The 57671-nt window shown below is 31.9% G+C and carries 60 protein-coding genes, 1 pseudogene and 1 riboswitch; of the genes and pseudogenes, 54 read left to right on the top strand and 7 right to left on the bottom strand.

Annotated elements, in window-relative coordinates; genetic code table 11:
* From LQ668_RS12475 to LQ668_RS05830, 19 genes and pseudogenes are all read left to right on the top strand, one after another.
* Positions 1-114, top strand: a pseudogene (locus LQ668_RS12475) (transposase); the annotation flags it as partial.
* A gap of 635 nt (positions 115-749) precedes the next feature.
* A complete protein-coding gene (locus LQ668_RS05745) occupies positions 750-2285 on the top strand; it encodes an AbgT family transporter (protein ID WP_078356914.1) in 1536 nt (511 codons plus the stop codon).
* A gap of 178 nt (positions 2286-2463) precedes the next feature.
* A complete protein-coding gene (gene manA, locus LQ668_RS05750; RefSeq protein ID WP_078356913.1) occupies positions 2464-3405 on the top strand; it encodes a mannose-6-phosphate isomerase, class I in 942 nt (313 codons plus the stop codon).
* 15 nt (positions 3406-3420) lie between these two features.
* The gene (locus tag LQ668_RS05755; protein ID WP_078356912.1) at positions 3421-3651 is read left to right on the top strand and encodes a hypothetical protein; all 231 of its coding nucleotides are present in this window, start codon (positions 3421-3423) and stop codon (positions 3649-3651) included.
* A 253-nt stretch (positions 3652-3904) separates the two neighbouring features.
* Positions 3905-4903: a LysM peptidoglycan-binding domain-containing protein gene (locus LQ668_RS05760; RefSeq protein WP_078356911.1), complete on the top strand. Its 999-nt coding sequence runs from the start codon at positions 3905-3907 to the stop codon at positions 4901-4903.
* Between the two features lie 204 nt (positions 4904-5107).
* Positions 5108-6478, top strand: coding sequence for an EVE domain-containing protein (locus tag LQ668_RS05765; protein WP_078356910.1), 1371 nt, complete (start codon positions 5108-5110; stop codon positions 6476-6478).
* 787 nt (positions 6479-7265) lie between these two features.
* Positions 7266-8639: an alanine/glycine:cation symporter family protein gene (locus LQ668_RS05770; protein WP_078356909.1), complete on the top strand. Its 1374-nt coding sequence runs from the start codon at positions 7266-7268 to the stop codon at positions 8637-8639.
* Positions 8640-8882: 243 nt separating this feature from the next.
* Entirely contained in the window at positions 8883-9245 is a 363-nt protein-coding gene (locus tag LQ668_RS05775) for a transcriptional regulator, SarA/Rot family (RefSeq protein ID WP_078356908.1), read from the top strand.
* 124 nt (positions 9246-9369) lie between these two features.
* A complete protein-coding gene (gene nhaC / locus LQ668_RS05780; protein WP_078356907.1) occupies positions 9370-10791 on the top strand; it encodes a Na+/H+ antiporter NhaC in 1422 nt (473 codons plus the stop codon).
* A gap of 88 nt (positions 10792-10879) precedes the next feature.
* Positions 10880-11266: a thiol-disulfide oxidoreductase DCC family protein gene (locus LQ668_RS05785; protein ID WP_078356906.1), complete on the top strand. Its 387-nt coding sequence runs from the start codon at positions 10880-10882 to the stop codon at positions 11264-11266.
* A 66-nt stretch (positions 11267-11332) separates the two neighbouring features.
* Entirely contained in the window at positions 11333-12298 is a 966-nt protein-coding gene (locus LQ668_RS05790) for a LacI family DNA-binding transcriptional regulator (protein WP_078356905.1), read from the top strand.
* Position 12299: 1 nt separating this feature from the next.
* Positions 12300-13181, top strand: coding sequence for a ribokinase (rbsK, locus tag LQ668_RS05795; RefSeq protein ID WP_078356904.1), 882 nt, complete (start codon positions 12300-12302; stop codon positions 13179-13181).
* Complete coding sequence (gene rbsD, locus LQ668_RS05800) at positions 13174-13563, top strand: D-ribose pyranase (protein ID WP_078356903.1); 390 nt, start codon at positions 13174-13176, stop codon at positions 13561-13563. Before rbsK ends, rbsD begins: the two co-directional genes overlap by 8 nt.
* Positions 13564-13575: 12 nt before the next feature.
* Positions 13576-15072 carry a sugar ABC transporter ATP-binding protein gene (locus tag LQ668_RS05805; RefSeq protein WP_078356902.1) on the top strand — a complete coding sequence of 499 codons (1497 nt, stop codon included), beginning with the start codon at positions 13576-13578 and terminating at the stop codon, positions 15070-15072.
* The gene (locus LQ668_RS05810; protein WP_078356901.1) at positions 15053-15991 is read left to right on the top strand and encodes an ABC transporter permease; all 939 of its coding nucleotides are present in this window, start codon (positions 15053-15055) and stop codon (positions 15989-15991) included. Before LQ668_RS05805 ends, LQ668_RS05810 begins: the two co-directional genes overlap by 20 nt.
* Before the next feature lie 23 nt (positions 15992-16014).
* A complete protein-coding gene (locus tag LQ668_RS05815) occupies positions 16015-16929 on the top strand; it encodes a D-ribose ABC transporter substrate-binding protein (RefSeq protein ID WP_107509005.1) in 915 nt (304 codons plus the stop codon).
* A 179-nt stretch (positions 16930-17108) separates the two neighbouring features.
* The gene (locus tag LQ668_RS05820; RefSeq protein WP_107509006.1) at positions 17109-17552 is read left to right on the top strand and encodes a Dps family protein; all 444 of its coding nucleotides are present in this window, start codon (positions 17109-17111) and stop codon (positions 17550-17552) included.
* A 248-nt stretch (positions 17553-17800) separates the two neighbouring features.
* Complete coding sequence (locus LQ668_RS05825) at positions 17801-19210, top strand: FAD-binding oxidoreductase (protein ID WP_239738023.1); 1410 nt, start codon at positions 17801-17803, stop codon at positions 19208-19210.
* Complete coding sequence (locus tag LQ668_RS05830) at positions 19200-20456, top strand: (Fe-S)-binding protein (RefSeq protein WP_107509007.1); 1257 nt, start codon at positions 19200-19202, stop codon at positions 20454-20456. Before LQ668_RS05825 ends, LQ668_RS05830 begins: the two co-directional genes overlap by 11 nt.
* A gap of 41 nt (positions 20457-20497) precedes the next feature.
* Here the strand turns inward: LQ668_RS05830 and deoD are convergent, their stop codons facing one another.
* Positions 20498-21208 carry a purine-nucleoside phosphorylase gene (gene deoD / locus LQ668_RS05835; RefSeq protein WP_078356896.1) on the bottom strand — a complete coding sequence of 237 codons (711 nt, stop codon included), beginning with the start codon at positions 21206-21208 and terminating at the stop codon, positions 20498-20500.
* 109 nt (positions 21209-21317) lie between these two features.
* Here deoD and LQ668_RS05840 point away from each other — a divergent pair, with 109 nt between their 5' ends.
* The 5 genes from LQ668_RS05840 (at position 21318) to LQ668_RS05860 (ending at position 25928) form a co-directional block, all read left to right on the top strand.
* Positions 21318-22253 carry a sugar-binding transcriptional regulator gene (locus LQ668_RS05840; RefSeq protein ID WP_078356895.1) on the top strand — a complete coding sequence of 312 codons (936 nt, stop codon included), beginning with the start codon at positions 21318-21320 and terminating at the stop codon, positions 22251-22253.
* A gap of 84 nt (positions 22254-22337) precedes the next feature.
* Positions 22338-23000, top strand: coding sequence for a deoxyribose-phosphate aldolase (deoC, locus tag LQ668_RS05845; RefSeq protein WP_107509008.1), 663 nt, complete (start codon positions 22338-22340; stop codon positions 22998-23000).
* An 80-nt stretch (positions 23001-23080) separates the two neighbouring features.
* Complete coding sequence (locus tag LQ668_RS05850) at positions 23081-24382, top strand: pyrimidine-nucleoside phosphorylase (RefSeq protein ID WP_107509009.1); 1302 nt, start codon at positions 23081-23083, stop codon at positions 24380-24382.
* Between the two features lie 11 nt (positions 24383-24393).
* On the top strand, positions 24394-25578 hold the full coding sequence (gene deoB / locus LQ668_RS05855) for a phosphopentomutase (RefSeq protein ID WP_107509010.1): 1185 nt from the start codon (positions 24394-24396) through the stop codon (positions 25576-25578).
* Positions 25578-25928 (top strand): DoxX family protein, encoded by a 351-nt coding sequence (locus LQ668_RS05860; protein ID WP_078356891.1) that lies wholly within the window; start codon positions 25578-25580, stop codon positions 25926-25928. The genes deoB and LQ668_RS05860 overlap by 1 nt, the downstream gene beginning before the upstream one ends.
* Before the next feature lie 741 nt (positions 25929-26669).
* Here the strand turns inward: LQ668_RS05860 and LQ668_RS05865 are convergent.
* On the bottom strand, positions 26670-27137 hold the full coding sequence (locus tag LQ668_RS05865; protein ID WP_078358052.1) for an S-ribosylhomocysteine lyase: 468 nt from the start codon (positions 27135-27137) through the stop codon (positions 26670-26672).
* A 136-nt stretch (positions 27138-27273) separates the two neighbouring features.
* Between LQ668_RS05865 and LQ668_RS05870 the strand changes: the two genes are divergently transcribed.
* From LQ668_RS05870 to LQ668_RS05910, 9 genes are all read left to right on the top strand, one after another.
* Positions 27274-27816 carry a GrpB family protein gene (locus LQ668_RS05870; protein WP_107509011.1) on the top strand — a complete coding sequence of 181 codons (543 nt, stop codon included), beginning with the start codon at positions 27274-27276 and terminating at the stop codon, positions 27814-27816.
* A gap of 43 nt (positions 27817-27859) precedes the next feature.
* A riboswitch (SAM riboswitch) is annotated at positions 27860-27958 on the top strand.
* A gap of 59 nt (positions 27959-28017) precedes the next feature.
* Complete coding sequence (locus LQ668_RS05875) at positions 28018-29205, top strand: M20 family metallopeptidase (protein WP_078358050.1); 1188 nt, start codon at positions 28018-28020, stop codon at positions 29203-29205.
* Complete coding sequence (ldmS, locus tag LQ668_RS05880; RefSeq protein ID WP_107509012.1) at positions 29202-30395, top strand: L-aspartate--L-methionine ligase LdmS; 1194 nt, start codon at positions 29202-29204, stop codon at positions 30393-30395. Before LQ668_RS05875 ends, ldmS begins: the two co-directional genes overlap by 4 nt.
* Before the next feature lie 97 nt (positions 30396-30492).
* Positions 30493-31158, top strand: a complete 666-nt coding sequence (locus LQ668_RS05885; protein ID WP_107509013.1) for a DUF2750 domain-containing protein — start codon at positions 30493-30495, stop codon at positions 31156-31158.
* A 307-nt stretch (positions 31159-31465) separates the two neighbouring features.
* A complete protein-coding gene (locus LQ668_RS05890) occupies positions 31466-32236 on the top strand; it encodes a hypothetical protein (RefSeq protein WP_115337930.1) in 771 nt (256 codons plus the stop codon).
* Positions 32223-32672 (top strand): hypothetical protein, encoded by a 450-nt coding sequence (locus tag LQ668_RS05895; protein ID WP_239775932.1) that lies wholly within the window; start codon positions 32223-32225, stop codon positions 32670-32672. Before LQ668_RS05890 ends, LQ668_RS05895 begins: the two co-directional genes overlap by 14 nt.
* A gap of 202 nt (positions 32673-32874) precedes the next feature.
* On the top strand, positions 32875-33573 hold the full coding sequence (locus tag LQ668_RS05900) for a hypothetical protein (protein ID WP_115337220.1): 699 nt from the start codon (positions 32875-32877) through the stop codon (positions 33571-33573).
* Positions 33570-34190: an ATP-binding cassette domain-containing protein gene (locus LQ668_RS05905; protein ID WP_239775933.1), complete on the top strand. Its 621-nt coding sequence runs from the start codon at positions 33570-33572 to the stop codon at positions 34188-34190. The genes LQ668_RS05900 and LQ668_RS05905 overlap by 4 nt, the downstream gene beginning before the upstream one ends.
* Positions 34187-34720: a hypothetical protein gene (locus LQ668_RS05910; RefSeq protein WP_107509014.1), complete on the top strand. Its 534-nt coding sequence runs from the start codon at positions 34187-34189 to the stop codon at positions 34718-34720. Before LQ668_RS05905 ends, LQ668_RS05910 begins: the two co-directional genes overlap by 4 nt.
* A 73-nt stretch (positions 34721-34793) precedes the next feature.
* Here the strand turns inward: LQ668_RS05910 and LQ668_RS05915 are convergent, their stop codons facing one another.
* From LQ668_RS05915 to coaW, 3 genes are read right to left on the bottom strand one after another with little or no spacing between them, the layout of a single operon-like run.
* Positions 34794-35567, bottom strand: a complete 774-nt coding sequence (locus tag LQ668_RS05915) for a TrmB family transcriptional regulator (RefSeq protein WP_239747795.1) — start codon at positions 35565-35567, stop codon at positions 34794-34796.
* 9 nt (positions 35568-35576) lie between these two features.
* On the bottom strand, positions 35577-36206 hold the full coding sequence (locus tag LQ668_RS05920) for a pentapeptide repeat-containing protein (protein ID WP_107509016.1): 630 nt from the start codon (positions 36204-36206) through the stop codon (positions 35577-35579).
* Between the two features lie 19 nt (positions 36207-36225).
* Positions 36226-37023, bottom strand: a complete 798-nt coding sequence (coaW, locus tag LQ668_RS05925; RefSeq protein WP_107509017.1) for a type II pantothenate kinase — start codon at positions 37021-37023, stop codon at positions 36226-36228.
* A gap of 225 nt (positions 37024-37248) precedes the next feature.
* Between coaW and LQ668_RS05930 the strand changes: the two genes are divergently transcribed.
* The 4 genes from LQ668_RS05930 to LQ668_RS05945 are packed head-to-tail and all read left to right on the top strand — an operon-like array spanning position 37249 to position 39887.
* Positions 37249-37776: a CDP-alcohol phosphatidyltransferase family protein gene (locus tag LQ668_RS05930; protein WP_239775934.1), complete on the top strand. Its 528-nt coding sequence runs from the start codon at positions 37249-37251 to the stop codon at positions 37774-37776.
* Positions 37776-38714: a phosphatidate cytidylyltransferase gene (locus tag LQ668_RS05935; RefSeq protein ID WP_078358039.1), complete on the top strand. Its 939-nt coding sequence runs from the start codon at positions 37776-37778 to the stop codon at positions 38712-38714. Before LQ668_RS05930 ends, LQ668_RS05935 begins: the two co-directional genes overlap by 1 nt.
* A 13-nt stretch (positions 38715-38727) precedes the next feature.
* Complete coding sequence (locus tag LQ668_RS05940; protein WP_078358038.1) at positions 38728-39357, top strand: lysophospholipid acyltransferase family protein; 630 nt, start codon at positions 38728-38730, stop codon at positions 39355-39357.
* Positions 39351-39887, top strand: a complete 537-nt coding sequence (locus LQ668_RS05945) for a YqaA family protein (protein WP_107509018.1) — start codon at positions 39351-39353, stop codon at positions 39885-39887. The genes LQ668_RS05940 and LQ668_RS05945 overlap by 7 nt, the downstream gene beginning before the upstream one ends.
* Before the next feature lie 43 nt (positions 39888-39930).
* Here LQ668_RS05945 and LQ668_RS05950 read toward each other — a convergent pair whose 3' ends face one another.
* The gene (locus tag LQ668_RS05950) at positions 39931-41535 is read right to left on the bottom strand and encodes a BCCT family transporter (protein ID WP_107509019.1); all 1605 of its coding nucleotides are present in this window, start codon (positions 41533-41535) and stop codon (positions 39931-39933) included.
* Positions 41536-41687: 152 nt separating this feature from the next.
* Between LQ668_RS05950 and LQ668_RS05955 the strand changes: the two genes are divergently transcribed.
* The 3 genes from LQ668_RS05955 (at position 41688) to LQ668_RS05965 (ending at position 44916) form a co-directional block, all read left to right on the top strand.
* The gene (locus LQ668_RS05955; RefSeq protein ID WP_170167669.1) at positions 41688-42548 is read left to right on the top strand and encodes a GNAT family N-acetyltransferase; all 861 of its coding nucleotides are present in this window, start codon (positions 41688-41690) and stop codon (positions 42546-42548) included.
* 103 nt (positions 42549-42651) lie between these two features.
* Entirely contained in the window at positions 42652-43170 is a 519-nt protein-coding gene (gene rpoE / locus LQ668_RS05960) for a DNA-directed RNA polymerase subunit delta (protein WP_239775935.1), read from the top strand.
* Between the two features lie 144 nt (positions 43171-43314).
* Positions 43315-44916 (top strand): CTP synthase, encoded by a 1602-nt coding sequence (locus LQ668_RS05965; RefSeq protein ID WP_078358033.1) that lies wholly within the window; start codon positions 43315-43317, stop codon positions 44914-44916.
* A gap of 57 nt (positions 44917-44973) precedes the next feature.
* Here LQ668_RS05965 and LQ668_RS05970 read toward each other — a convergent pair whose 3' ends face one another.
* Positions 44974-45498: a DUF2529 family protein gene (locus tag LQ668_RS05970; protein ID WP_107509021.1), complete on the bottom strand. Its 525-nt coding sequence runs from the start codon at positions 45496-45498 to the stop codon at positions 44974-44976.
* A gap of 60 nt (positions 45499-45558) precedes the next feature.
* Between LQ668_RS05970 and LQ668_RS05975 the strand changes: the two genes are divergently transcribed.
* The 14 genes from LQ668_RS05975 (at position 45559) to LQ668_RS06040 (ending at position 57668) form a co-directional block, all read left to right on the top strand.
* The gene (locus LQ668_RS05975) at positions 45559-45912 is read left to right on the top strand and encodes a response regulator (protein ID WP_107509022.1); all 354 of its coding nucleotides are present in this window, start codon (positions 45559-45561) and stop codon (positions 45910-45912) included.
* Positions 45913-45997: 85 nt separating this feature from the next.
* Positions 45998-46855, top strand: coding sequence for a class IIb fructose-bisphosphate aldolase FdaB (gene fdaB, locus LQ668_RS05980; protein WP_078358030.1), 858 nt, complete (start codon positions 45998-46000; stop codon positions 46853-46855).
* Positions 46856-47239: 384 nt separating this feature from the next.
* Positions 47240-48496 carry a UDP-N-acetylglucosamine 1-carboxyvinyltransferase gene (locus LQ668_RS05985; protein ID WP_078358029.1) on the top strand — a complete coding sequence of 419 codons (1257 nt, stop codon included), beginning with the start codon at positions 47240-47242 and terminating at the stop codon, positions 48494-48496.
* A gap of 72 nt (positions 48497-48568) precedes the next feature.
* Positions 48569-48898, top strand: coding sequence for a winged helix-turn-helix transcriptional regulator (locus LQ668_RS05990; RefSeq protein WP_078358028.1), 330 nt, complete (start codon positions 48569-48571; stop codon positions 48896-48898).
* A 172-nt stretch (positions 48899-49070) separates the two neighbouring features.
* The gene (locus LQ668_RS05995; protein WP_078358027.1) at positions 49071-50498 is read left to right on the top strand and encodes an aldehyde dehydrogenase family protein; all 1428 of its coding nucleotides are present in this window, start codon (positions 49071-49073) and stop codon (positions 50496-50498) included.
* Positions 50499-50764: 266 nt separating this feature from the next.
* On the top strand, positions 50765-52081 hold the full coding sequence (gene rho / locus LQ668_RS06000; protein ID WP_078358026.1) for a transcription termination factor Rho: 1317 nt from the start codon (positions 50765-50767) through the stop codon (positions 52079-52081).
* A gap of 109 nt (positions 52082-52190) precedes the next feature.
* The gene (locus tag LQ668_RS06005; RefSeq protein WP_078358025.1) at positions 52191-52445 is read left to right on the top strand and encodes a type B 50S ribosomal protein L31; all 255 of its coding nucleotides are present in this window, start codon (positions 52191-52193) and stop codon (positions 52443-52445) included.
* Between the two features lie 117 nt (positions 52446-52562).
* The gene (locus LQ668_RS06010) at positions 52563-53162 is read left to right on the top strand and encodes a thymidine kinase (RefSeq protein ID WP_107509023.1); all 600 of its coding nucleotides are present in this window, start codon (positions 52563-52565) and stop codon (positions 53160-53162) included.
* Positions 53155-54231, top strand: a complete 1077-nt coding sequence (prfA, locus tag LQ668_RS06015; RefSeq protein WP_078358023.1) for a peptide chain release factor 1 — start codon at positions 53155-53157, stop codon at positions 54229-54231. Before LQ668_RS06010 ends, prfA begins: the two co-directional genes overlap by 8 nt.
* Complete coding sequence (gene prmC / locus LQ668_RS06020; RefSeq protein WP_107509024.1) at positions 54218-55072, top strand: peptide chain release factor N(5)-glutamine methyltransferase; 855 nt, start codon at positions 54218-54220, stop codon at positions 55070-55072. Before prfA ends, prmC begins: the two co-directional genes overlap by 14 nt.
* Positions 55073-55163: 91 nt before the next feature.
* The gene (locus tag LQ668_RS06025) at positions 55164-56210 is read left to right on the top strand and encodes an L-threonylcarbamoyladenylate synthase (RefSeq protein WP_107509025.1); all 1047 of its coding nucleotides are present in this window, start codon (positions 55164-55166) and stop codon (positions 56208-56210) included.
* Positions 56207-56623 carry a low molecular weight protein arginine phosphatase gene (locus LQ668_RS06030; RefSeq protein WP_078358020.1) on the top strand — a complete coding sequence of 139 codons (417 nt, stop codon included), beginning with the start codon at positions 56207-56209 and terminating at the stop codon, positions 56621-56623. Before LQ668_RS06025 ends, LQ668_RS06030 begins: the two co-directional genes overlap by 4 nt.
* An 86-nt stretch (positions 56624-56709) precedes the next feature.
* Positions 56710-57147: a ribose 5-phosphate isomerase B gene (gene rpiB / locus LQ668_RS06035; protein WP_078358019.1), complete on the top strand. Its 438-nt coding sequence runs from the start codon at positions 56710-56712 to the stop codon at positions 57145-57147.
* Entirely contained in the window at positions 57147-57668 is a 522-nt protein-coding gene (locus LQ668_RS06040) for a TIGR01440 family protein (RefSeq protein ID WP_078358054.1), read from the top strand. The genes rpiB and LQ668_RS06040 overlap by 1 nt, the downstream gene beginning before the upstream one ends.
* Positions 57669-57671: the final 3 nt, after the last annotated feature.

A 57671-nucleotide genomic window follows, 5' to 3' on the forward strand; every position in this document is an offset into this window, starting at 1 on the left:
TACGAATTTACTCACGCTCGTGGTGCATCCTCATATCATCCTAAATTAATGTTAAAGATTATACTCTATTCATATACACAATCTGTTTTCTTTGGAAGAAGAATTGAAAGACTTCGATTAACTTGTGACTTAATCTACAACTTGGCAAAACTCTTCGATTAACTAGTGACTTAATCTACAATTTAGATAAACTCTTAGATTAACTTCCTAATTAATCTACAACTTGTTCAAACTCTTCGATTAACTAGTGACTTAATCTACAACTCAGCCGAACTCTTCGATTAACTCCTAACTTAATCTACATCTTATTTCATTTTTTTAAAATTATTTATGTGCCATTCTCTTTTAGTCATAGGACATTTATGTCTAAGCCTTTAACTTTTTAATTGTAAAAATAATAAAAGCGATAAGCTTCAGGAGGCTTATCGCTTTAGGGTGTGTAACCCCATCCGTTCCATTTCATAATCATATATAAAGACTTCTTACAGTTAATAATAAATTGCATGATGTTTTTTCAAATATGAAGTACATTTATTACAACTTATCATCTGTTTATAGTATAAAGTCATCAGTATAGATTATCAACGTAAATTCAAAAAAAAGATACGTCAAATTTACACTTAATTTAGTTGTAAATAGAGTCTTGTAAGTAGCAGTAGTATAACATTTATAAAAAATATCAGAAATTTCAAAAATCAATGTTTTATTTATGATATACTATTTCTAATTTAGTTATGGGAGGATAATTTATGAGCCAAACAAAACAAAAAACGTCTATTGTTAATAAATTTCTGAATTTAATAGAAAAAGCAGGTAATAGATTACCTGATCCAAGTATTCTTTTCTTCTTTTTATGTGCTGGATTAATTTTTCTTTCATGGTTTATTTCATTATTTAATATCAAAGTAGAGAATCCAGGAACAGGGAAGACTGTAGAAGTAACAAGTCTCATTTCTAGAGAAGGGTTTGGGAAAATTATTAGCGAGTCTATAACAAATTTTTCTGAATTTCCAGCATTAGGCTTAGTATTAGCGGTAATGATAGGAATAGGTGTTGCTGAGAAGTCAGGGTATTTTGATAAGTTAATGGTTCAAGTCGTACTAAAAGCACCTAGAAAAATCATTGTTCCTATTATTATATTTGTAGGCATTATAGGTAATGCTGCAGGAGACGCTGCACCAGTGGTTTTACCACCTTTAACAGCACTAGTATTTATAAAGTTAGGTTACCATCCAATAGCTGGACTTGCCATGGCATACGCCTCAGCACTTGGGGCATTTGCAGCGAATTTAACTTTAGGAATGAGTGATGCATTAGTATATGCATTTACTAAACCTGCAGCTGAATTAATTGATAAAGATATTAATTTAAATGTGGCGATGAACTGGTACTTTATTGCAGCTTCAACAATTGTTTTACTTCCTGCAATTTATTATGTAAGTATGAAAATTGTTATTCCAAGACTCGGTACATATCATCCAAATGATGATTCAAATGAGGATGAATCAAATAATGAAATTACTACAAAAGAAAGAAAGGCTTTAAAATTTGCTAATATCAGTTTTCTAATTGTGATAGGAGTATTACTAGCTTTATCTATACCTGAGAATGGATGGTTAAGAAATTCTGATACTGGTAGTTTAATTGAAAAATCTCCTTTAATGGATGGCGTAGGAATTGTTATTCTTGTTGTATTTTTTGTTCCAGGATTTGTTTATGGCATTGTTTCAGGAAAAATTGGAAACACTAAAGATTTAGGTAAAATGTTATCTGACTCAATGTCGACTATGGGAAGCTTCATTGTAATTGTCTTCTTTGCTGCACAATTACTTGCTTACTTGGAGTGGAGTAACTTAGGTATTGTTATATCGGTAAAAGGAGCTGAATTACTACAAGGTCAGAATGGCGTTGTATTAATTATCGGATTTATTATATTGAGTAGTTTAATTAATTTATTAATTGGCAGTGCTTCCGCCAAATGGGCAATATTAGCACCCATTTTTATACCGATGTTTATGTTGTTGGGGTACCATCCAGCATTCACTCAGATGGTATATCGAATAGGGGATTCTATTACTAATCCAATAACACCTATGATGCCATACCTACCATTATTACTTTCATATGCTCAAAAATATGATAAAAACATGAAATTAGGAACGCTAATCTCTAGTTTGATGCCTTATTCAATTGTCTTGGCAATTGTTTGGCCGATATTTATGATTATTTGGTACTTATTAGGTATACCTTTTGGACCAGGTGGAGATATTTACTTTAATAAATAAGATTATTACAAAAGAATTAAATGCTAGATATAATAATTCTATTTAATGTATATTTGTATGATGAGTATTCCATAAAATACTGTCGGTATGGTACAATCTTCATTGGTACATCTGTATCATTTGAAATGAAAAATAAGCATTATATAATATATAACAACAAATAGAAAAGGATGATTGAATGTCTCCGTTAATGTTAAAGCCTGTCTTTAAAGAACGCATATGGGGCGGTAGAAATTTAGAAAAAATGGGATATAACCTTCCAGACGGACAAATTGGTGAATGTTGGGGAATATCTGCGCATCAGAATGGGCCAAATGTAATTGCGAATGGTTTGTATGAAGGTAAAACTTTGGACCAAGTTTGGTCAGAACACCCAGAGCTTTTCGGAAATCCTTCTGAAGAAAAGTTTCCATTACTTACTAAAATTTTAGATGCTAATGATAAATTGTCAGTTCAAGTACATCCTGATGATACATATGCCTCAGAACATGAAAATGGTGAGTTTGGAAAGACTGAATGCTGGTATATCATTGATGCAAAAGAAGATGCAGAAATCATATATGGTACATATGCTAATACAAAGCAACAATTAGAAGAATTTATAAAGAATGAGGATTGGAATCATCTATTTAAACGTGTCAAAGTTGAAACAGGGGATTTCTTTTATGTTCCAAGTGGCACTGTACATGCTATAGGAAGCGGAATCATGATTTTGGAAACACAACAAAATTCTGATACAACATATAGAATTTATGACTATGATCGCATTGGTCAAGATGGTGAAAAAAGAGAACTTCATTTAGATAAGAGTATTGACGTTATTACAGTAGGATCTCAAAGTCCGAATGTACCGCCTAAAAAAATCGATGATGAAGAACAAAAAGGCATATTACTAGTGGAAAGCGAATTCTTTACAGTTGCTAAATGGCAAATTAACGGGACATTCAATTTTAGAAAACCAAGAGATTATTGCTTAGTTAGTGTCATTGAAGGTAATGGAGAAATTATTACAGATGGAAATGTGTTTGAAGTTGTTAAAGGTGATCATTTAATTTTGACTGCTGATGACTTAGATAATCATATTAACGGACAATTAGAAGTTATCGTTAGCTATGTTTAGAATGGAGAAATTAAAATGAAGAAATTTTTATATTTATCATTAGCTTGTGCTGTTATAGCAGGACTTGGATTATTCTTTGGATTGCCAAAATATCCTACTCCAGTAATACCATTTATTATTGCTTTAATAGGCTTAATCTTAGCTATCTCTACAGTTAAAGATAAAGAGATTTCAGCTGGTCTAAAGTTAGGAGGCATCCTAGTAAATTTGATGCCAACTTTAGCAGGACTATCATTAATTCTTTAAATTAATAGGAAAAAAGCAGTTGGCAAAATGTAAATTTGTCAGCTGCTTTTGTATGAATGTGTTTAAATTGAGCTATTTATTATAAGTGTTATATCTTATTTAATTTTTAAATTATTAATCTTTAAAAGTAATATACTATTATAGGGTTAATGGAAATGAAATATAACTGTAATACAAACTGTTGATATTAAAGTGTATAATTAGAAAGAATTAATACAATATAAAAAATGAAACAAGACGGGGGTAAGTTATTTTGAAGAAAAAGACAATAGCGGCATTTGTTGGTGCTTCTGTAGCGGTAGCAGTATCTTCACAGCAGGCTGAGGCAGCAACTTATAAAGTTAAAAGTGGAGATTCTTTGTGGCTTATTGCTGACAAACATAATACTTCAATTTCGAAAATTAAAAGTTTAAATAAATTAAGCTCAAATATTATTTTCCCAAATCAAGTATTACAAGTACCTGGGTCATCAAGTACATCGAATTCTAACACTGGATCTACTTCAACTACATCAACGACATATTATACAGTCAAATCGGGAGATTCATTATCTGCTATTGCAGGCAAATATGGTACATCATACCAAAAGATTATGTCATTAAATGGAATGAGAAATACTATTATTTATCCAGGACAAAGAATTAAAGTTAATGGAACAGCAACTTCTGGAAGTGGTTCGAATAATAGTGGATCGTCAAATACTTCAGGTAGCACATCTACTTATACAGTTAAATCAGGAGATTCATTATCTGCTATTGCAGCTAGATATGGCACTTCATACCAAAAGATTATGTCTTTAAATGGATTATCAAACTTCATTATTTATCCAGGACAAAAATTAAAAGTAAGTGGTACAGCATCAAACTCAGGTGGTAACACAACTTCTAATAATAACAGTGGTTATGTGCCACCAACGTTTAGCCATCAAAATTTGTATGACTGGGGTCAATGTACTTGGCATGTCTTTAACCGTCGTAAAGCTATTGGTAAACCAATTAGTACTTACTGGTGGAATGCTAATAACTGGGCAAGTGCTGCAGCAAAAGATGGTTATAGAGTAAATCGTACACCTGCTGTAGGATCAATCTTACAATCATCTGCTGGATATTACGGTCATGTATCATTTGTTGAGCGTTTAAATTCAAATGGTAGCATTCAAGTTTCAGAAATGAACTTTGCATCATCACCAGGTATAACAACTTATAGAACAATACCTGCTTCACAAGTATCTAGCTATAATTTTATACATTAAATACTCAAAACTGGGACACTTTGATGTCTCAGTTTTTATTTGAGTAAACATAGACATGAGTGTGAATGTCTTATACAATGTTAATATTAATATGTTGTTAAAAAAGTAAATACAAAGTGCGTTTTTTCATAGAAAATAAAATCATGACATCATAACAATTTTGATTATGACAATCGATAATTATTGATATTAAGGAGTATACATATGTCTGAAGAAAGAAACTACTTTTGGTTAAATTGTGGATATAATAGATGGAATCATACAGAACCATTAGAAGGTCAAATAGCAGTATTTGAATCAGGAGCAAGCTTTAATCCTAATCAAGGATATCATGCTTTTAAAACTGCAAAACCTGGAGATAAAGTAATTTACTATCAAGTTCAAAATCAAGTAGGATTGTTAGGATTTGGAGAAATTGTTCATGTTCAATCAGGTGGCAATCAAAAGGTTAGCATCCACTTTAAATTTGAACAATCTTTAACGATGTTATCTATCGAGTATTTAAAGAGAAGTGAACAATTAGAACTAAGAATTAAACAAATTACAGATCAATTGTTTAATCGTATTTCTAAAGAAGAGTTCGAACTAATTATTGGGTTAGGACAAGGTGCTATTAAGATTCCTAGATATTTCCTATTATCTGAAGAAATCCAATTTGAAGAAAATGAAACTTATACAATATTTACGCATACTGTAAATGGAATTAAAAGAAATGGTTACATCTATTACACTCAGCTAGAAATAGGTGATCAGATTGTATTCTTAAATAGAAATGCTAATCACTCAATAATTGGAATAGGTGAAGTATCTGATAGTATACATAAATTACCACCACAGCCAGGTAGAACAGATTCTACATGTATTACAGTTAAGTATCATAAAGATATTAATCCTGTAAGTGTTGGAGATTTAAATAAACATCAAGCCTTAAAAAAATTATACTTCTTACAAGAAAATTCCAAACAATCAATTGCGAATTTAACTAAAGCACAATATGATGCAATGATAGATATGAGCAATGGGACGTATGAACAAAGTTCAAATCAACAGTACGAAATGTCAGTACCACGTGAGCAAGAAAATGAACATAAAAAAGATAAGCCTATTATTCTTATGCTTTGTGATAATAAAGAAGATGGTTTGAAAAAAGCTAAACATTATGTTGAGCGTGAACTTGCTAAAGGTATTTATACTGTAGGACACCCAGATTTTACAGAAGAAATGTTATATGGAAGATACTTGCCAAACGAAAGTGGTGCATTGTATTACAGAGAAGGATTCATCACAGGTCATATTACAAGTTCTGAAAGAGAATGGCTCGTTATTGACCAGTTTGAAAGAATAGATCCAGAAATATTCCAATTATTCTTAAATGTGTTAGATGGTAATGAAATGACAATACCTAGATATAATCACGAAGGAAAAATGGTGAAATGGAGTTTAGAAAAAGACTCATTCTATCATCATAATCCAAAGTGGCGAATGATAGGATTGTGCTACGGTTCAATAGAAGATATTAAAGAACAATATTCACATCAATTTTTAAAACATTGTAGAGTATTACATGTAGGTTAATAAGTATGAAGAGCTATGGATATAAATCCTAAATCAAAATAAATAAGCATATCACTAAACTGATTTTTTAAAGTTTACAGTGATATGCTTATTTTTTTATCTTACGATTTTGTACGTGCATGCTTGCCTAGGGGTATGGCTCGAGCCTGTAGTCTCTCACACATACTATTCCCTCAGGCGTCAGCACTTACAAAATCGTTGGAATATCTATTTTTATATAATCTTGCGATTTTGTACGTGCATGCTTGCCTAGGGGTATGGTTCGAGCCTGTAGTCTCTCACTCATACTTTTCCCTCAGGCGTCAGCACTTACAAAATCGTTGGAATATCTATTTTTATTCAAAAAATGAACACTCCTTATCAGCAATTTTTATAGAACTTGCTTATACTGTATCTCTTATTAGCAATTTTGGTAGATCCTGCTTATAACGCACCTCATATCAGCAATTTTGGTAGAACCTGCTTATAACGCATCTCTTATCAGCAATTTTGGTAGAACCTGCTGATACTGTATCTTTTATCAGCAATTTTGGTAGAACCTGCTTATACTGTATCTCATATCAGCAATTTTGGTAGAAGCTGCTGATACTGTATCTCATATCAGCAATTTTGGTAGAACTTGCTTATAACGCACCTCTTATCAGCAATTTTGCTGAAATTTGCTGATACTACACCACTCCATTTATTTAATATTTATCAATTTGGGTTTATTATTTACCGAATATTCTGTAAGATAAGAATATGATTACGTAAATTTTTATCAATAAAATAGCGAAGGGGTCATTTTATGGAGAAAATCGTAGCATTTTCTGATTGGTTATGGGGGTATCCAATCGTAACACTTTTATTATTATCTAGTTTATTTTTAACGTTATATTTAGGCTTTATTCAATTTAGACATTTCGGATATATGATGAAACAAACGTTTGGAAGTATTAACAAAGAGCCAAAGGGTGAGGGAACAATCACACCAAGACAAGCTTTAACATCTGCATTGTCTTCTACGGTTGGTGCAGCGAATATTGTCGGTGTTCCTACTGCTATTATGATGGGTGGTCCTGGTGCTGTATTTTGGATGATGGTTATTGCATTTTTAGGTATGGCTTTAAAATATAGTGAAAACGTATTAGGTATTCATTATCGTGAAAAGAATGATAAGGGAGAATATGTAGGTGGACCAACTCATTACATGAAAAAAGGTTTCAAAAATAAAAAAGTTGGACTCATATTCTCTTTCGTATTCGCATTTGCTTTAATGATCGAACTTATTCCAAGTATTATGGTACAAGGGAATTCAGCAGCAAGTGCGGTTGAAGATACATTCAATATTGATATGGGTATTACTGGTATATTTTTAGCTGTAGTAGCAGCAATGGTTGTATTCGGAGGTATTAAGCGTATTGCAACATTTACAGAAATGATAGTACCTATAATGGTTGGATTATACTGTATTATGGGCTTCATTATCATTATCATTAATATTCAACATGTACCGAGCGTTATCGCATTAGTAGTTGAAAAAGCATTTAATCCTGATGCTGCTTTAGGTGGTAGTTTTGGTGCAGCACTTGCAACTACTGTTCGTTGGGGCTTTGCTAGAGGTATTTACTCTAATGAAGCAGGTTTAGGTACTTCACCAATTGCACATGCAGCTGCAAAAACAGACCATCCTGTAAGACAAGCGTTCTGGAGTGTAAGTGAGATCGTTGTAGATACTTTAATTATTTGTAGTACAACTGCATTTGTTGTACTTGTTACAGACGTATGGAAAGATGACGATGCGAAAGGACAATCTGCTGCGTTAACTGCAAGAGCGTTTAATAGTGCTTTTGGTACTTTTGGAAGTTGGATAGTTTCTATTTCAATGGTATTCTTCGTCTTCTCAACAATAATAGTTGTTATATATTATGGATCTAGAATGGCAGAATACTTATTTGGACTAACAGCTGGATTCATAATGAAAATCATTTATGTATTATCAATTGCACTTGGGGCATTTGGTGCAGGTACACAATTATGGAACTTATTAGATATTGCTTTAGCATGTATACTAATTCCAAATATAATTGCAGTTGTCATATTAGCTCCTAAAGTAAAAGAGTTAACTAAAGAATTCTTTACAGGTAAGGAATTTTATTTGAAAGATAAAAAAGGTAAATAGTATGATTCATTTAATTTAATACAGTAAAAAGATTATAACCAAAAGTGTTATAATCTTTTTTTATTTTAACAATAAACGTTCATATATAGAATTTGTGAGTAACTCATAACGGTTGGCAAATTGACCACTAAAAAATACATAAAATGTCAAATATTTTATTAAATTCCATATTGATGTTATTTAATTTTGTGTTAAAATTATTTTAAGATAATTTAATTAACTATTAATTAGGAGGTCCAGACTATGAAGACTCAATCTTATTCAGAGGCAATCACAGCATGTTCCGAATTCTTTGACTACCAAAATAAAATTGATAATATCTTTTTAGTTATTGAACAGAAGTATGGTCTAAAGAAACACGAATTTTTCTTCTTAATGAAGTTGAATGAAGTGGAAGAGGTACATCTTAAAGATGCAATCGAAAAAGGTTATATAAAACAAAATAAATCGGCTCGTGCTATAAAGAGACTATTTGAGAAAAAATATATATTAAAAAATCGATTAAAATCTGATGAAAGAGCTGTTATAATACGTTTTAATGATGAATATAAAGAAGAGTTTAATATAATAATGAAAGAAGTATTGTTAATGCTTAAAGAAGATTAATAATGATGTACATACATGGACCTATAAATTTATTGTAGGTCCATGTAAATATAGTGTTGAATAAATAAAAATAAAATAATTCAATTGGGAATGTAAGCGCTTTAATTATCAAGGAGGTTTCTCGATGGAAAATGAGTCTTTATCTAAGAATAATATAAGTTTCATTTGGGCAGTTGTTCCTTTTTTGTTTATGATTATTAGTATGTTGTTTACAGTAGTTGTATTAGAACAAGCACCACATATTCCACTTATGATAGGTACTGCAATAGCAGCAATCGTAGCTTTTTATCATGGCTTTAGTTGGAAAGAAATAGAAGAAATGATGTATAAAGGTATAAGATTAGCTTTACCTGCTATTGTCATTATAATTTTAGTAGGATTAATTATCGGAGCATGGATAGGTGGGGGTATAGTAGCCACAATGATTTATTATGGCTTAAAATTAATAACACCTTCTTTATTTTTAGTAACGATAACTGTTATATGTGCAATTGTTTCATTAGCAATAGGTAGTAGTTGGTCAACAATGGCAACAGTAGGTGTAGCTGGAATGGGTATAGGTTTGAGTATGGATATACCTGCTGGCATGATAGCTGGTGCTATTATTTCAGGATCTTACTTTGGCGATAAAATGAGTCCTCTATCAGACACTACAAACTTAGCAGCTGGTTTAACGGGTACAGATTTATTTGAGCATATAAAACATATGTTTTATACAACCGTACCTGCAGTAATCATTTCATTAATTGTATTTTTTATTTTAGGACAACAATTTTCAGTTTCTAATATGGATCAAGGAAAAATTGATGGTATTAACTCTGAAATGTTAGATAACTTCACGATTTCACCTTGGCTATTAATAGTGCCAGTTATCGTTATAATTTTAGTTGCATTAAAAGTACCAGCAATTCCTGCACTTGTAGTAGGTATTATATTAGGTTTCTTATCACAAATCTTTATACAAGGTGGAAGTCTTCATGATAGTGTTCAAACACTACAGACAGGGTATGTACTCGATTCTAAAAATGATTTAGTAAAAGAATTATTTAATAGAGGTGGATTAGAATCCATGTTCTATACCATTTCGATGACGATTGTTGCAATGACATTCGGAGGTATTCTTGAATATTCAGGTATGTTGAAATCGATTATCACGCAAATATTGAAAGTAGCCAAAGGAACTGGCGGTCTTATTGCATCAGTTATTGTTTCGTGTATAGGAACAAATGCTTCATGTTCAGAACAATACATATCGATTGTAGTTCCATCAAGAATGTATATCAAAACATTCTTAGATAGAAGATTACATCCTAAAAACTTATCTAGAGCATTAGAAGATGGTGGTACTGTCACTTCGGTATTCTTCTTATGGAATACATGTGGTGTATTTATCGCACAAACATTGAATGTAAATGTATTAGAATATGGTTTGTATGCAGTGTTCAATTATACAGTTCCAGTTATATCGATAATATTTGGATACATAGGATTTAAGGTCATTTCTATTAACGAAGAAGAATATAAAGAATTTAGTAAAGCTACATAAATAGAAACCGAGACGATACAATTCGTCTCGGTTTTATTTGTAATAATGTAGTGTTACTTTTAAAGAAATAGATATAGGAGTGAATGATATGGCTATTGTTTATTATGATGGTGATTGTGGATATTGTAACAGAGCGGTTATGTGGTTAATTGGTCATAAGATTTCTTCTAGATTTCAGTTTGCTCAATTAGAAGGAGAATATGGAAAGAATTTAGCTAATGTAAGACCAGATTTGAAAAATATAGATTCTATTGTAGTTGTGGATGGTAAAGATGTATATATTAAATCAGATGCAGTTATACATTTATTAAAAAATATTAAAAATTATCAATTACTTGGATGGTCGTTAAAATTTGTTCCGAGATTTATTAGAAATGCAGGATATGACTTATTTGCTAAAATTCGACATAGTTTACAATTTAAAAATGAATGTAAGTTGCCAACAATTGAAGAAAGAAAATATTTTTTAGATTGATATTGCATAAATAATTAGAGCGTGGTATCCTTTTGTGTAAACGGTTACACAAAAGGAAGTTGAAGTATGGCAACAATTAAACAAGTTGCTCAATATGCAGGAGTATCGGTTGCAACTGTATCTAGAGCATTAAACAAAAGTGGTTATGTTAAAAAAGAAACTCAAGATAAAATTGATAAAGCAATTCAAGATTTAAATTATAGTCCAAATGAAACAGCAAGGACATTATACAAACGCAAGTCTAAAATGATTGGTTTGTTACTTCCTGATATTAGTAATCCATTTTTTACAGTAGTTGCAAGAGGTGTTGAAGACGAAGCAATGGCTAAGGGCTATCATATTATTTTAGGCAATGGTGATAGTAATGATGAGAAAGAGCTTGCGTACTTAAACACTTTTAATGTACATAATTGTAGTGGCATTATAGCATCACAACTTTCAAGCAAGGAAACATTTGATTCTTTTAAATCTTATAATATGCCATTTGTATTATTAGATCGTGTATATGAAGATCACGAATTTGTAGAAACGAACCATCTTAAAGGCGGACAGCTTCAAGCTGAAGTGATAATTAAAGGAAAAGCTAAATCAGTTCTCATTTTAGAACAAAATTTAAATTATAAATCATTTAGAGAAAGATTTAATGGAGCTAAATCAGTATTGGATCACGCTAAAGTAAATTACATATCTGCAAATGAGCTAGAACTATCTGACGATGAATTAATTAATATGATTAAAGAATATAGTATAGATAGTATAATTTGTAGTAATGATGTTGGTGCATTTAAAGTAATGAGCATACTGTATAACTATAATTACAATGTACCAAATGATATACAAGTTGTAGGTTATGACGATATACCTTTATCAATTACGTATTCGCCAAGTTTAACTACGATACATCAACCTGCATATTTAATTGGTAAAAAGGCATGTCAGCAATTGATAAAGCAATTAGAAGGTAAAAAAAGAGAACATCATCAAGTATTAGATGTAACTTTAGTAGAAAGACAATCAACAAGGAGAGATTAATATGAAGAAGATAACAGTAATTGGTAGTATGTCTATAGATTTAGTCGTTTCAGCTTCTAAAAGACCAGGTAAAGGTGAAACAATCTTAGGAGACGATTTCTTTACAACACCAGGAGGAAAAGGCGCTAATCAAGCAGTTGCAGCAGCAAGATTAGGTGAAAAAGTACAAATGGTAGGTAGAATTGGTGAAGATGATTTTGGTAAAGAAATATATGGAAATTTAAAAAATAATCATGTTATTGTGGATGGTGTGGAACCCGTTACACATGTTCCATCTGGTACTGCACATATTACTTTATCAGAGCAAGACAATAGTATTATAGTTGTTCCTTCAGCAAATAATGAAGTAACGCCTGATTTTGTAAAGAAACATTTAGAAGCTTTAACTGAAGGAGATATTGTATTGCTACAACAAGAGATACCGAGTGAAACGGTTGAATATGTCGTAGAATTTTGTTCAGAAAATGGTTTAGTTTCAATATTAAATCCAGCCCCTTATAGAGAAATCAATAAATCGATTATCGAAAAAGTTGATTATTTAACTCCAAATGAAACAGAAAGTGATGAAATGTTCAAAGGTGATTTAGATGATGCACTTTCAGCTTATCCTATGAAATTGATTGTAACTTTAGGTGATAAAGGTGCTGTTTATCATAATGGTAAAGAAAAAGTTCAAGTAGATGGATTTAAACGTGATGTAAAAGATACAACAGGTGCTGGCGATACATTTAACGGTGCGTTTGCTGTTGCATTACAGAAAGAATACAACTTAGAAAAAGCTTTAGCGTTTGCTAATTTAGCAGCAAGTTATTCAGTTACGGGCATGGGTGCTCAAGGTGGAATGCCAACGTTAGAAGATATTAAAGGAGAATGGAATGTATAAAACAGGGATATTAAACAGCGAAATATCAAAAGTATTAAGTGATCTTGGACATACTGATCGAATTGTAATAGCAGATTGTGGATTACCTATACCAAAAGGCGTACGTAAAATAGATTTAGCACTGTCTTTTGGTGTACCAAGTTTTGAAAGCGTTTACGAACTGGTATTAGAACATATGGCAGTACAAAAAATGATTTTTGCAGAAGAAATTAAATCTGATAATCCAGAGCTTTTAAAAAAAGTTAATCAAAGTGATGTAGAAAAAGAATATATATCACATGAGAAGTTTAAAGAAATGACACGAAATACAGTTGCTATTATTCGAACAGGAGAAGCAACACCATTTGCAAATGTCATTTTAGAAAGTGATGTTTTATTTTAAAGGAGGGGTTCTATGTTAGAAATGGCTGGAATACATAAAGCGTTTGGCCAAAATAAAGTATTAACTGGTGTAGACTTTAATCTTAAAGAAGCTTCTGTCCATGCACTTATGGGAGAAAATGGTGCTGGAAAATCTACATTGATGAAAATTCTTGTAGGTATTCATGCAAAAGATAAAGGTGAAATTAAATTTCAAAATAAGAACGTAGAATATAAAGATGCGCAAATGTCAGAAGATGCAGGTATTACATTTATTCACCAAGAGCTAAATATTTGGCCAGAATTAACTGTACTTGAAAACTTATTTATCGGTAAGGAAATGAAAAATAAGTTTGGCATTTTAAATGAGAAAAAGATGAAAAAAGAAGCTTTAAAAGTATTTGAAAAATTGAATTTCAACATTTCATTAAAGAAAGTTGCTGGCAAATGTTCTATTGGTGAACAACAAATGATTGAAATTGCTAAAGCTTTAATGACAAATGCAAAAATAATTATCATGGATGAACCAACAGCCGCCTTGACGGATAAAGAAATCACACAATTATTTAAACTCATTAAGACACTACAAAAGCAAGGTGTTTCATTTGTATATATTTCTCATAGAATGGCAGAAATATTTGAGATTTCAGATGAAATAACAGTGATGAGAGATGGTAAAACCGTATTGTATAAAGAGACTAAAGATACAAATTATGATGAAATTGTTAAGTCAATGGTGGGCAGAGATTTAACTGAACAATTTCCAAAAAGAACTGTGACACCAGGTGAAACTGTTATGGAAGTGAAGTCACTCAGTAATGATGTACAAGGTATTAAAGATATATCGTTTTCATTGAAACAAGGTGAAATACTTGGGTTTAGTGGTTTAATGGGTGCTGGAAGAACAGAAATTATGAGAAGTCTATTCGGAATAGATAAAGGCCATAAAGATATTGAAATTAAAGGCAAATCCGTTTCCATAAAAACACCGGAAGATGCAATGAAACACGGTTTAGGTTTAATTACAGAAAATAGAAAAGACGAAGGATTAATTCTAGATTTCTCAATTGAACATAATATGGTATTACCGTCATTGAAAAGTTTTTCAAATAAAGGCTTTATTAAAGAGCAATCAACACATGTATTTGCAGACCAAATTAGTAAAAGACTAAATATTAAGACTGATCGCAAAGCACTTGTTTCATCACTTTCAGGTGGTAATCAACAAAAAGTCGTGTTAGCAAAATGGATTGGCACAGGAGCTCAAATATTGATTTTAGATGAACCGACTAGAGGTATTGATGTTGGTGCGAAAAGAGAAATTTATCAACTGATGAATGAATTAACTGAACGTGGTGTTTCAATTATTATGATATCTTCAGAACTTCCTGAAGTAATCGGTATGAGTGATCGCGTGATTGTTGTTCAAGAGGGTAGCATTAAAGGTGAAGTTGAACACGAATATATTACAGAAGAAAATATTATGACGTTAGCTACAGGAGGGGAATTACATGCAACAAATCACAGCTAAGACATCTTTTGTCGAAAAAATCATTCCATTTATAGGACTTATCTTATTAATAGTAGTAATTAGTATTATGAACTCAGCATTTTTAGATTTATCTAACCTATTGAACTTATTACGACAAGTTTCTATTAACGGGTTAATAGCATTTGGTATGACATTTGTTATTCTAACTGGTGGAATTGACTTATCTGTCGGTTCTATACTTGCTTTATCAAGTGCTTTCACAGCCATTTTAATTACAAGCGGTTTAGATCCAATAGTTGCACTCATAGTTGGGGTGCTAGGTGGATTCTTATTAGGTGTATTTAATGGAATATTAGTAACATTCGGTAGCATGGCACCATTTATTGCAACACTTGCTACTATGACTATATTTAGAGGCTTAACGCTCGTTGTAACAGATGGTAATCCAATAACAAGTTTAGGCGACAGTTATATGTTCCAACTGTTTGGTAAAGGTTACTTTTTCGGAATTCCAGTACCAGCAGTCACAATGATCATTGTATTTATCGTATTAGCAATTATTTTACAAAAGACAACATTCGGTAGACATACATATGCTATCGGGGGGAATGAAGTAGCTTCAAAAATTTCTGGTATTAAAGTAAATAGAGTGAAAATTTTAATCTATGGTATTTCAGGTTTAATGTCAGCATTAGCTGGTGCAATTTTAACTTCACGTTTAAATTCAGCTCAACCAACTGCAGGTACATCATACGAATTAGATGCTATTGCTGCAGTGGTATTAGGCGGAACTTCTTTAACTGGAGGTAAAGGTCGTATCGTAGGAACACTAATTGGTGTGCTTATTATTGGTGTACTTAATAATGGATTAAATTTACTAGGTGTATCATCGTTCTATCAACAAGTTGTAAAAGGTATTGTTATTTTAATAGCAGTCTTAATCGATAGAAAAAAATAATCAATTAAAGTGAGGAGAAACAAATGAAGAAAATTTTAATCCTGTTAATGACTACCATATTATTTTTATCAGCATGTTCACTTGAATCACCATTGAAAAAAGGTAATCAAGGAAAGACAAATAAAAAGAAATCAGAAGTTACAATTGGGGTAAGTGTTTCAACATTGAATAATCCATTCTTTGTTTCTATTAAAGATGGTATTGAAAAAGAAGCGAAGAAACAAGGTATGAAAGTTAAAGTAGTAGATGCTAGAGATGATTCAGCTAAGCAAACTAATGATATAGAAGATTTAGTTCAGCAACAAGTTGACTATTTAGTTGTCAATCCAACTGATTCAAGTGCTATTTCAAGTTCAGTGCAATCAGCTAACAATGAAGGTATTCCAGTAATTACTTTAGACAGATCTGTTGATAAAGGAGATGTCGCTACATTTATCGCTTCTGATAATGTAGAAGGTGGTAAAATGGGTGGTCAATTTATTCTAGATGAACTTGGTAAAAAGGCTAAAGTAGCTGAATTAGAAGGTGTACCAGGAGCTAGTGCAACAAGAGAAAGAGGTAAAGGTTTCCATGATGTAGCAGACAAATCACTTGATGTTATTGCTAAGCAAAGTGCTAAATTTGATCGTGCAGAAGGATTGAATGTAACTCAAAATATTTTACAAGCACATCCAGATGTAGAAGCAATTTTCTCACATAATGATGAAATGGCGCTTGGTGCAATAGAAGCTATTGGAGATAAAGATATCATTGTCGTTGGATTTGATGGTAATGAAGATGCAATGAAATCAATTAAAAGTGGTAAACTTGATGCTACAGTCGCACAACAACCAGATAAAATGGGTAAAGCTTCTGTAGACTCTATCATCAAACTGATGGATGGTAAGAAAGTCGACAAAGAAATTAAAGTACCACTAACACTTGAAAAAGCTAAATAAATGTTTATCCATTTGGAAAGAAGGTATTAGCCTAATAAAGGTTATACCTTCTTTTTTTCTCTCTTTTCCTTATTTATAATAATTATAAATAACTAGGTATAAAACGTTGACAGATTAGAATGATTATAATATAATAATTATTGTAATCAAGGATTTTAATTTTAGAGGAGTGGAAATTAATGACAAACAATAAAGAAGTAATCGAAGTATTAAACAAACAAGTAGCAGAGTGGACAGTATTATATACTAAACTCCACAATTATCATTGGTATGTTAAAGGACCAAACTTCTTCTCACTACATGCAAAATTTGAAGAATTATATAATGAAGCAAGCGTATATATAGACGACTTAGCTGAGCGTATATTAGCAATAGAAGGTAATCCAATAGCAACATTGAAAGAAGCATTAGAATGGTCAGTAATTGAAGAAGCTGAGAAAAACTTAACAGCTAATCAAATGGTTGAACAATTATCTAAAGACTTTACAACAGTAATTGCACAACTAGAAGAAGGCATCCAATTAGCAGAAAAATTAGACGATGACATGACAGGTGATATGTTATTAGCTATGGTAACAAGTCTTGAAAAACATAACTGGATGTTAAAATCATTCTTAGGCTAATCATTAATAAAATTGTATATTAGTTAAAAGAGTGTATTCAAAAAGCTGAGACAAATTAATTGTCTCAGCTTTTTTTATAGGTCATATATATTCACACAAGTCGAAAGAAGTGTGAATGTCTTATATAAGACATTCTTGGTCCACTCTTTTTCATTACATATTTTGTAACCGCATTCACTTGAAATGAAAATTATAAAAAACAGTGATATCATTAATAGAATAATAATTTTTTATACAGGGGGGATAACATGGAGGAGCTCTATGAAGCTTTAAAGAAACATATGGATGATGGTCGTGTTTCTAAAGAAGTTGCTGATCTTTCAAGTTATAGTTTTGATGCTTCTTTCGGAGAGTTTATGCCTGATATTATTTGTCAGCCTATGTCTACGGAGGAAGTTGTTCATATTGTTAAATTGTGTAATCGATATGATGTCCCAATTTATCCAAGAGGAAGTGGTACGAGCTTGAGTGGGGGTCCGCTTGCTGTATATGGTGGTATTGTGCTCGATTTCTCAAGGTGGGACAATGAAATAACAGTTTATGAGAATGACTTAATGATGGAAGTTTCACCAGGTGTTATAACTGAAAAGATTCATAAAGTAGCTGAATCGTATGGGCTAATGTATCCACCTGATCCTTCAAGTTCTAGAGTATCTACAATCGGTGGAAATTTAGCTGAAAATGCTGGTGGACCGAGATGTTTAAAATACGGTGTAACGAAAGATTACGTTGTAGGATTAGAAGTCGTAACGGCAAATGGAGATGTGATTCATTGTGGGGGTCGTACTGTAAAAAATGTAACAGGCTATGATATGACTAAATTAATTGTAGGTTCGGAAGGAACACTAGGTATTATTACTAAAGCTACTTTACAACTAATTCCTAAACCGATAGGTACTAAGACAGCTATGCTGCAGTTTGATGATTTTATTACATCTGGAAAAGCTGTTTCTAAAATTTTAAGATCTGGTATATTACCTTCTAAAATTGAGATAATGGACAAATATTGTGTTGATGCAGTTTTATCAACACATCCAATTGAGAATGTAACTGCTGATTCTGAATCAGTATTATTAGTAGAATTGGATGGACATCCTTTAGCTTTAGAAGCAGAGATGAGAATAATTGAAGAAACGTGTGCAGAATTACCTGGATGTAAGGTGCTCATTGCGCAAAATGAGAAACAAGCATCAGAATTATGGGAAGTGAGAAAGCTTGTATCACCTGCGATTGTAAAATTTGGTCCTACTAAAATTAGCGAAGATACGAGCGTACCAGTTAGCCAAATACCTGCATTTTTTGAAGAAATAGAAAGAATAAGACAAACTTATGATTTAAATTTAGTTGTATTTGGTCATGCCGGTGATGGTAACTTACACCCAAATATTATTACTGATAAACGCAAACCTGAAGAAATGAAACGTGCTGAAGAAGCAGTTGCTGAAATATTTAAAGCTGCATTAAAATTAGGTGGCACATTAAGTGGAGAACATGGCATTGGATTATTTAAAAAACCGTTTATGTACAATGAATTTGATGAAGCGGGTATGAAATTTATGAAAGATGTAAAAGAAGCATTAGATCCAAATAATCGTTTGAATCCAGGCAAAATATTCCCAGACGAGAATGAAAGGTTTGTGTTAGTCCATGACGATTAATTTAATTGATAAATTGGAATATGATGCGACTTTTGATTGTGTTCAGTGTGGATTTTGTTTACCATCTTGTCCTACATATTTAACGATGAAAGAAGAAAAACATTCGCCACGCGGCAGAATTAATTTAGTTAAGTATGCTGTAGAAGGAAAAGCAGAGTTAAAAGATTTAGAAGAAGCTATAGATTTATGCTTAGGATGTAGACAATGTGAAACGGTTTGTCCAACTAATGTACAGTATGGTGATATTTATGAATCTGCGGTTGAAGTATTAAGAGAAAACAGAAATAAAAAATTAGACACTCAATTAATGTCTATATTTTTAGAACGTAATTATATGTTAGACGCCATGTATAAAGGTTTGAAATTGTATCATTCACCATTAATATCTACAATTATAAGTAAGACAAAAGCATTGGATGTATTGCCTGAAAGACTAGGAAAAATGGCATCGATATTACCACCCGTTAAAAAAGAAAAGACTAATATACAAAATCCATTTAGAACTAAGAAAACGACAGTTGGATTCTTTAGAGGTTGTATGATGGATGCATTTTTCTCAAATATTAATGATTTAGCAATAAAAATATTAGAAGCACATGATATTCAAGTTGTAGAAATTAAACAGCAAACATGCTGTGGCGCACTTCAACATCATGCAGGTGAAATGGAAAAATCAAAAAAATTAGCTAAACTAAATATAGAAGCACTTGAAAAATATGATGTAGATTATTATGTAAATGCTATTGGAGGTTGTGGGGCATCTTTAATAGAATATGATCATTTATTGAGAAATGATGAAGAGTGGAAAGATAGAGCAGAAGTATTTGTTAATAAAGTAAGAGATATATCTGTCATTTTAGATGATATTGAGTTGAATTTAGATGTACCAATCCATACTAGAGCAACTTATCAACCATCATGTCACTTACAAAACGTTCAACATGTATTTAATGAACCAGAGAAAATTATTCAGCAAATTAAAGGACTAGAATATAAAATTTTACCAGAAAAAGATATTTGTTGTGGTTCTGCAGGTATATATAATATTGTAAATTATGAAGAATCAATGGAAATATTAAATAGAAAAATGACGCATGTTGCAAAAGTAGAACCGCAATTAATTATTACATCTAATCCAGGATGTCACTTACAAATGTTGTTAGGTGTAAAAAATGAAGGATTAGAAGAAAAAATTAAAGTAAAACATATCGTAGAAGTCGTAGCAGAAGCATGCGGCATAAAATAAAAGTGGCTGAGACAATTAATTTGTCCAGCCACTTTTATTTATTATTCAGCTATTTCTAAAGCAACTTCCATCATTTGTGTGAAAGAGTTTTGTCTTTCTTCTGCAGTTGTAGCTTCGTCTCTTAGTAAATGATCACTTACTGTAAAGATACCTAAAGCTTTTTTACCTGCTGCTGCTGCGTTTACATATAATCCAGCAGATTCCATTTCTACACCTAGGATACCTAATCTAGACCATTTGCTCGTTACTTCTGTATCAGCATTGTAGAAAATGTCACTTGATAAAATATTTCCAACATGAGTTGTTGCACCGATTTCGTCTGCTTTGTTTTTAGCATTTGCAACTAATCCGAAATCTGCAATTGGAGCGAAATAACCAGGAATGTTGAATTGATCAACATAGTGTGAATTAGTAGAAGCGCCTTGAGCAATAATAATATCATATAAGTTGATATCTTCTTGCATCGCACCACATGAACCAATTCTAATAATTGTATCTACATCAAAGAAATTATATAGTTCGTATGAATAAATACCAATTGAAGCAATTCCCATACCTGAACCCATTACAGATACTTCTTTTCCTTTATAAGTTCCTGTGTAACCTAACATGTTTCTTACATCATTAAATTGTTCAACATTTTCTAAGAAATTTTCAGCGATAAATTTAGCACGTAATGGATCCCCTGGCATTAGTACTGTTTTTGCAATTTTCACACCATTTGGTTGAATATGTGGTGTCCCTTGAGTCATAACTATCTTCTCCTTCAAATATAAAAGTTTTTTCATTTTAAAGATAACATTTGTTTCAATTTTTTGCGAATTTTTGTACGATAAGAGTGAAAGAAAGTGGTGAATAGGGATGGATTTACAAAAGAATAAAGATAGTATCAAAATTGCAAAGCTCTATTATCAAGAAGGAATGAGTCAAGAAGCAATAGCTAAAAAGATGGATATTTCAAGACCTACAGTATCAAGATTATTAAATCATGCGAAAGATCATGGATTTGTAACGGTTAAGATAGATGACCCATATGAAGATGCTGAAAGTTTAGCCTCACTCATAAAGTCGAAATATAATTTAAAGGATTGTATCGTTCAACATGCATCATACAATGATTATTTAAATATACAAAGTGCAATTGGTAAAAGAACTGCAGAATATTTAACTCAAATTGTGAAAAGTGGAGATAAAATTGGCATTAGTTGGGGTAAAACGATGTATCAAGTGTCTCAATATTTAGAGCAAAGTCATTTGAAAGATATAGGCATCATACAGTTGAAAGGGGGAATCAGCTTTTCACACGTAGATACGCGAAGTCATCAAATACTTGAAAGATTTGCACAAGCTTATAATGCGACTCCACGTGATTTACCATTACCTGTAATATTTGATGTCAAAGAAGTGAAAGATATGGTTGAAAAAGATAGACACATCAAATCAATTTTAGAACAAGGTAGACAAGTTGACATAGCTATTTTCACAGTTGGAACTGTGAGAGATTCATCCCTATTATTTAAACTTGGATTTTTAAATGAAGAAGAGAAAACAAGACTCAAGAAGTCAGCAGTAGGAGATATATGTTCAAGGTTTTATAACAATACAGGTGAAGTTGCTGATGAAGCAATTAACAATAGAACAATTGGTATAGGTCTTGATGCATTGAAAGAAATTGAAAATACTGTATTGGTTGCTGGGGGTGAGCATAAAATAGAATCAATTAGAGGTGCACTTGAAGGTCAATTAAGCAATATTTTGATTACTGATCAATACACTGCACAAGCATTAATAGATTGATGAACAAATTTTCTCTTATCGTTTTACAAATGTTCACATGTCATTTATAATGAAATTAATATAAAAATATTAGGAGGACTTAATATGTCATTAGCTAAATATATCGATCACACAGCTTTAAAACCAGATACAACTATGGAACAAATTGATGCTTTATTAGAAGAAGCAAAGGAACATGGTTTCAAATCAGTATGTGTTAATCCAACTCATGTTGCACATGCCAAAGAAGTGCTAGAAGGTTCAGATGTACTCGTTTGTACAGTAATTGGATTCCCACTTGGTGCTACTACTAGTGAAGTGAAAGCTTTCGAAACAGAAGATGCAATTAAAAAAGGTGCTAACGAAGTAGATATGGTTATTAACATTGGTGCATTGAAAGATGGCAGAGATGAAGATGTTAAAAAAGATATTGAAAGTGTAGTTTCAGCAGCTAATGGTGTAACAACTAAAGTTATTATTGAAGCGTCTTTATTAACAGACGCAGAAAAAGTTAGAGCTTGTGAATTAGCAGTAGCAGCAGGTGCTGACTTTGTAAAAACATCAACTGGTTTCTCTACTGGCGGTGCAACTGCAGAAGATATTAAATTGATGAGAGAAACAGTAGGTCCAGATTTAGGTGTTAAAGCTTCAGGTGGTATCCGTTCATACGAAGATGTGAAAACTATGATTGATAATGGTGCAACACGTATAGGTGCTTCAGCTGGTGTGAAAATTTTAAAAGGTGAAACATCAGATTCAGACTATTAATATAAAGGGTACTATATAGTACCTTTTATATTTTGAAACATACGTAAGCGTATTCATTTATAAACAGGAGGGTAATAACTATGAGAATGGTAGACATAATTGCAAAGAAACGTGACGGGAAAGAATTATCTAAAGAAGAAATCAAGTTTTTTATTAAAGGGTATACTTCGGGAGAAATACCTGATTATCAAGCATCAAGTTTATCAATGGCAATTTATTTTCAAGATATGACAGATGATGAACGTGCTAATTTAACGATGGAAATGGTTGAATCAGGCGATCAAATTGATTTATCAGAAATTGAAGGCATCAAAGTTGATAAGCATTCTACAGGCGGTGTAGGTGATACGACTACACTTGTGTTAGCACCATTAGTAGCAGCACTTGATGTACCAGTAGCTAAAATGAGTGGACGCGGTTTAGGACACACTGGTGGTACAATCGATAAGTTAGAAGCTGTTGAAGGTTTCCATGTAGAAATAACAGAACAAGAGTTTATCAATTTAGTAAATAAAGATAAAGTTGCAGTTATCGGGCAAACAGGTAATTTAACACCAGCAGATAAAAAACTTTACGGATTAAGAGATGTAACTGGAACAGTTAACTCTATTCCACTAATCGCTTCATCAATAATGAGTAAAAAAATTGCTGCTGGAGCAGATGCTATTGTACTAGATGTTAAAACTGGTGCTGGTGCTTTTATGAAGACAATTGAAGATTCAGAATTACTTGCGCATGCAATGGTCAAAATCGGAAATAACGTAGGCAGAAATACAATGGCAATTATTTCAGATATGAGTCAACCGTTAGGAAGAGCAATTGGTAATGGATTAGAAGTGAAAGAAGCAATTGAAACATTAAAAGGCGAAGGTCCAGAAGACTTAACTGAACTTGTATTAACTTTAGGTTCACAAATGGTTGTATTAGGTAATAAAGCAGAAACTTTAGAAGAAGCGAGAGAAAAGCTGTTAGAAGTAATTAAAAATGGTAAAGCTTTAGAGAAGTTTAAAGTATTCCTTGAAAACCAAGGTGGAGACGGTTCAGTTGTTGATGACTTATCTAAATTACCACAAGCTCAATACAAATTTGAAGTTGAAGCTAAAGAAGCGGGTTATGTATCTCATATTGTAGCTGATGAAATTGGAGTTGCTTCAATGCTTTTAGGTGCAGGAAGAGCAACAAAGGATGATATAATTGACTTGGCAGTCGGTTTAGTATTAAATAAAAAAGTTGGAGATAAAGTTGAAAAAGGTGAATCATTAGTAACTATTTATGCAAATAATAAAGATGTTAAAGCTGTAGAGTCTAAAATTTTAGAAAACATCACAATTTCTGATGAACAAGTTCAACCAACTTTAATCCATAAAGTGATTACAGACTAGGAGTGAGTCAAATGACAAACCGTTTTAAACGTATTCATTTAATTGTAATGGATTCAGTAGGAATAGGTGAAGCACCAGATGCTAAAGCCTTTGGTGATGAAGGTTCACATACATTAAAACATACACTAGAAGGTTTTAATGAAACTTTACCAAACTTAGAAAAATTAGGACTAGGTAATATCGCTAAATTACCAGTTGTTAATAAAGTAGATCATCCAGAAGCTTTTTATACTAAATTAAGTGAAGCTTCTGTTGGTAAAGACACAATGACAGGACATTGGGAAATCATGGGGCTAAATATCGATAAACCATTTAAAGTTTATCCAGAAGGTTTTCCGGAAGAATTAGTAAAAGAAATTGAATCAATGACAGGTAGAAAAGTTGTTGCTAATAAACCTGCATCAGGTACAGAAATTATTGATGAATATGGTAAACATCAAATGGAAACAGGAGACTTAATTGTTTATACTTCAGCAGACCCAGTATTACAAATTGCAGCTCATGAAGATATTATTCCATTAGAAGAGTTATACGATATTTGTGAAAAAGTTAGAGAATTAACAAAAGATCCTAAATATTTAATAGGTAGAATTATAGCTCGACCATATGTAGGAGAGCCAGGTAATTTCACAAGAACATCTAATAGACATGACTATGCATTGAAACCATTTGGAGAAACAGTTATGAACACTTTAAAAGATGCTAATTATGATGTTATAGCTATTGGTAAAATCAATGATATATATGATGGTGAAGGTGTTACGAAAGCTATTAGAACAAAAGATAACATGGATGGCATGGATAAATTAATTGAAGTAGTTAAAAGTGATTTCACTGGAATCAGTTTCTTAAACTTAGTTGATTTTGATGCATTATATGGTCATAGAAGAAATAAAGAAGGTTATGCTCAAGCAATTAAAGATTTTGATAACCGACTTGAAGAATTACAATCTGTATTAAATGAAGATGATTTAGTAGTCATCACTGCAGACCATGGTAATGATCCAACTGCACCTGGTACAGATCATACACGTGAATATGTTCCATTATTAATGTTTAGCCCAAGTATAAATGATTATCGTGAATTATCAGGAGACACAACATTCAGTTCAATCGGAGCAACAATTGCTGATAACTTTAAAGTAACTTTACCTAAATTTGGCAAAAGTTATTTAAAAGAGATGGGTATTGAATAATGTCCTTGTTTAGACGATTATTTGGGATAGTATTTACTTTTGCTGGTGTTATGCACTTTGTAAGATCAAAAGGTTTTGAAGCAATTGTACCTCATTTCCTGCCATTAAAAAGATTGGTTGTTTGGGTGTCAGGCGTAATAGAAATAGTATTTGGGTTACAATTAATATTGAAAAAGCCAAGTGAACTTACTAAAAAACTAATCGAATGGTTTTTAGTAGCAGTATTCCCAGCAAATGTTTATATGGCACAAAAAAATATTCCTTTAAACGGTAAGACATTACCAAAATGGGCATTGTGGGGCAGATTACCTTTACAATATGTATTAATTAAATTAGTAAGAAAAATGTAATATTAGAAGTAGATTTTATTATAAAATGGAGCTTGGGCATATATCCTAACTCAAAATAAATAAGCATATCACTTAACTGAATTCTTCAGTTTTATAGTGATATGCTTATTTTTTTATATTACGATTTTGTAAAGTTCATGCTTGCTTAGGGGTATGGCTCGAGCCTGTAGTCTCTCACGCATACTATTCCCTCAGGCGTCAGCACTTACCAAATCGGTTGTAATTTTCATTTTCATACGCATTCTTACTGAGATTATACTAATAAGATGAACAGTAAAAGCAGTTCTAAGCAAAATTGCTGATAAGAGGTACGTTAAAAGCAATTCTAAGTAAAATTGCTGATAAGGGGTACGTTAAAAGCAGATCTAGGCAAAATTGCTGATAAGAGGTGCGTTAAAAGCAATTCTAAGCAAAATTGCTGATAAGAGGTACGTTAAAAGCAATTCTAAGCAAAATTGCTGATAAGAGGTACGTTAAAAGCAGTTCTAGACAAAATTGCTGATAAGGGGTACGTTAAAAGCAGTTCTAGGCAAAATTGCTGATAAGGGGTACGTTAAAAGCAGTTCTAGGCAAAATTGCTGATAAGAGGTGTGTTAAAAGCAATTCTAAGCAAAATTGCTGATAAGGGGTACGTTAAAAGCAGTTCTAGGCAAAATTGCTGATAAGAAGTACAGTAAAACTAGACTTGATTACAAAATGGAGGCTGAGAATTAATTTGTCTCAGCCTCTATAATTTATATATTAATCTTCTTTAAAGATATTTTTCCAGCTTTCTCTTTCAGCTAAAAATTCAGTTGCTAATTGTTGAGCGCCTTCTAATGAATGACTTGCTGCCCAACCACATTGTACTTCATTACATGCTGGTACTTCTGTTGCCTTTTCAACATCTTTTAAAGTCGCTTCTAGGATAGATAATACATCATCATAATCATCATGGTTAATAAATGAAGCATAAAAACCTGTTTGGCAACCCATTGGACTTACATCAACGACTTTATCAGTATGGTTTCTAATATTTTCAGCCATTAAATGTTCTAATGAGTGCAATGCAGGCATTTCCATATGTTCTTTGTTTGGTTGTTTGAAACGAATATCATATTTATGAATAACGTCACCTTTTTGTCCTTCTTTAATTCCAGCAAGTCTAACAAAAGGTGCATCTACTTTTGTATGATCTAAATTAAAACTTTCGACATTCATTTTTGTCATGAAGATTCCTCCTTTGATTTCGGCATAATTATATCAAGTAAATTTTGAAAAAACAATCAATTCAGATTTCTTTTACTTTCTTTATATGTTACTTTATAAGATAATATAATAAATTATTCTGAAATTAGGTGATGAAATGAAGAGGTTAGAAGTAGTCCCTTACGACAGTATATGGCAACATCTTTTTCTTGAAGAGAAAAAGTACTTACAGTCGTTATTGAAAGAACATAGTATAAGCATAGAACATATTGGATCAACTGCTATTCCTGGATTATCTGCAAAGCCGATTATAGATATATTAATCGTAGTGAAAGATAGCAACACAATCGATTCTTTTACACATGAATTATCAGCTTTAGGATATGAGTCTAAAGGTGAACGTGGAGTCATAGGCAATAGATACTTTAAAAAATATGATGATTTTGGAGCAGTTTCGCACCATTTACATATATATGATGAAGGAAGTCCGCATATTTTAAGACTATTATCCTTTAGAGATTACTTAAGAACTTTTAATGGAGAAAGAGAAAGGTATAGCCGATTAAAACATGATTTAGTTATCGATTATCCTGCAGATAGTGAACAATACTATAAAGGTAAAGATAGTATGATTAAAGAGTTCGAGAAAAAAGCGGAGAAGTGGTATGTAGAAGCAAATGATATTGCTAAAAATCATTGACATATCCGAGTGATAAAGTTAGAATTAAAGTCAAATTTCATACGAATTATCAAGAGTGACTGAGGGATGGGCCCGATGAAGTCCAGCAACCTCCCATTATGGAAAGGTGCCAATTCCTACAGTTTTTACTGGAAGATAAATGATCGATTGGCGCACTCCTTATAAAGTAGTGCGCCTTTATATTGGAAAGGTGAATGGTTAATGAGTAATTTATCACAAAATATTATAAACTATATAGAACAGAATAAGCACTTATATTTATCAATGAGTCATCAAATTCATGAGCGTCCTGAATTAGGTAATGAAGAAATATTTGCATCTAGATTATTAAGTGATCAATTGAAAAGTCATCACTTTACAATAGAGAAGAATATTGCGAATCATCCAACTGGTTTCATTGCTACATACGATTCTAAAAAGGAAGGACCGACGATTGCTTATTTAGCTGAGTATGACGCATTACCTGGGCTTGGACATGCATGTGGACATAACATTATTGGGACTTCTAGTGTGTTAGCAGGTATCAGCTTGTCAAAAGTGGTAGATCAAGTTGGCGGAAAAGTCGTAGTATTAGGTTGTCCTGCAGAAGAAGGTGGCATTAATGGAAGTGCTAAAGCAAGTTATGTAAAAGCGGGAATTATAGACAATATAGATGTTGCTTTAATGGTACATCCAGGACATGAAACCTACGTGACGGTTCCTTCTTTAGCTGTTGATGTATTTGATGTTAAGTTCTACGGTAAAAGCGCGCACGCATCAGAAAATGCTTATGAAGCTGTAAATGCGCTTGATGCTATGCTGTCATTTTTTAATGGAGTAAGTATGTTAAGACAGCAAATTAAGAAAACTGACAAAGTACATGGTGTCATTTTAAATGGTGGAGAAGCGGCGAATATTATTCCAGACTTTACACATGCACGTTTCTATACACGCGCAACATCTCGTAAGCATTTAGATGAACTCACAGATAAAGTGCGTAAAATAGCTGAAGGTGCAGCTATACAAACAGGTGGAACATACGAACTACGACCAATACAAAATGGTGTGAATGAATTTGTTATAAACAATCCGCTAGATGAATTGTTTAGAAGACATGCCGAAGAAATTGGTGAAGAAGTTATTGATGACGATTTTGGTTTTGGTTCAACAGATACGGGGAATGTAAGTCATATCGTACCGACTATACATCCACATATAAAGATTGGACCATCTAATTTAGTCGGTCATACAAAAGAATTTTGCCAAGCAGCTGCAAGTACTAAAGGTGATAAAGCATTGATAAGTGGTGCGAAAATATTAGCCTCAATGGGTTTAGAACTTATAGAGAACGTGTCCCTTAGAAATGAAATTATCGAGCATCATCAAACATTAAGGGAGAACTTATTATGAAAAATGAGTACAGGAAACCACTAACATTAACACTTCAAGATTTATACGAAGACTATATAGTATACAATTCAAGACCATCATATGAGGATAATCCTTGGTTAAAAGCTGAAGAAGATCAATCTAATTTTTTAACAGCAAGAGAAATGATTATTAGTAAGATGCCTATGATTGTACATGAAGCTTGTTTAACCAACAATGTTCAAGATTTACTAAAATTAGTTAATGTTGAAATTTCGAAAAATTTATATACATTCAATGATAGAAAAAGTTACGAACATTTAATTAACCAAATAACTCATGATAATAAGAAAATCTTCTTCCAATACATACATGGTGAACAGTTATGTAAAGGTGAAGATTATGCAGTGTATAAACCAAGATTTATCGATTTAAATAACAAAGCTAAAATAGCGCAATGGACAAGTGGAAAATATTTACCAAAGCGTGAAATAGTAGAGCGTAATGAATTTGACGAAAAAATAAAACATTGGAAACTGCCACTTGTGATTAAGCCAGGAGATGAGTTGCCTACTGCTGGTGGATACGGTGTGATGATATGTTACAATGAAGATGATTTAAATAAGGCAATAGCACGTATTAAAGAAGCTAGTGATACGAAAAGCATTATCATTGAGCAATTTATTGAAGAAGTTGATAATTATTGTGTACAATATGTATATAGTGAAAAAACGGGTATACAATATATTGGCGCTGTGAAACAACTTACAGATGAATATGGATTTTACAATGGTAATACTAATTCTACAGAAGTACCTCAAAAGGTAATTGATGCAGGGTATGAAATAATGAAAAAAGGTGTAGAATATGGGTATAAAGGTGTATCAGGTTTTGATTTATTAATCGATAAAGATGGGCAAGTATTTGCGATTGATTTAAACTTTAGACAAAATGGATCGACAAGTATGCTATTACTTAAAGACCGAATGAATGACGCTTATCAAAAGTTTTTGAGTTATCACTCAAAAGGCGATAACACGCATTTCATACAAACTATCAAAAAATACATTGTAGCTGGATACTTATATCCACTTTCTTACTATGATGGAGACTATTTTGGTAAAGATGCAGTGAAATCGAGATTTGCAGGAATATGGCATGCAGAAACTGAATCTAAAGCTTTAGAACAAGAACAATCATTTCTTGAAGAATTGAGTAGCACCAACAAATAAAAAATTTTCTTCATTTAATGTAATTTTTATTGACTTATACCTTTTAACTATACTATATTTTATTGGGATTAAATATAATGAAAAGGGTGGTATGACAATGGCTATCCAGGATATGTCTATGTTCAAACAAATATTAGCTAAGGAAAAATTTTACGTTGTTTTAATCGATCGCAAAATTCTAAGAGATGAAGCATCAGATATTCGTTTAATCTGGTCGAAAAAAGAATTTGCTGAATCATATTTAGAAGAGAATAATATTACTCTATATGATAAAATAATGGACTTAGATTTAGATAGATTTGTAACATATGAAATGGATGACATTCTTGATGAAGGGGACAAGTTCATCATAGATAAGTACGAAAGTAACAAGGGAATAGAGTTAGAAGCAATATCATTTATTGAAGAAATTATGAGTGAACTAGATGATATCCGAATTGAAGAATTTGCAGAAGATATTTGTAATGAGACTTATGTATACGGGTTAACAGTTAAAGGACAAAAACAATTTATCATCGTTTCAGAAGAAGAAGATGCTAGTTTACCAAATATGATGACAGTTTGGAGCACACGTAAACTTGCTGAAAAAGTACGTCGTGATGATTTTGAAGAATACGATGTTATAGAAGTAGAAACAGGTGTCTTTGAAGAATGGTTAGAAGACTTAAAACAAGAAAACATTGCTTTAGGTATTAACTTAAAATCAGGTATGATCGGTACAATTACAGATCCAAAAGCAGTATTAAAAGCAATGCCTTGTTAGAAAAATAAACAAGTAAATAGTAATTTAAAAAGACTTTTGCTAAATAGCAAAAGTCTTTTTTTATGTCTTGAATAAGTTGTAAAAATTTAAAATAAATATATTTAAACGTCGTTGTAAAAGCGTTTACATTAATATAAAATATATCTAACATTTCGAAATGTAAAATAATGGAACAGGAAGTGGTGGAGTTGAAAAAGGGGATTTTTATAGTAGTATGCTTGCTATTATTATCTATTCAACAATTTGCTCCATATTATAGCTTTAAAAGTAGGTGGTAACAATTTTAAATTATATGAAACTACGTATAATGAGGTTGCAATTATATATAGTTTTTACCATTTTAATAATTATTGCAGTATTACATTTATTTGACGCTTATCAAACTTATGGTATTAATAAATTGTTAGAAAATACACCATATACTCAATCTTTATTATTTGATGGGTATAGTGGCTTTCAAACCGTATTTCTATTAATGATGCCTTTAGCTGTATCTATTGGTGTGAGTGATATTTTTATACAAGATCGTAAACAACATTTATTACATCATGCCTATATGTATCATGAGAATAAGTCCGTAGACATACAAGTGATTTTATACTCAAGTATTGTTGCTTTACTACTAGTAATAATTCCACTATTAATAAATTTTGTTGGTGAATTTTTAATACTACCTGATATTTTGCCAGAAAGAATGACTATTAACCCAATTGGTATATTTAGCTGGAACACTTTAAGTGTTCATTTATATTATACAATGCCGTTACTATATATATTGTTGTATATTTCATTGACGGGTATTTGGGGTGCTATTATGAATGTGTTTGCGATAACACTTTCTCTATATACGAATAAAAGAATTTTAGCTATGATTGGTCCATTTATCTTTCAAATTTTATTAATTATATTATCAAATTTGACTTATGAACCTTTTATCGTACCACCAATATATTTCTTAATGGGAAGAACAGAATTTATGTATTTTGAAGTTTTGCCGATTCTGTTAACTTTGGGACTATTCATCGGCTTTTCAATATATTTCTATGTAAGAGGTATGTACAAAAATGAACTTAATTAAATACAGATTAACTTCCTTAATAAATACAAAATTTCTAATGTGGAATATTGCGTTCTTTGTTTTAATGATTTTATATCAGGAGGGAAGTGTTGGTTACTTTTCTTCTGATGACTTTCAATTCACAAATTTATTATTAAGCAAATTTACGCTTACTTATGTTGTATTACCTATTTTAACAACTATGACGATTGTATTTTATCGTGATGAGTTTGTTCATAAAGTATTTATTGAATTTAGAAAGTGTTTAAAGATAGAGGTCCTATTATATGCAGTTGTCATCTCATTACTTGTTAGTATTGAAATGTTGTTTGCTAGTATGATAGCGCTGAATTTTCAAGTTCGATTCAATATGATATTTCTTGTAACAGCTTGTATGTTGATAGCAGGTAATTTTACGATATCATTAATAGCTCTTACTCTGTATATAAGTTTTTGAATCGTGCTATTTCATTAGTGTTTGTAAATTTAATGGTATTTATAGATTTTGTATTAATGCAAGGTGGAAAGTGGAACTATTTGATTATTGATTCAAAGAGATTATTTTCACTTTCTTGGTCATGGACTATGTACCAATTGCTCCTCATAATATTTCTATATTTAGTTGTAGAGTGGATTATTAGTAAAAAGGAAATAAGGACATGAATATTTTAAAATTTACAGGTGGCATCATTCAAAGTTTATGGAAAATATTCATAATTATAAATGGAATTTTTCTTTTGGTATTAATGTTATTTAGACCATATATAAGAGTTAGTTTATGGGAGTTTATCTTTCGAGGTAATAATGACAATGAATTGAGTATGCATTTATATAGAATACCTGGTTTATATATATTGATTATGTTACTTGGCATGATGTTCATTTATCGATTTATACATGTTATTTATCAATATTACATTGTAGAGTGGCAAATGCTATTAAATGTTACTGGAAAATGGATGATTCTTCTAATAATACCGTTTATTTTAAGTGTAATTTATATTACAAGTATATGGTTGATCATTTCTCTTATTGATGGCGAATTTAGGATTAACGCTATACATTTATCGTATTTAATAGTGAGTATTTATTTCTTAATGATTGTATTTATTTGGACTTACATAGCTTATAAATTTTATATAAGCTTTATGATATCGTTATTGTGGGTAATTGCCACAACAAGGTTTGATTTGGATATTAATATATTAAATGAATCATTGTTTTCAAGAATACAAGGTGTATCTTACACGAATTTATTGTATTGTGTGCTATCTATTGTTGTGGTGAATATGTTGTTGTTTATTGAATTAGGACGTGATCATCACATGAAATTTCAAAGAGGTGATGATGAAGAATGATTAAATTAGTAAACGTTTCAAAAGAACACCAAGGCAATCAATTGTTGAATAATATAAATTTAGAAATTGAATGTGGAAAAGTCTATGGATTTAAAGGACGTAATGGGTCTGGAAAGACGATGCTTTTAAGAGCAATTTTAGGATTAATTAAAGTTGATGGACAAGTCATTATTAATAATGAACCACTTAAATTTGGAGCAAAATATCCACTTGAAGTTGGCGTGTTTATTGAGAAACCTAGCATCATACCTGAATTTACAGCTTTAAAAAATCTTAAATTAGTAGCTGCATTAAAAGGCATAACAGATATCAATGTAATGACTAAATATTTAGTAGAACTTGGACTTGATTATAAAGATAAAAGGAAAGTAAGGAAATATTCATTAGGTATGAAACAGAAAGTGGGTATCGCTCAAACGTTAATGGGAGACCCAGAGTTAATTGTTTTAGATGAACCTACCAATGCATTGGATAAAAAGAGTATTGAGAAACTTGTTGAAATCCTTGAAATATTAAAACAGCAAGGATGTACAATATTGATAGCTTCACATCAATTTGAAGAAATAGAAAGAGTTGTTGATGAGGCGGTTCATATAGAAGCTGGTGCATTAGAATGAAGAATAAAGTAATCCTATTATCTGTTATTATCGTATTTGTAGTTCTCGTTACACTAGGATGCATTCAGTATCATAAAGTAAACGTAGAATTTCAAGATTATGAACTTAAGGAAGAGAAAATTAAACTCAATCAATCGCATGATATATCTGTCGGAACGATGCAATTTAGTAATTTAAGTTATAAGATTAAAGAAAAAGAAATATTGGTAAGTGCAGATATCAAAATAGTTAAAAAGAAAGACTATCCAGATCAATATTATAATAATATTGATGCAAACTTATTTTTACGTGTTAATAATGAAATATTGCAACAATCCGATGAATTTAAATTGAAAAATGGCAAAAGACTTATGCCGGATCGATCTTATTTTGATAAGCATAATGTTTATGAAGGACGCGTAACATTTAGGTATATGGCATTAGATCCTGATGGAGACAATGATTTAGAACTTTCTTACCTTGATCGCAATGGCCATAAATTAAAAAAATTATATTTACCTATAAAAGTTGACGGTGGTAAAATAGTTTGATACATTATTAGTGACTACTAAAGTAGTTACTACATCCCAACGTAGTAAAATTATTTATCCCATAAAATAACCCTTAAGAGAAAAAGGCTTTTCTCTTAAGGGTTATTTCGTCTTCTATATCTTCTTCAAATTTACTTATATATTTATTTACTAATACGTCATGCCAAATATAGTCTTTCATCATTTTTATCTGGGTGCGGTCCCGACTTATATATGCACGCATATCTGTTTCATCGGTTTGGCCATATATCATATATTCATTATCTACAATTACGACGAATGGTTTTAGTGTTAATGAACTTTTTACGTAATTTGTATATCGATGATTGATTAAATCGTACTTTGGTTGATCGACTTGGAAGGTAATGCCTTGTACATGTATATTTTCATTGATATTTTTAGTTATGATTTCATATATGTCTGGCCATATTGAAACGGTCATTTGTTTTTCAGCTTTTTGGATAGCATATTCAACATTGTCAAATATCGTTGATTTATTCGTAAGTACTTCTATTTGGATTTGTGCATTTTCTGTTACTGTATTTAATTTATTGATTTCTGTTTCAAGCTGAATGAGCTCTTCGTTTTGTTTTCTTTCAAAAAATTGAATTGTTTGTTCGGGCGATAATGCATAGTAATATTTTTTTTGATCTTTTAAGTTAAAGTATGCTAATCCTTGTTCTTCGAGTTTATTAAGCGCTTCATAAATTTTTGATCTTGGAACATTGGATATTTCGCTTAATTTATAAGCTGTTATTCCAGGGTTTTGTACTAATGAAATGTAAGATTTAGAACCATATTCACTTAATCCAAAACGCTTTAATATCGTTATCATTTGATTCATCATAATCACCTTCTAGTTTGATGTTACACTAACTCCGAATAACGGAAGTAGATCATATGCCTGAAATTCAGAAACCGTTGCGCCTTTTAAATCAGTTGGCTGTATAATAAGCTGTTCTATTTCATTCGTAGATAAATCAACGTTGTTTAATGATGTTTCTACAACTTCTAGCGAATCAAGGGAACATCGCACGATTTCTATTGATTTTTGCTTACAAAACGAAATATACGTTTCTGCCATTTGATTATCATTGAATAATACATGGTTCAAGTTACAGTTTAAAAATTGACTCATTTTCAATTGGCAGTTTGAAAATTGTACATGCTTCAGTTTAAGGTCTGAAAAGGTGGCACCAATCATACGACAGTCTAAAAATTGAACTCTATTTATAGACGCATCATTAAAGACACAATTTGATAAATCGCATCCTTTAAATACAATATCTAGTGCATGAATTTTTGTGAAATCAACTGATTCAAATGTACATTGATTGAAATAAATCGTATCTATTTGACTTGTTTCGTCATCAAAATGAATTGTTGTTTTATTAAAGTATAAATCGTAAGAAGATTGTAATAATGTATATTCTTGATCTTCTGTAAACTCAAATTCTTTCTTTAACTTTGGTTCGATCATTTTCATGAGGGATCCTCCTTATTATTTAGCAATATATAGAACCTAATGCTCCAGAGAATTCTCCGTTTTCAATGAAGTAAGGATTTAAACCACGTAAAATTGTATAATCTACGACTATATTTCGAAGTAAGTCATTGTTTACAAATGATGACCCGATATAGACAACATTTTCAGTTTTAAATTGTTTTGCAGCATGAATCGAGACTGTTGTAACAGTTTCACCCACAATTCCCATAAGGGCAGCTAATCGATCTGCATTTGGGAAATCATCATGGATGTTTTGTAATACATGGCCGAAGTTGGCTGCTGTTAAATCTCCAGAAATAGGTGTTTTGTCGCCTTTATAGATATGTTTAACTTTCAAATCTATTTTATCTCTATCGCCGTTTATTGCAGTTTGGACTAATTCTTCATAATCACTGATTTGGGTAAGTAAATAGCCTAAACCTTGTATCATGCCTCCACCAGCTCCTGTACCGCCAGCACGCTCTTGATTTTGTGCTGTTGCGTAATGGATAGAAGTTCCTGTTCCTACGTTTGAAAATATATATGTATCTAAATGAATATCATGTTCTTTTAATAAAATTTGGATACCTGTATAAGTAGCTTCAAATTCAATGCTACGCTTTACATTATGCTTAATTATCGAATCTAAATATTGAGCCTTTCCTCCAGTGATAGAAATATCAGCCTTATCAATATGATTTAACCATTCGGCTACTTGGTCTATTTGAGTTGTTAACCATTTTTTAAATGTTCTTTTATTGTTCGTTTCAGTGACAACTTTAATAAGTGTACCTCCCGCATCAATTCCAATCTTCACAAAAACACCTCTTCAAATTAAGAAATAAATTATTGCTATTATACTATAAATTAATGTAATTGATAAATTAACGAAACAAAAAATAAATAGTAGAAAATGTATCGTTACATGATAAGATGGAAACAAAAGATAATGGGGTGTTCTTTATTGATTAGCATATACGAAATAAAACCAAAATTTCAAAAATTACTAATGCCAATAGTAAAATGGATGAGGAACATCGGTATGACACCAAATCAAGTTACAATCTTGGCGTTGTTATTATCAATTGTTACTGGAGCTGTATTAAGTGTGTTCCATGATAATAAATGGATGTATATCTTAATGCCAATCGTTATGTTTGTAAGGATGTCATTAAATGCAATTGATGGTGTTATGGCAAAAAAATATAATATGAAATCTAAGTTAGGGTTATTATTGAATGAACTAGGGGATGTAATAAGTGATGTTTGTTTATTTATTCCATTCTTATTTATAGCTCATGATTTTGGTGTAGGGATTATTTTATTTATTGCTTTATCTATTATAAGTGAAATGGCTGGTGTAACCGTTCAAGTAATAGGTAGTTCAAGAAGGTATGATGGACCGATGGGGAAAAGTGATAGAGCATTTATAGTCGGTTTAATTAGCTTCTTAATATTTGTTCAATTGAATGTTATACCGTATTTACATTTTGTATTTTATATTTGTTCAATACTTATGATTGTAAATATTTACAATAGAATAAATAAGGGGTTAGAGGAGGCAAAATAATGAATTTAGGGAAGATATCAAACGAAATGATTGTCGTTATGATTGGCGTATTTATTGTATTAGTCTTATCTAGTTTGATTTGTGCTTATTTAACGAAACGTTATCCCGATAAAGATTTTACTGAAATTAAATTGCGTATTAAATCATGGTGGGGCATGTGCATCATCTTTACGATAGCACTTGTCATTCATTCTACAGTTTCTTTGATATTTCTAGCTTTATTGTGTTTCCTAGCTTTGAAAGAATATTTTTCACTTATTCCAACTAATCGTAGTCATAGAGCTGTCTTGTTCTGGGCATATTTATCCATACCAATTCAGTTTACATTTATTTATTTCGGTTTTTACGGCATGTTCATTATTTTTATACCAGTATATATGTTCTTATTTATCCCTATACAAGCCATATTTATCGGTGAGACAAAAGGTTTTCTACAATCGATGGGATCCGTTCAGTGGGGATTAATGCTTATGGTATTTAGCCTAAGTCATCTAGCTTATTTAATTGTCTTACCAGGTGAAAAAAGTACTGTTCCTGGCGCGAGTCTTGTACTATTTCTAGTGATATTAACACAAGCTAATGATGTGTTCCAATTTTTATTTGGTAAAGCATTTGGTAAACACAAAATTGTACCTAAAGTGAGTCCGAATAAAACTTGGGAAGGTTTTGTTGGCGGCATTTTAGCAACTACCATTTTATCATTATGTATTGCACCATTTTTAACACCATTTACGCTTTTAGGAATGATTATAGCGGGAATTTACATTAGTATTATGGGATTTATTGGAGACGTGAATATATCAGCATTGAAAAGAGATTTAAATATTAAAGATACTTCACAAGCTATTCCAGGTCATGGTGGTATTTTAGATAGAGTTGATTCCCTGACTTACACAGCGCCATTATTCTTCCACTTTGTAAGGTTCTTCTACTTTTAAGGAGTGAACTAATATGTTAAGACTCATTATATTTACAATGATAATTAAACCAATCATCCTAATCGTTTTAGGTTTAAATATACGCAGAAGAGAATGGTTACCTAAAGAAGGACCAATAGTGATTATCGCTAATCATAATTCACATTTAGATACACTTGTATTGCTGTCGTTATTCCAAGGAAAAGGATTTAAAAAAGCTCGACCTGTTGCAGCGGGTGATTATTTTTTTAAGAATAAACTTTTAAAATGGTTTTCAATTAATATTATGCAGATTATTCCAATAGAAAGAAAAATGACTCGGGATATAAAAGGGCTATTTGAACCAATTGTTACAGCACTGGATGAAGGAAGTATTATTATTTTATATCCTGAAGGTAGTAGAGGAGAACCAGAAAAACTTTCAAAGTATAAGTCTGGTATTTATTACTTAATGAGAGAAAGACCTGATATACCCATTCAGCCATTATTTTTACATGGTTTAGGAAAATCATTACCTAAAGGATCAAAATTATTTGTACCATTCTTCGTAGATATTTTTGTAGGTCAGTCATTTCTTTTTAATAAAAATAGAAAAGAATTTATGGATGAACTGAATAGTCGTATGAATGATTTGAGAAATGAAGGTGATTTTAAAGAATGGTAATCATCTTTGCATGGGCGTTTTTAGAAGCGATCATATTTTTTATCATACCAGATGTTGCATTAACATATTATGCAATGAAACAAAAAAGTAAATTCAAAATATTACTAGCAAACATAATTGCGATTACTGGAGCAGTAGTAGGTGGTGTAATCGTCTATATCATTTCTATTCAACATTTAACATTTTTGGAATCAGTAATGCTTAAAATACCAGGAATTCATGAGTATATGTTCGAACATGTTATGACTTCTTTAGAAGACAAAGGCGTTCTAGGATTGATAGAAGCACCCTTATTTGGTGTTCCTTATAAACTTTATGCAATGTTAAGTTATCAACAAGGGATTTCGTTTTTTACTTTCGTGGTCATTAGTTTCTTTGCGAGATTATTGAGATTTATTTTAACGAGTTACATTGCTTATTTTTTAAGTCATATTATTTTTAAAAATTTAAATCAATATTTGAAAGTTTCAATGTGGTTAATCGTGTGGATCATTGTATATATTATTTATTTTTCAATTCATTCAATTTAAAAAATAAAAAGCACTTCCCACGGTGGGAAGTGCTTTTTGTGTTCTATTTCTTATTTTCTTCTTCTTCACGTTCTTCTAAGGATTTAGAGAAATCTGTGTCATCTTTGATATAAGTCATTTTAAAGTGTTCGGATGGTTCTCTTCTTAATGCTTTCATAATTGAGAACATCATGAGAAATAGTATAAATGCAAATGGTAACCCAGCAACTATGGAGGCGGTTTGTAAACTTTCTAATCCACCGGCTAATGTCATTGATACTGAGATTGCTCCAATCAGTGTACCCCAAACGATTTTATATTTAAAAGGTGGTGTGACTGATCCTCTATCAGACATACTTGATAGAATGAATGTAGTTGAGTCTGCACTTGTAACTAAGAATAAGAAGATTAATATTATTGCTAATACACTAGTCGCTTCGTAAAACGGGAAGTGTGATAATAAGGAGAATAAGGCTACTGTATAATCTCCTTTAACGTCTTCGGCAATACTTGCACCTTTATTGATTACTAAGTATATTGCTGTTCCACCAAATGTAGCAATCCAAGCAAATGAAATAAGTGGTGGAATAATTAGTACACCAATAACAAATTCACGAATTGTTCTACCACGTGAAACACGTGCTACGAAACCACCAATAAATGGTGACCAAGCAATAACCCAAGCCCAATAGAATACTGTCCATTGTTGAAGCCATGAGTTGTCACCTTCATAAGGGTTTAATCGTAAACTATATTGTACGAAATTAGAAATGTAATCACCAATCGCGAGAGTGAATGTTTCAAATATAAATTGTGTCGGACCTAATACTAAAATGAATAATAGTAATGCAAAACAAATAAAGATATTTGCGTTACTTAGCCATTTAACCCCTTTATTTAATCCTGATGCAGCTGATCCAAGGAATAATACAGTCATAATTACTGTAATGATGATTTTAGTCCAATTATTATTAGGAATATTAAAGACATGATGAAGGCCGCCGCCGATTTGTAAAATACCGAGACCAATTGATGTCGCTATACCCATTACTGTAGCTACAATAGCAAGTACATCGATGATATTTCTGTAAGGTTTCTTGTAAGCTTCACCAAATACGGGTTCCATAGCTGTGGAAATTAATCCATCTCTACGTTTTCTGAATTGGAAATAAGCTACGATTAATCCAGCCATCGCAAAGATAGACCATTGTGAAATTCCCCAATGGAAGAAAGTATATCCCATAGCTAATCGTGCAGATTCTAAAGTGCTACCATCTACTTCATTTGGCAAAGGTGATTTTAGATAGTGTGTCATTGGTTCTGCCACACCCCAGAAAACGATACCGACACCTAAGCCAGCTGAAAATAGCATACCAATCCAAGAAATAAATGAAAATTCTGGTTCTTCGTCATCTCTTCCGAGTTTAAAACGTCCAAACCTTGTAATTGCTAAGCCAATTAAGAAAATGTCTAATACAAAAACAATTATTAAGAATAACCATCCCGTACTATTTGATATAAATGTGTATAAAACATTGGCATATTTGCCAAACCCTTTAGGAAATATGCCTGCAGTTAGCGTAACCAATATTATAATAGACATAGATACCCAGAAAACTAATGTTGTTTTATTATTCTTATTGTCGTGATGCTCTTCAGACTGATTCATAATTTTCCCCCTTCATAAATAATGCAGTCTTTATTTTAGTACCCTTATAAAATTGATATTAACATAGAATTTATAAATAGATAATAAGGTTCTTAATTGCGCATTGAACATAAAGTTCGGTATGATATGTATAAATACACGGGGGGATTTAAATAATGAAAGCAAAACAATTCGGTGATATTGAAATTAAACCTTTTGAAGAAAGTATGAGAACGGCACTATATGATTTTCGTTTAAATGAGCGTCAACAAATCTATTCTTCTTTGCCAAAAGAAGTGTTAGATGGTGCTATTAATGATCCTGATAGAAGGCCAAATATCGTTGTGAATGAGAAAAATGAAATTATTGGTTTCTTTGTCCTTCATAAATATTATCAACATGAAGGTTATGATACACCAGATAATGTAGTATATATTCGTTCTTTATCAATTAATGAAAAGTATCAAGGCAATGGATATGGAACAACGATTATGATGAATTTACCGGAATATGTACAATTTGTGTTCCCTGATTTTGATCATTTATATTTAGTAGTAGATGCTGAAAATGAGGCTGCATGGAATTTATATGAAAGAGCAGGCTTTATGCATACCGCAACTAAAGAAGAAGGTCCTCTAGGTAAAGAGCGTTTATATTATTTAGATTTAGATTCTAAATATGTATCATCATTAAAGCTAGTATTAAATGAAGATAATTTAGATAACGAGTTTGTAGATATTCACTTAATGAAAGATAAACAAAAAGTGGGCATTATTGTATTGGAAGATAAAGGACAAAGCTTTGATATTCGAAGTATAGAAGTAGAAGAAAATGAAAGAAAAGAAGGTATAGCAGAAAGTGCTTTAAGACAGTTGAGCACATTCGTACGTAGAAGATTTGCAGATAAGAAAGAAATACATATTACTTTATTTGGTTCAAACAACAAATTAAAGCCTTTATGTGAGAAAGCAAGATTTGTAGAAATACAAAAATCAGAAGACTATATCAAACTTATGAAATATATTAAGTATTAACAAACATTTGCTAAAAATCAGCTTGTCAATTATAATCGTAAACTGTTATGATTATAAATATTAATGTGCGACAATAGTTCGATTGTTGAAAGGAAGAGTAAAGATGAAATTAAAAGATTTCACTAAAGAGATGGTAGATGAGCATTCATTTATCGAAATGGCTTATATTTTATTAACAGAGAACGGCAAAGAAACAAACCTATATGACATGGTAGACGAATTCAAAAGATTAGGTAATTATAAAGATTCACAAATTGAAAATCGTATTTTACAATTTTATACTGATTTAAATACTGATGGACGATTTTTAAGTGTTGGAGAGAATATTTGGGGTTTACGTGATTGGTATTCAGTAGATGATATTGAAGAAAAAATCGCACCTACTATCCAAAAATTCAACGTACTTGATGAAGAAGATGAAGCAGATTCAGAAATTTCATTATTAGGCGAAGAAGACAAAACGAAGGACCTTGACATTACGATCGTACAAGATGATGAAGAAGGACTAAATGATCCTGAAGACCCAGAAGATGAAGAGGTTGAGGATGAATTAGACGAAGCAGGTCTTGTTGTCGATGAAGATGAAGAAGACGATGAAGAAGAGGAAGAAAAAGAATTTTAATTGACTTTTCTTTAAAAGATGGTAATATTTTATTTGGGCTCCTTTAAATAGGACAACGTATAAATATAACGCTCCCTCCTTACATTTTAAATAATGTAAGTGGGAGCGTTTTTTATTTTTTAATTATCAAATGGAGGTACAATCATGACAAAGTTCATTTTCGTAACAGGTGGCGTAGTTTCGTCTCTTGGTAAAGGTATCACTGCAGCATCACTAGGAAGATTACTTAAAAATAGAGGATTAAATGTAACAATTCAAAAATTCGACCCATACTTGAATGTAGATCCAGGTACTATGAGTCCATATCAACATGGCGAAGTATTCGTAACTGAAGATGGTGCTGAAACAGATTTAGATTTAGGTCATTATGAAAGATTTATTGATATAAATTTAAATAAATATTCTAACGTAACAGCAGGTAAAGTTTATTCACACGTTTTAAAGAAAGAAAGACGTGGAGATTTCTTAGGTGGAACAGTTCAAGTTATTCCACATATTACAAATGAAATTAAATCAAGATTATTGATGGCGGGTGAAAGCACTAACGCTGATGTAGTTATTACTGAAATTGGTGGTACTACTGGTGATATTGAATCACTTCCATTTATTGAAGCAATCAGACAAATCAAGAGTGATCTTGGTCGTGAAAATGTTATGTACATCCATTGTACGCTTCTTCCTTATATTAAAGCAGCAGGTGAGATGAAGACTAAACCAACTCAACATAGTGTTAAAGAGTTAAGAGGTTTAGGTATTCAACCTGATTTAATTGTTGTACGTACAGAATATGAAATGACGCAAGACTTAAGAGATAAAATTGCATTATTCTGTGACATCAACAAACGTGCTGTTATCGAGTGTCGTGATGCAGATACATTGTATCAAATACCATTAGCACTACAAGAACAGCATATGGATGATATTGTTATTGAAAGATTATCTTTAGATGCTGCAGCAGAAGCGGAATTAACTGAATGGAACCAACTATTAGATACTGTTCGTAATTTAGAAGGAACAGTGAAAATTGGTTTAGTAGGTAAATATGTGAGCTTACAAGATGCTTATCTATCAGTAGTAGAAGCATTGAAACATGCTGGTTATGACTTTAAATCAGATATAGAAATAAAATGGATAAATTCTGAACACTTAAATGACAAGAACTATCAACAAGAATTATCAGATGTTAATGGTATTTTAGTACCTGGTGGTTTTGGTGATAGAGGTGTTGAAGGTAAAATTTTAGCTATACAATATGCCCGTGAAAATAATATTCCTTATTTAGGTATTTGTTTAGGTATGCAATTAGCAACAGTTGAATTTGCTAGAAATGTAGTTGGATTACATGATGCTCATTCAGCAGAATTAAATCCAAACACACCTTATCCAATTATTGACTTATTACCAGAACAAAAAGATATTGAAGACTTAGGTGGTACTTTAAGATTAGGCGTATACCCATGTAAAATTGAAGAAGGTACAATTGCACATGACGTTTACGGTGAAGTAGAAGTAGATGAAAGACACCGTCACCGTTATGAATTTAATAATGAATATCGAGAAAGATTAGAATCAGAAGGCATGAGATTCTCAGGAACAAGTCCAGATGGTCGTTTAGTTGAAATAGTAGAACTAGAAAATCATCCATGGTTTGTAGCTTGTCAATTCCATCCAGAATTTCTATCAAGACCTACACGTCCACAAAAATTATTTAGAGGATTTGTAGAAGCGAGTATCAAAAATAAATAAATAATAACAAAGCTCATCACGTCATTTTACGTGATGAGCTTTTATAATGGATGAAAATTATTCTTCATTTAAATCTTGCTTCATCTCATACATTTCAGCATACATGATATAATATATATAATTTAAAGCCATAAGATGTGGTGTAATGATTTTGCTGTAATCTGCAGTTGGGACAATCGCTCTAGGTGTAGATAAATCTATATAATGCATTAGTGATTCATGTGTGTTATGCTCTTTATCTTTATTTGAAATAACTACGAAATCGATATCTTCATCATTTAATTTTTTAATCCATTGATTCAGTTCGGGTGTGAAAAATGAACCAACCAATAAGACGCGATCTGTTGTATCAATCGTATTGATTTCTTCTAATGAATCTAATGTTATTGAATGCGGTAGGCTTTCAGTACTTTTTGTCATGAATTCACTGAAATAGTTGATTTCATCAAAAGTTTTAATAAATATCTTACCTTCGCCGTTTGCCGCTTGCATGAGTAACTGTGATGCAATTTCAATTTCTTCTAATTGAGCATCTATTTTAGTGAATATACCATTTAGTTGGGTATTAAAGATTTTAAGCAATGTGTATTCTCCTTATAAACGTAATTAAATTTATTTTATAGAAAAAGCGAGGTATCTTCAATGGATGTACTTATTATAGATGATGAAAAGAATATTAGACAATTATTAAAGGAAATATTGGAATTAAATCATTTTAAAGTAGATACTGCTAAAAATGGTCGCGATGGTATTGAATTATTTAATAAAAATTCTTATAAACTTATCTTTATAGATAAAAGAATGCCTGGAATTTCTGGTGAAGAAGTTTTTACAGAAATTAGAAAAACGAACAAAATAATACCTGTTTATATTATTTCAGCATTTCAATCATCAACAGAGATAGAAATCTTAAATAAAGGAAATATTACTGGAGTGCTAATGAAGCCGTTTACAATTCAAGAAGTTATGAAAATTGTAAGAAAACATTTAGGATAGGGCTTTCAAAAGGTGCATATGTTAATAAAGTTTGATATAATTATCTTGTAAATAATACGTGCGTTGCACAATAGGAGGAAACTCAATGCCTTTAGTTTCAATGAAAGAAATGTTAATTAAAGCGAAAGAAAACGGTTATGCTGTTGGACAATACAACATCAATAACTTAGAATTCACACAAGCGATTCTTCAAGCTTCACAAGAAGAAAATGCACCAGTTATTCTTGGTGTATCTGAAGGAGCTGGACGTTACATCGGTGGTTTCAAAACTGTTGTTAAAATCGTTGAAGGTTTAATGGAAGATTACAACATTACAATTCCAGTTGCAATTCACCTTGACCACGGTTCAAGTTTCGAAAAATGTAAAGAAGCGATTGATGCTGGATTTACTTCAGTAATGATTGATGCTTCTCATCACTCATTCGAAGAAAACATTGAAATTACTTCTAAAGTAGTTGAATACGCTCATGCTAACGGTGTTTCTGTGGAAGCAGAATTAGGAACTGTTGGTGGACAAGAAGATGACGTTGTTGCAGAAGGCGTAATCTATGCTGATCCTAAAGAATGTCAAGAACTTGTTGAAAGAACTGGTATTGATACTTTAGCACCTGCATTAGGTTCAGTACACGGACCTTACAAAGGTGAACCAAAATTAGGATTTAAAGAAATGGAAGAAATCGGAGCTTCTACTGGATTACCATTAGTATTACACGGTGGTACTGGTATCCCAACTCACGATATCAAAAAAGCTATTCCATTCGGTACAGCTAAAATCAACGTTAACACTGAAAACCAAATTGCATCTGTAAAAGCAGTTCGTGAAGTGTTAAATAACGACAGTGAAGTTTACGATCCACGTAAATATTTAGGACCTGCTCGTGAAGCAATTAAAGCTACAGTTAAAGGTAAAATCCAAGAATTTGGTACTTCTAACCAAGCATAATTAAATTAAATTCTTAATACTAAGAATAAAATATGAGGCTGGGACAAATTAATTTGTCCCAGCCTTTCATTGTTTTAGTGTGATTTTGAGGTTGTCATAGATTAACTCCCGACTTAATCTACGACTTAGACAAACTCTTCGCTTAACTATCGACTTAATCTACGACTTATCTCATTTTTAATGCACATGTTTTCACAAAAATGCTTATTAGAATAGACATAAAATTTTAATTTATTAATCCAGTTTTTAAATAAATTAAGTTATTAGTATTTACTTTTTATGTTTTTGCGTTTATGTTATTGAATAGTATATAATGGAAATAATTATCTATTCATGTTGAGAGAGTATGCATTCTCTAAGACGATGAAGTAAAGGAGTAAACATATGTCTCAAGAAGTTATAAAAATAAAAGGTGGAAACAAGTTAAACGGCAAAGTACAAATAAGCGGGGCTAAAAATAGTGCAGTAGCATTAATACCTGCTAGTTTGATGGCAAATGATGTTGTAACTTTAGATGGTCTACCAGATATTTCAGATGTAAAAACGTTAATGAGCTTATTAGGCGATTTAAATATAAAGACAGATTTAGATGGTGACCAACTTGTAGTAGACTCTAGTGACGCAGTTAATTTACCATTACCAAATAATAAAGTTCAGTCATTAAGAGCATCATATTATATGATGGGCGCTATGCTTGGACGATTTAAAAAATGTGTTATTGGATTACCTGGTGGTTGCCCATTAGGACCTAGACCAATTGATCAACATATAAAAGGTTTTGAAGCATTAGGTGCAAAAGTGACTAATGAGCAAGGTGCTATGTATTTAATTGCTGAAGAATTAGTTGGTGCAAAAATATTTATGGATGTTGTAAGTGTTGGTGCAACGATTAATATTATGTTAGCTGCTTCATTAGCTAAAGGGAAAACAGTAATTGAAAACGCTGCAAAAGAACCTGAAATTGTTGATGTTGCTACTCTATTAAATAATATGGGTGCAAAAATTAGAGGTGCTGGTACAGATACATTGAAAATTGAAGGTGTAGAATCATTACACGGCACAAAGCATGCAATAATACCTGATAGAATTGAAGCTGGAACGTATATGTGTGCGGCAGCTGCTATGGGTGAAGAAGTATATATAGAGAATATAATTCCATTACATTTAGAACCATTGATTGCTAAATTAAAAGAAATGGGTACTGAAATAGAACTTGGTGAAGACTCTATTTTAATTAAAGGGAAAGACGAGTATAAGCCGGTAGATATTCAAACTTCTGTTTATCCTGGATTTGCTACTGACTTACAACAACCTTTCACTCCGTTATTATTAAAAGCTAATGGTCAAAGTAAAATAACAGAAACAATTTATCCAGCTAGATTTAAACATGTCGATGAACTTATTAGAATGGGTGCTAAAGTTAGTTTAGAAAATGGAACAGCTATTTATTATCCATCAAAATTAACTGGAGCAAGTGTAGCTGCAAGTGATTTACGAGCTGGCGCTTCACTTTTAATTGCCGGTTTGATATCTGATGGCGTCACAACTGTTTATAATGTTAATCATATTCACAGAGGTTATAGTGGAATAGTGGATAAACTAAAAGCATTAGGCGCTGATATTTGGACAGAAACAGTATAACGAGTATAAAATGTATACTTTGTATATAAAGTGTAGTATAATTGTAATATAGAAGTTAAAGAGGTGAGTAACATGGAAGTATGTCCTTATTTAGAAGAAACATTTAAAGTTATAGGACGCAGTTGGAATGGTTTGATACTCAATTATTTATCACGTTGTGATGAACGCTCTGCTCATTTTTCTGATATGAAAAGAGATCTTAAACGTATTACACCAAGAGCGTTATCTCTTAAATTAACCGAGTTAAGTGACTGGGGATTAGTTGAAAAGAAAGTTGTTACAACAACGCCTCTATCTGTTGAATATCAAATAACTAATAAAGGTTATGAGCTAGCTCAAGCTCTTGTACCATTAGAAGAGTGGGCGCAGCGAAATGTTGAGTTAGAAGAAAACCATTCGTAAGGGAAAATAAGAGTCCCATCAGCAAAGTATAGATTACTTTTAGCTGGTGGGGCTCTTATTTTTATTTTTATTTTTAGTACAAACTTTACAATCTATAAACACATCATTTTAATTATATGTATGTTTCGTACTATAATAATAGCTGTAACAAATATAAAGGAGTAGATAATTGATGAGACAAGATATCAAACAATTTATAAATGGCGAATGGGTAAGTAGCCACAGTGGAAAAACTCTTGATGTAATTAACCCAGCTACTGAAGAAGTAATGGGTCAAATAGCAGCAGGAAACAAACAAGATGTTGATGATGCAGTTGCAGCTGCTAAAAAAGTCTATGTAAAATTTAGAAATACTTCTTTAGAAGAAAGAAAAGCTTTATTAGAAAGAATCGCAGACGAATATGAAAATAGAAAAGAAGATTTAATAGATGTTATGACAGATGAATTAGGTTCACCAATTGAGAAATCTGAATCAGTTCATTATCAAATGGGATTGAATCACTTTAGAGAAGCAAGTAAAGCAATCGATTCAATACAATTTGAAGAACGTCGTGGAGATGATCTTGTAGTCAAAGAAGCAATTGGTGTTGCAGGTTTAGTTACACCTTGGAATTTCCCAACTAATCAAACTTCATTGAAATTAGCAGGTGCTTTTGCTGCAGGTTCACCAGTAGTATTGAAACCATCCGAAGAAACACCATTTGCGGCAATTATTTTAGCTGAAATATTTGAAAAAGCTGGCGTGCCAAAAGGTGTATTTAACTTAGTGAATGGTGATGGACAAAGTGTCGGTGATCCATTAAGTAGTCATCCTGATGTTCGTATGATGTCATTTACAGGTTCAGGACCAACAGGTAGAAAAATTATGGAAAACTCAGCTAAAGACTTCAAAAAAGTATCATTAGAACTAGGTGGTAAATCTCCATTAGTAGTTTTAGATGATGTGGATATTGAAAAAGCTGCTAAAGGCGCAGTTGCTAAATTCGTACAAAATACAGGTCAAGTATGTACAGCAGCAACTCGTACATTAGTTCCAGAAAGCATTAAAGATGAATTTATTGCTGCAGCTAAAAAAGCAATTGAAAATGTTAAAGTTGGTAACCCAAGAGAAGAAGGTCAAGATACAGGTCCTGTAGTATCTAAAAAACAATTTGATACTGTACAAAGCTATATCCAAAAAGGTATCGATGAAGGTGCAACATTACTTCACGGTGGTGTAGGTAAACCTGAAGGACTAGAAAAAGGGTATTTTGTTAAACCAACATTATTTACAGACGTTACAAATGATATGACAATTGCTCAAGAAGAAATATTTGGTCCAGTAGGTACAATCATTACTTATAAAGACCTTGATGAAGCAATTGAAATTGCAAACGATACAATTTATGGTTTAGCAGCATACGTATACGGAAACGATAAAGATAAAGTAAGAGAAGTTTCTAAATTATTAGAAGCAGGTACTGTTGAAATTAATGATGCAGGCAGACAACCAAACTTACCATTCGGTGGTTACAAACAATCAGGAATTGGTAGAGAATGGGGAGACTACGGAATTGAAGAATTCCTAGAAGTAAAAGCAATCCCTGGTTATTATAAATAAAGTTTAAATTGGAAGAGGCTGAGACAATTAATTGTCTCAGCCTCTAATCATTATAATGACAATAGATGACTGGATTGAAAGTGTGCTTATAAGTCATATTATATAAAAGAAACGTGCAAGAAGTGTTCACAAAGGCAGCTATTTTTCTTATTTATATCTATAACTTATTTTGTCATCATCCTAAAAAAATGCTATAGTTTAAAGGCAGATTATAAATCTGGTATTACAATAAAAGAATTAGATTTTAAGAAATGGGTGTCATAAAAATGGCTGAAAGAGTTAGAACAAGTCCACAGTATGAATCGTTTCACGAATTATACAAGAATTATACAACTAAAGAATTAACAACTAAGGCAAAAGAATTTAGAATAACAAATTATAGTAAATTAAATAAAAAAGAACTTGTCTTAGCTATTATGGAAGCTCAAATGGAGAAAGACGGTAATTACTATATGGAAGGTATCCTAGATGATATTCAACCAGATGGTTATGGTTTTCTTCGAACTGTAAATTATTCCAAAGGCGAGAAAGATATTTATATATCTGCTAGTCAAATTAGACGTTTCGAAATTAAAAAAGGTGACAAAGTAACGGGTAAAGTTAGAAAGCCTAAAGAAAATGAAAAATATTATGGATTACTGCAAGTTGATTTTGTAAATGATCAAAATGCAGAAGAAGTAAAGAAAAGACCGCACTTTCAAGCGTTAACTCCTCTATACCCACAAGAACGTATCCGATTAGAAACAACAGATAAAAAGCACTCAACAAGAATTATGGACTTAATTACTCCAATAGGTCTTGGTCAACGTGGCATGATTGTTGCACCTCCAAAAGCTGGTAAAACTTCATTGCTTAAAGAAATTGCAAATGCAATTGCAATTAACCAACCTAAAGCAAAATTATTTATATTATTAATTGGAGAACGCCCAGAGGAAGTAACAGATATAGAACGTTCAGTTGAACAAGCAGAAGTTGTTAACTCTACTTTTGATGAGCCACCTGAACACCATGTAAAAGTTGCAGAATTGTTATTGGAAAGAGCTAAACGTTTAGTTGAGATTGGTGAAGATGTTATTATTTTAATGGATTCACTCACAAGACTTGCTAGAGCTTATAATTTAGTCGTACCGCCAAGTGGTAGAACACTATCTGGTGGTTTAGATCCGGCTTCACTTCATAGACCAAAACATTTCTTTGGAGCGGCAAGAAATATCGAAGCTGGAGGTAGTTTAACAATTCTAGCTACAGCTTTAGTTGAAACAGGATCACGTATGGATGATATGATTTATGAGGAATTTAAAGGTACAGGTAACATGGAACTTCATTTAGACCGTAAACTATCAGAAAAAAGAGTGTTTCCTGCTATTGACATTAGAAGAAGTTCTACTCGTAAAGAAGAATTGTTGTTAGAAACTAATGAACTTGAAATGATATGGCAATTACGTAATTTATTTACGGATCAGAATGATTTTTCTGAAAGATTTATAAGAAAATTAAAACGTACTAAGTCTAATGCTGAATTCTTTGAAGTTTTAAGAAAATCAATGGTTGAAAGTGCCAAGACAGGTAAACCGATTATATAAATTTAAGGTTGCAATTTAATTCTTCAACATATATAATATGTAAGTATTGAGTGAATTAGTCACAAATAAACTCTGTTCCAGATGGTTCAGGGCAAAGGAGCTGAAAAAAATGAAACAAGGAATTCATCCAGAGTATAATAAAGTTATCTTTTTAGATACAACTACAGACTTCAAATTCTTAAGTGGTTCAACACGTAGTTCTAACGAAACTATGGAATGGGAAGATGGTAACGAATACCCAGTTATCCGTTTAGATATCTCTTCAGATTCACATCCATTCTATACAGGACGTCAAAAATTCGCATCTGCGGATGGTCGTGTGGAACGCTTCAACAAAAAATTTGGTTTCAAATCAAACAACTAATTATGAAGCGAATCAAGCATCCTTTTTTAAAGGATGCTTTTTTTGTAATTATTAATAAATATGTAAAAATAATATGATATAATTAAGCGATTATGTTGAAAAAGGTGGATAAGTAATATGTACGAAAATTACCATTCCGGATGGATAGAATGTATTTGCGGAAGCATGTTTAGTGGTAAGTCAGAAGAGCTTATAAGACGTCTGAGAAGAGGTTTATATGCTAAACAAAATGTAATAGTATTTAAGCCATCTATCGATAATCGCTATAGTGAAGAAGCTGTAGTATCTCACAATGGCAACCAACTAGATGCAATAAGTATAGAGCACTCAAGTGAAATTTTACATCGTGATTTACAAGGTATTGATATAATTGGAATAGATGAAGTTCAATTTTTCGACAATGAAGTTGTGGAAGTAGCTCAAAAATTAGCAGAAGAGGGCTATCGTGTAGTTGTAGCAGGTTTAGACATGGACTTTAAAGGTGTACCTTTTGAACCTATGCCTGAAATGATGGCAGTTGCTGAAATCGTTACAAAATTGCAAGCTGTTTGCGCAGTATGTGGTGCACCATCAAGTAGAACACAAAGATTAATAAATGGTGAACCAGCTCATATTGATGATCCAATTATTTTAGTAGGAGCAGACGAAAGTTATGAACCGAGATGTAGAGATCATCATATAATAAGAACCGAAACAAGGAGTGATATAAATGTTTGATCAATTAGAAATTGTTGAAAATAGATACGAACAGTTAAATGAATTGTTAAGCGATCCAGACGTAGTATCAGATACTGACAAATTGAGAAAATACTCTAAAGAACAATCTGATTTACAAAAAACTGTCGATGTATATAGAACTTATAAATCTGTAAATGGTGACATTGAAGATGCTAAATTAATGTTAGATGAAACTTCAGACAAAGAAGACCAAGAAATGTTGAAAGAAGAAATTAATAGTCTAACTAAACGTGTTCCAGAATTAGAATCAGAATTAAAATTATTATTGATTCCTAAAGACCCTAATGACGATAAAAACGTAATTATGGAAATTCGCGGTGCAGCTGGTGGGGATGAAGCAGCAATCTTTGCAGGTGATTTATTTAGAATGTATTCTAGATTTGCAGAAGCTAATGGATATAAAATTGATGTTGTCGAAGAAAATATAAGCGATCATGGTGGATACAAAGAAGTGAGTTTCTCAATTCAAGGTAATGGTGCATTCAGTAAACTTAAATATGAGAATGGTGCGCATCGTGTACAACGTGTTCCAGAAACTGAATCAGGTGGCAGAATTCATACATCGACTGCAACTGTTGCTGTATTACCAGAAGCAGAAGACGTTGAAATAGATATTAGAACTGAAGATTTGAAAATAGAAACTTATCGTTCAAGTGGTTCTGGTGGACAGCACGTTAACACAACAGATTCTGCAGTACGTATTACACATGTACCAACTGGAATAGTTGCTACATCATCAGAAAAATCACAAATTAAAAACCGTGAAAAAGCTTTTAAAGTATTGAAAGCTAGAGTTTACGATATGATGGTTCGAGAAGAAAATGCGAAATATGCTGAAAAGAGAAAATCAGCAGTAGGTACAGGGGACCGCTCTGAAAGAATAAGAACATATAATTATCCACAAAATAGAGTAACAGATCATCGTATAGGTCTAACTTTACAAAAATTAGATCAAATAATGGAAGGTAAAGTTGACGAAATAATAGATGCATTAACAATGCATGAACAAACAGAGAAATTGGAAGAACTTAATAATGGACAATTATAATTTTCAATTGTTATTAAAAGAAACTTATGATGAATTATCAGCACGAGGGTTTGAAACCTCTCGTGCTGATTGGCTATTAGAAGATATTACTAGGATGTCGAGAACCGAAATAGCTTTAAATTTTCAAGAAAAAGTACCTGAAAACATACTGAGTGAATATTTGTCTTATAGAGAACGTATGTATAAAGGAGAACCTGTACAATATATTGCTGGATTTGCGGAGTTCTATGGTAGGAAATTTAAAGTAAACAAAGATGTGTTGATACCAAGACCAGAAACTGAAGAACTTGTATATCAAACTCTACAAAAGATTCATAAGAAGCATTTAGTCTTGTGCGATATTGGTACTGGATCTGGAGCGATAGCTATTTCATTAAAAAAAGAGCGACCGGATTTGTCAGTTATAGCAACTGATATTAGTCCTAATGCAATAGCAATAGCAAAAGAAAATGCAAAACTTTTAGAAACTGAAGTTGAATTTTTATTAGGAGAATCTCTAAAGCCACTTATTGATAGAAATATTCAAGTGGATATTTTAGTATCTAACCCTCCTTATATTTCATATGACGAGCAAAATCAAATGGCTGAGACTGTATTAGATTACGAACCGCATTTAGCTTTGTTTGCTCATGATGATGGGTTAGCTATATATAAAGACATTCTATCGAATCTTGATAAAGTAATAACACAAGGTGGACTTGTTATATTTGAAATAGGTTATTTGCAAGGTGATATATTAAAAACTTACATTCAAGAAAATTATAATATAGAAAACTTAGAAATTATCAAAGATATAAATCAAAACAATCGTATGATACAATTTAATTGGATAAATCAATAAAAGTTATACACGAAATGACTGGAGTTATCCACATTGTGTGTATAACTTTTATTTTTATATAATAAATGCTTTAAAGAAGGGAAGAAATGCCTTGGAAACATACGTTTGGGATGTGCGTAAGTATGTTCACAACTTACAAAGTTATCCACAAATCAATCAAATCGTTGAAGGATATCGACAAAATGAGCTTATCGCATTACCTACTGAAACTGTGTATGGTTTAGGCGCAAATGCTAAAGATGAACAAGCAGTAAAAAAAATATATATAGCAAAAGGGAGACCTTCAGATAATCCACTAATTATTCATATTCATGATAAATCACAGTTAAATGATTTCACTCAAAATATATCAAAAGAAGCAGAAATATTAATGGATGCTTTTTGGCCAGGGCCGATATCATTTATAGTTCCGTATAAAAAAGGATTTTTAAGTGATCGAGTAACAGGAGGTTTAAATTCAGTAGCGGTACGTATGCCAAGTCATATTATTGGTAGAGAAATACTGCAATTGACTAATTTACCTATCGCAGCACCAAGTGCAAATGTTAGTGGTAGACCATCTCCTACTAAATTTGAACATGTAAAGCATGATTTAGAAGGTAGAATTTTTGGGATTATTCAAGCAGAAGATGTAGATGAAGGTATTGAAAGTACAGTAATAGATTGTACAAGTTTCCCTTTTAAAATAGCTAGACCAGGATCAATAACGACTGAGATGATTAATGACGTATTACCTAATAGTGTCGTTAATGAAAAAATGGATATAGAGAAACCAATAGCACCTGGAATGAAATATAAACATTATGCACCTTCACAACCAGTTACATTGGTTGAAGGAGGTATAACTAAACCGATTAAAAGTTCAGTATATAAAGATGAGAGAATAGCTGTTATTGGACCTAAAAGTATAGAATCACTTATTTCAGAAGAAATGATTTTTATACCATTAGGAAAAAATGCAAAAGATATTAAAGGTGCGCATCACGATTTATATGATGCTTTAAGAATAGCTGACCAACTTATAGATATAGATAAAATATTAATAAGTGGATATATTCGAAATGAATCTACCGTTGCATTAATGAACAGAATAGATAAAGCAAGTGGCCATAATATAAAAGGAGAAGATGAATTGTGAAAATAGTTTTTATTTGTACTGGAAATACATGTAGAAGTCCTTTAGCTGAAGCCATTGCTAAAGACATAAAACCAAACTATGACATTCAGTCAAGAGGAATTTCTGCATTTGAGGGTACACCTATTTCGATACAATCTATGGAAATAATTATGAATAATAATTTACCGGTTCCTGGAACAGCCCAACAGTTTTCAGCAAGTGATTTAGATGCAGATCTAATACTAACTATGACTGAATCCCATAAACTGATTTTAGAGTCACAATTTAATCATGGAAATATTCATACATTGAAAGAGTATGTAAAAGGTGAAAAAGGAGATATTTCTGATCCTTATGGGCGACCACAAAATATTTATCAAAATACTTATGAAGAACTGAGTATTCTCATAAAAGAATTATTACAGAGTAGTTAAGAATTCAAATAATTTGCAGAATCGCTATAACACACATAGAAAATACGTTATAATATTAATGTATAAACAAATTGGGAGGTGGGAAGATGAAAGTAGCTATTGCAGCAGACCATGGTGGCTTTGAATACAAAGAAGCAATAAAAAGATTACTTGATGAAATGAACATTGAATATAAAGACTTTGGTACACATGAAGGAGAATCAGTAGATTATCCTGATTATGCAAGACCGGTATCAGAAAGTGTTGCAGATGGAACATTTGATAAAGGAATTTTGATTTGTGGAACTGGAATTGGTATGTCTATTGCTTCGAACAAGGTAAAGGGGATTCGTTGTGCACTTGTGCATGATGTTTTTACCGCAGAAGTTACGAGACAACATAATGATTCTAATGTATTAGCAATGGGCCAACGTGTTATAGGCGAAGGTTTGGCACTTCTCATCGTCAAAACTTGGTTAACAAGTGAATTCGAAGGCGGAAGACACCAACGACGTATAGATAAGATTGAAGGCGGTTGTTCATGATTAAGCATTTAAAACAATTATTGGATGAGCTTAATTCAATTGGATTCTTTAATAAGAATGAACTATGCATCATCGGTTGTTCCACTTCAGAGGTAAGAGGTTCTAAAATTGGATCAGATGGATCAATCGAAATAGCTAAAGAACTGTTTGATAGTCTTGAATTGATACATAAAGAGACAGGTGTTCGTTTTGCTTTTCAAGGTTGTGAGCATATTAATCGTGCTATTACTATAGAACGTGAAGTATTCGATGCTTATTCAATGGCCGAAGTTTCTGTTATACCTCAAGTGAACGCTGGAGGAAGTTTATCAACCTATGCTTATCAACACATGAAAGACCCAGTTGTTGTTGAACACATTCAATGCGATAAAGGCATTGATATTGGTCAGACATTAATTGGTATGCATTTAAAGCACGTCGCAGTACCGATATCTATTGATACTAAAAATATCGGAGAAGCTATTGTTACAGTAGCTAAAAGTCGCCCCAAGCTAATTGGTGGCGCAAGAGCTAAGTATTAAATT

This window comes from Mammaliicoccus sp. K-M42, from assembly GCF_022386375.1.
GTDB lineage: Bacteria > Bacillota > Bacilli > Staphylococcales > Staphylococcaceae > Mammaliicoccus > Mammaliicoccus fleurettii.

Excerpts from the sequence above, each read along its gene's own strand:
- LQ668_RS05995 (WP_078358027.1), top strand. The coding sequence starts at position 49,071 with ATGAGACAAGATATCAAACAATTTATAAATGGCGAATGGGTAAGTAGC.
- prmC (WP_107509024.1), top strand. The coding sequence starts at position 54,218 with ATGGACAATTATAATTTTCAATTGTTATTAAAAGAAACTTATGATGAA.
- nhaC (WP_078356907.1), top strand. The coding sequence starts at position 9,370 with ATGGAAAATGAGTCTTTATCTAAGAATAATATAAGTTTCATTTGGGCA.
- LQ668_RS05805 (WP_078356902.1), top strand. The coding sequence starts at position 13,576 with ATGTTAGAAATGGCTGGAATACATAAAGCGTTTGGCCAAAATAAAGTA.
- LQ668_RS05840 (WP_078356895.1), top strand. The coding sequence starts at position 21,318 with ATGGATTTACAAAAGAATAAAGATAGTATCAAAATTGCAAAGCTCTAT.
- LQ668_RS05755 (WP_078356912.1), top strand. The coding sequence starts at position 3,421 with ATGAAGAAATTTTTATATTTATCATTAGCTTGTGCTGTTATAGCAGGA.
- LQ668_RS05905 (WP_239775933.1), top strand. The coding sequence starts at position 33,570 with ATGATTAAATTAGTAAACGTTTCAAAAGAACACCAAGGCAATCAATTG.
- LQ668_RS05950 (WP_107509019.1), bottom strand. The coding sequence starts at position 41,535 with ATGAATCAGTCTGAAGAGCATCACGACAATAAGAATAATAAAACAACA.
- LQ668_RS05975 (WP_107509022.1), top strand. The coding sequence starts at position 45,559 with ATGGATGTACTTATTATAGATGATGAAAAGAATATTAGACAATTATTA.
- LQ668_RS05775 (WP_078356908.1), top strand. The coding sequence starts at position 8,883 with ATGAAGACTCAATCTTATTCAGAGGCAATCACAGCATGTTCCGAATTC.
- LQ668_RS05990 (WP_078358028.1), top strand. The coding sequence starts at position 48,569 with ATGGAAGTATGTCCTTATTTAGAAGAAACATTTAAAGTTATAGGACGC.
- LQ668_RS06005 (WP_078358025.1), top strand. The coding sequence starts at position 52,191 with ATGAAACAAGGAATTCATCCAGAGTATAATAAAGTTATCTTTTTAGAT.
- LQ668_RS05930 (WP_239775934.1), top strand. The coding sequence starts at position 37,249 with ATGACACCAAATCAAGTTACAATCTTGGCGTTGTTATTATCAATTGTT.
- LQ668_RS05895 (WP_239775932.1), top strand. The coding sequence starts at position 32,223 with ATGAACTTAATTAAATACAGATTAACTTCCTTAATAAATACAAAATTT.
- LQ668_RS05875 (WP_078358050.1), top strand. The coding sequence starts at position 28,018 with ATGAGTAATTTATCACAAAATATTATAAACTATATAGAACAGAATAAG.
- LQ668_RS05825 (WP_239738023.1), top strand. The coding sequence starts at position 17,801 with ATGGAGGAGCTCTATGAAGCTTTAAAGAAACATATGGATGATGGTCGT.
- LQ668_RS05765 (WP_078356910.1), top strand. The coding sequence starts at position 5,108 with ATGTCTGAAGAAAGAAACTACTTTTGGTTAAATTGTGGATATAATAGA.
- manA (WP_078356913.1), top strand. The coding sequence starts at position 2,464 with ATGTCTCCGTTAATGTTAAAGCCTGTCTTTAAAGAACGCATATGGGGC.
- LQ668_RS05940 (WP_078358038.1), top strand. The coding sequence starts at position 38,728 with ATGTTAAGACTCATTATATTTACAATGATAATTAAACCAATCATCCTA.
- LQ668_RS05900 (WP_115337220.1), top strand. The coding sequence starts at position 32,875 with ATGAATATTTTAAAATTTACAGGTGGCATCATTCAAAGTTTATGGAAA.
- LQ668_RS05885 (WP_107509013.1), top strand. The coding sequence starts at position 30,493 with ATGGCTATCCAGGATATGTCTATGTTCAAACAAATATTAGCTAAGGAA.
- LQ668_RS05745 (WP_078356914.1), top strand. The coding sequence starts at position 750 with ATGAGCCAAACAAAACAAAAAACGTCTATTGTTAATAAATTTCTGAAT.
- LQ668_RS05830 (WP_107509007.1), top strand. The coding sequence starts at position 19,200 with ATGACGATTAATTTAATTGATAAATTGGAATATGATGCGACTTTTGAT.
- deoB (WP_107509010.1), top strand. The coding sequence starts at position 24,394 with ATGACAAACCGTTTTAAACGTATTCATTTAATTGTAATGGATTCAGTA.
- LQ668_RS05965 (WP_078358033.1), top strand. The coding sequence starts at position 43,315 with ATGACAAAGTTCATTTTCGTAACAGGTGGCGTAGTTTCGTCTCTTGGT.
- LQ668_RS05910 (WP_107509014.1), top strand. The coding sequence starts at position 34,187 with ATGAAGAATAAAGTAATCCTATTATCTGTTATTATCGTATTTGTAGTT.
- deoC (WP_107509008.1), top strand. The coding sequence starts at position 22,338 with ATGTCATTAGCTAAATATATCGATCACACAGCTTTAAAACCAGATACA.
- prfA (WP_078358023.1), top strand. The coding sequence starts at position 53,155 with ATGTTTGATCAATTAGAAATTGTTGAAAATAGATACGAACAGTTAAAT.
- rbsD (WP_078356903.1), top strand. The coding sequence starts at position 13,174 with ATGTATAAAACAGGGATATTAAACAGCGAAATATCAAAAGTATTAAGT.
- LQ668_RS05850 (WP_107509009.1), top strand. The coding sequence starts at position 23,081 with ATGAGAATGGTAGACATAATTGCAAAGAAACGTGACGGGAAAGAATTA.
- deoD (WP_078356896.1), bottom strand. The coding sequence starts at position 21,208 with ATGACTCAAGGGACACCACATATTCAACCAAATGGTGTGAAAATTGCA.
- LQ668_RS05920 (WP_107509016.1), bottom strand. The coding sequence starts at position 36,206 with ATGAAAATGATCGAACCAAAGTTAAAGAAAGAATTTGAGTTTACAGAA.
- LQ668_RS05770 (WP_078356909.1), top strand. The coding sequence starts at position 7,266 with ATGGAGAAAATCGTAGCATTTTCTGATTGGTTATGGGGGTATCCAATC.
- fdaB (WP_078358030.1), top strand. The coding sequence starts at position 45,998 with ATGCCTTTAGTTTCAATGAAAGAAATGTTAATTAAAGCGAAAGAAAAC.
- LQ668_RS06010 (WP_107509023.1), top strand. The coding sequence starts at position 52,563 with ATGTACGAAAATTACCATTCCGGATGGATAGAATGTATTTGCGGAAGC.
- LQ668_RS05790 (WP_078356905.1), top strand. The coding sequence starts at position 11,333 with ATGGCAACAATTAAACAAGTTGCTCAATATGCAGGAGTATCGGTTGCA.
- LQ668_RS05945 (WP_107509018.1), top strand. The coding sequence starts at position 39,351 with ATGGTAATCATCTTTGCATGGGCGTTTTTAGAAGCGATCATATTTTTT.
- LQ668_RS05870 (WP_107509011.1), top strand. The coding sequence starts at position 27,274 with ATGAAGAGGTTAGAAGTAGTCCCTTACGACAGTATATGGCAACATCTT.
- rho (WP_078358026.1), top strand. The coding sequence starts at position 50,765 with ATGGCTGAAAGAGTTAGAACAAGTCCACAGTATGAATCGTTTCACGAA.
- LQ668_RS05890 (WP_115337930.1), top strand. The coding sequence starts at position 31,466 with ATGAGGTTGCAATTATATATAGTTTTTACCATTTTAATAATTATTGCA.
- LQ668_RS05935 (WP_078358039.1), top strand. The coding sequence starts at position 37,776 with ATGAATTTAGGGAAGATATCAAACGAAATGATTGTCGTTATGATTGGC.
- LQ668_RS05815 (WP_107509005.1), top strand. The coding sequence starts at position 16,015 with ATGAAGAAAATTTTAATCCTGTTAATGACTACCATATTATTTTTATCA.
- LQ668_RS05985 (WP_078358029.1), top strand. The coding sequence starts at position 47,240 with ATGTCTCAAGAAGTTATAAAAATAAAAGGTGGAAACAAGTTAAACGGC.
- LQ668_RS05860 (WP_078356891.1), top strand. The coding sequence starts at position 25,578 with ATGTCCTTGTTTAGACGATTATTTGGGATAGTATTTACTTTTGCTGGT.
- LQ668_RS05820 (WP_107509006.1), top strand. The coding sequence starts at position 17,109 with ATGACAAACAATAAAGAAGTAATCGAAGTATTAAACAAACAAGTAGCA.
- rbsK (WP_078356904.1), top strand. The coding sequence starts at position 12,300 with ATGAAGAAGATAACAGTAATTGGTAGTATGTCTATAGATTTAGTCGTT.
- rpoE (WP_239775935.1), top strand. The coding sequence starts at position 42,652 with ATGAAATTAAAAGATTTCACTAAAGAGATGGTAGATGAGCATTCATTT.
- LQ668_RS05810 (WP_078356901.1), top strand. The coding sequence starts at position 15,053 with ATGCAACAAATCACAGCTAAGACATCTTTTGTCGAAAAAATCATTCCA.
- LQ668_RS05785 (WP_078356906.1), top strand. The coding sequence starts at position 10,880 with ATGGCTATTGTTTATTATGATGGTGATTGTGGATATTGTAACAGAGCG.
- LQ668_RS05865 (WP_078358052.1), bottom strand. The coding sequence starts at position 27,137 with ATGACAAAAATGAATGTCGAAAGTTTTAATTTAGATCATACAAAAGTA.
- ldmS (WP_107509012.1), top strand. The coding sequence starts at position 29,202 with ATGAAAAATGAGTACAGGAAACCACTAACATTAACACTTCAAGATTTA.
- rpiB (WP_078358019.1), top strand. The coding sequence starts at position 56,710 with ATGAAAGTAGCTATTGCAGCAGACCATGGTGGCTTTGAATACAAAGAA.
- LQ668_RS05915 (WP_239747795.1), bottom strand. The coding sequence starts at position 35,567 with ATGATGAATCAAATGATAACGATATTAAAGCGTTTTGGATTAAGTGAA.